Raw genomic sequence first — 55,566 nt, 5'->3', positions numbered from 1 at the left:
ACGGAGGACGTGGAGTACGACCCGCGCCGGGACGCCCTGGACGTGCTCGACCACCTCGGGGTCGAGCGCGCGGTGGTCGTCGGCTGCTCGCGGGGCGGGACGCTCGCGCTCGACCTGGCGCTCGAGCATCCGGAGCGGGTGACCGGCCTGGTCGTGATCGCGCCGGGCCTGGCGGGCTTCGACTACCCCGCGCTGACGGCGGAGGAGGAGCGGCGCTTCGGGGAGGTCGAGGCGCTGGAGCTCGCGGGCGAGCGGGAGGCCGCGGCGATCGTCGAGGCGGAGCTCTGGGCCGTGGGTCCCGACCGCTCCGCGGACGACGTGGCTCCGGAGTTCCTCGCGCGGGTCCGGGAGCTCGCGCTCACGGGCGTCGGCCACGAGGCGGAGGCCCCCCGCCCGATCGATCCCTCCGGGCCGGCGGGCGAGCGGCTCGGGGAGATCGCCGTGCCGACCCTCGTCGTGGCGGGCGCGCACGACCTCTCCGAGTCGCTGCCGGTCTGCGAGCACCTCGCCGCCGAGGTGGGCGGTGCCGAGCTGCACGTGCTCGAGGACGCGGCGCACCTGCCCGGCCTCGAGCACCCCGAGGAGTTCCTCGCGGTGCTGCGGCCGTGGCTGGAGCGCCACGAGATCTGATCAGGCCACGGCGGCCAGGTCGAACGCCCAGTCCACGTAGAGCTCCGACGGCTCGCCCTGCTCGACGAGGTCGATCCGGTCGAAGCCGGCCTCGACGCAGGTCGCGCCCGCGTCCAGGTCGCTCTCCGCCACGAAGGCGTGCACGAAGCGGGGCACGGGGAACGCCGCCGCCTCCTCGAGCAGCATCCGCACGGAGTCCGCGGTGATGCCGCGGGCGTGCGGAGCGATGCTCCACGCCGCCTCGTAGGCGACGACGCCGCGCGAGCAGCCGTACCAATAGCCGATGGAGCCGACGGAGAGTCCGTCCAGCTCGACCACGTAGAAGAACGCGTCGCCGTCCGCCCAACCGCGCAGGTAGCGGTCGTGGCGCACGAGGATCTCGCTCTCGCTCTCGAGGCCGCCGCCCGCGTGCGCGAGGGTGTCGCGCAGGACGGAGGCGTCCGCCTGCGGCCAGGGGAGCAGGCGGAGGTTCTCGGGGTGGTGGTCGATGCTGGCTGTTCTCTGGTCGCTTCCGGGTTCGGGTCCCGTCACGCGCTCCGATCCTCTCTCTCAGGATGGCTCGCCGATCGAGCGCGCCGCCAGGGTGTTCGGCGCGCCTGTCCGATCGGATGTCTCCGCACTCGGGATGCGGACACGGTGTCGCCCCATCTTCGACCCGATGAGGGGAGGGAAACGGAAGCGGTGAGGAATCTAGCCCCGGACGGGGGGCGGCACCTGCACAACGCCTGGGCAACCGCTGACCGCGGGGCCTCCGAGGGGCGGCGGAGACGTGCGCCCGCCCCCGCGAGATCGCCGCTTCGCTCCGCCGAGACGCAAGAAAAGCGCGCGCACGAGCCCATACGCTCGGAGTCGGAGCGCGTTCCGCTCCTGCAGCCCCGTATCACCAGCGTGAGGAGGATCACCATGTCGCAAGCCGTGCAGAGCACCGTCGTCGGAGAACCCGAGGTCGTCGAGGACCGCGTGGAGGAGTTCGCCGCCTGGCTCGACCTGAAGGCGGCCGCCGCCGGGCTGCAGCCGCTCCAGTCCCAGGACGGCTCGCTCGCCGATCCCGAGCGGCTCGAGGAGGCGCGCACCCTCGTCGAGCGGATCGTCGCCGGCGTCCGCACCCTCGCCCCCGCGTTCCCGCACGACGCCGCGTATCTCGACGCGCTGGTCGTCGACCTCGAGCGCTGGAGCGCCGGCGGCCTCGGCCTGCCCGACTTCCTCGACTCGCTCACCGCGTTCCAGCCGCAGCTCGAGCGCGTCGACGGCCGCCGCCACCTCGTCGTCTTCCCCATGTACACCCAGAACGGCAGCCGCGACCGCCACGTCGAGGCCGTCCTCGTCGAGGTCGTCTGGCCGCGGTTCGTCGCCGAGCTGGAGGCGGGCGACTACTCCAACGCCCTCTTCGTGCCCGTGCGCTTCGTCGACTTCACCGCCGGCTACGACACCGACAGCGCCGTGCTGTTCCCCGAGACGGTCGCGATGCGCTCCGTCCCGTCCTTCACCTGGGGCGCGATCTTCGCCGACCGCGAGGCGGCCCGGTTCCGCCGCGTCGTCACGGAGGCGGCCCGGATCACCCGTCTCGAGCTCCCGGAGGACGCGCAGCGCCTGCTGGCCGACCAGCGCCTGGCGGAGGAGTCCTTCGTGATGTGGGACCTCATCCACGACCGCACTCACATGCGCGGCGACCTGCCGTTCGACCCGTTCATGATCAAGCAGCGGATGCCCTTCTTCCTCTACTCGCTGGAGGAGCTGCGGTGCGATCTCACCGCCTTCCGCGAGGCCGTCGCCATCGAGCGCCGCCTCGGCGCGCTCGACCGCCGCGACGACGAGGAGGAGGCGCTGGCCGAGCGCTCGCGCTTCGTGCAGTACGCGATCCTGTTCGACCGGCTCTTCCGCTTCCCGCTCACCGGGTCGCGGGTGCGCAACTACGACGGCCTCGGCGGCCAGCTGCTCTTCGCCTGGCTGCACCAGCACGGCGTCCTGCACTGGACCGACACCCGGCTGGCGTTCGAGTGGGACGGCGTCGCCGACGTGGTCGTCGCCCTCTCGGACGCCATCGACGAGCTCTACTGGCGATCGATCGACCGGCCGAAGACGGCGCACTGGCTGGCCGCGCACGAGCTGATCGCGGCCACTCTCACTCCGCACCCCGCCTCCGCCTGGGCCCGCGGGCTCCCGGACGAGGTGCTGCTCGGCGCCCCGCGCGGGCTCACCGACGCGGTGCTGGACGACGAGTTCCCGCTGTCGATGTTCTACGAGGCCCTCGGGAAGAAGATGGGCGACGTCATCGCCTCGACCCGGGGCATCACCGGCCGGGACTGACGTCGCGCCCGGGAGGTGGCGGGGTGCGCTCCTCCGCCTCCCGGGGCCCCGTCCGACCGGCGTCGGTTAGCGTGGGGCGCATGCCCTCAGGTGACGGAGCCGCGGACCCGCTCGGCGCGGGCTGGATCCGGCGAGCGCCGAGCCGGGCCGGATACGTGCGCGATGCGGTCACCGCGGGGATCCTGCTGGTGGCGACGATCGTCTCCGTCGCGCTGTACTCCTCGGCGGGCTTCCCGGACGCGGCGCACCCCGTCGTCAGCGCCCACTGGGCCGTCCTGATGACCCTTCCCCTCGCGCTGCGCCGCCGGTTCCCCGCGAGCGTGGCGGCCGGGCTCTCCGTCGTCTACGCGCTCGGGATCGTGCTCCAGGTGCCGGAGTCGCTCTTCGGCCAGATCTGCCTGTTCCTCGCGCTCTACACGGTCGGCGCGTGGGGCCGGAACCGGCGCACGGCGCTCGTCGTCCGAGTGGCGATCGCGGTCGGGATGCTGGGCTGGCTGCTCACCACCCTCGCCACGGGCGAGTACTTCGGCAGCTCCGTGCCGGTCGACGACTCCCCCGGCCTGCTCTCGCCCTACGCGGCGGAGTCGGCCCTCGCGGTCGTGTCGAACCTGCTCTACTTCGGCAGCGCCTACGTCTTCGGCGAGGCGTCGTGGCAGTCGGCCCGCCGGCTGGAGGCGCTCGAGACGCGCACGGCCGAGCTCGACGACGAGCGGGAGCGCTCCTCGCGGCAGGCCGTGTCCTCCGAGCGGCTGCGGATCGCGCGCGAGCTGCACGACGTGGTCGCGCACCACGTCAGCGTGATGGGCGTGCAGGCGGGAGCGGCGCGGCGGGTGCTGGCGCGGGATCCGGAGCGGGCGGCGGCATCGCTCAGCGCCATCGAGGGCGACGCGCGCTCGGCGATCGAGGAGCTGCACCGCATCCTGGTCGCGCTGCGCGCCGAGGACGCGGTCCCGAATCCGCTCACCGACGCCGCGTCCACCCGCGGGGTGGCCCAGCTCGAGGAGCTGGTCGCGGCGTCCAGCGGGTCGGGCCTGCCCACCGTCTTCCTCACCCTCGGCACGCCCCGCGAGATCCCCGCGACGGTGGGGCTCAGCCTCTACCGCATCGCGCAGGAGTCGCTCACGAACGTCCGCAAGCACGCGGGGCGCGGCGCGCACGCCGAGGTGCGCCTCCGCTACGCCCCCGACGCGGTCGAGCTCGAGATCGCCGACGACGGCGGGTCCGGCCCGCACCCGAGCGCTCCCGCCTCCTGCGGACTGGGGCACACCGGCATGAGCGAGCGCGCGGCCGCGGTCGGCGGCTGGATCGAGATGGGGCCGAGGGGCGGAGGCTACCTCGTGCACGCCCGGGTGCCGCTGTCCCCCGTCCGGGCGAGCGTGCCGGACGCCGACGACCCGGTACCGTCGTCGGAGACGTCGCGGGGGCGTCAGGAGCGAGCGAGCGGGGGCCGCCCATGACCGAGCACGTGCGCGTGCTGCTCGTCGACGACCAGGAGCTCGTCCGCGTGGGCTTCCGCATCATCCTCGAGTCGGAGCCGGGGATCGAGGTGGTCGGCGAGGCCCGCACCGGGCTCGAGGCCCTGCAGCGCGCCTCCGAGCTGCGCCCCGACGTGATCTGCATGGACGTGCAGATGCCCGGGCTCGACGGCCTGGCCGCGACCCGCGAGATCGTGGCCGACCCGCGCCTGTGCTCGCGGGTGCTCATCCTCACCACCTTCGACCGCGACGACTACCTCTTCGAGGCGCTCTCGGCCGGCGCCAGCGGGTTCCTGCTCAAGAACGCGTCGCCGGAGGAGCTGGTCGAGGCCGTGCAGGTGGTCGCCCGCGGCGACGCGATGCTCGCCCCCGACGTCACCCGGCGCGTGATCGAGCGGTTCGCGTCCGTGCCTGAGCACACGCCGGCCGCGGCCGAGCACTCCGGAGTGGCCGACCTGACGGACCGCGAGCGGGAGGTGCTCGTGCACCTGGCGCGGGGCTGGTCGAACGCCGAGATCGCGGCCGAGCTGTTCGTGGGCGAGGCGACCGTGAAGACGCACGTCTCGAAGATCCTGATGAAGCTCGGAGTGCGCGACCGGATCCAGGCGGTCGTGTTCGCCTACGAGCACGGGATCGCGGTACCGGGGCGCCCCTGAGCGGTCGGCCGGGCGGTCAGCGCCGGGGCTGGCTCGAGGCCGGGCGCGGCGGGGTGCGGCGGACGAACTCCATCCGGATCTCCGGCACGATCTTCCGGTCGAGCACGACCGTCATGTAGCGGCCGTCGACGCGGGCGCCGATCGCGACCACGTCCGGGTCGGTGTCCACGCGGTAGCCGCGCAGCGCCTCCCCGTCCACGATCACCGGGACGCCGCGCACGACGTCCTCGTCGCGGAGGGCGGCGGCGACCACCGGCATCCCGCCGCGGCGGCTGCGCACGCGACCCGGGAAGGTGTTGCGGAGCACGTCGCCCATGTGGGCCGCGAGGCGGGACTCCAGGGGCCGGCTGCGCTCGGCGGGGATCGGCACGGAGGTGCGGACCGCCTCCCAGAGCACCGGGTACCGCATCCGCGTCACCTGGTCGACCATCCACGGCGGCAGGTGGTCGTTCTCGGCGCGCTCGATCGCGCGCTTCTGCTCGGGGGTCAGCGGGACGTGGTTGACGGGGTCGGCGCGGTTGCGCGGGTTCTTGTAGAACGAGTACGAGAGCGAGATCTCGACGAAGCGGCCGAGCGCCATCGTCTGCGCCGCGGCGAACTCCTCCAGCCTCGGCTGGGGCGCGAACGCGAGGACGGGATCGCCGAAGCGAGCCGCGATCTCGTCCACCCCGGGAGGGGCGGGCATGTCGCGGACAGCTCCCGTCGTGTCCATGCGCATACGTCAAGAGTGGCCTGCCTCCCAGCCGATACCAACTTCTTGACGGAGATCGGCTTTCGGGTCGTCGTCCTTTCACCTGCCCGAAACATGCGGGAGGCAGGAGGGGTGTCTCGGCGGGCGCCTCCGGGGCTCCTCCGGGCGGCGGGCTGCGAAGATGGAGGGATGAGCGCTCTGCACGATCCCGACGTCCGCGGCTTCGCCTCCGACAACTACTCCGGAGTGCACGACGAGGTCCTCGCCGCGATCGCCGCGGCCAACGGAGCGCACCAGATCGCCTATGGCGAGGACGTCTACACCGAGCGCCTGCAGGAGGCGTTCCGCCGCGAGTTCGGCGAGCAGGCCCAGGCCTTCCCCGTCTTCAACGGCACGGGCGCCAACGTCACCGGTCTGCAGTCGATGCTGCCGCGCTGGGGCGCCGTCGTCTCGGCGGGCACCGCGCACATCACCTCCGACGAGGGCGGAGCGCCGGAGAAGGTCGGCGGGATCAAGATCCTCACGGTCCACACGCCGGACGGCAAGCTGACCCCGGCGCTGGTCGACCAGGAGGCGTGGGGCTTCGGCGACGAGCACCGCGCCCAGCCGCTCGTGGTCTCGATCACCCAGTCCTCCGAGCTCGGCACCGTCTACACCCCCGAGGAGGTGCGCGCGCTCGCCGACCACGCGCACGGCCTCGGCATGCGGCTGCACATGGACGGGGCGCGCATCGCGAACGCCGCGGCCGCCCTCGGCCTGCCCCTGCGGTCCTTCACGACCGACGCGGGCGTCGACGTGCTCTCGTTCGGCGGCACCAAGAACGGCATCCTGCTCGGCGAGGCGATCGTCGTGCTCGACCCGGCGGCCTCGACCGGGCTGACCTTCCTCCGCAAGACCAACATGCAGCTGTCCTCCAAGATGCGCTTCATCTCGGCGCAGCTGCTCGCCCTGCTCGGCGACGGCGGCGAGGAGGAGCCCCTGTGGCTCCGCTCGGCCCGGCACGCGAACGCCATGGCGGCGCGCCTGCGCTCGGGGCTCGAGGAGGCGATCGCCGCCGGCCGGATCACCGGGCTCGAGTTCACGCAGCAGACCCAGGCCAACGCGGTGTTCGCGACGCTGCCGCCCGGAGTCGCGGACCGGCTCCGCACCGCCTACCGCTTCTACGACTGGAACCCGGCGACCGGCGAGGTCCGCTGGGTCTGCTCCTTCGACACGACGGAGGACGACATCGACGCGTTCACGGCCGCGATCGAGCGCGAGCTGGCCGCGTGAGGGCCCGCCTCCCGCGCCTGGCGACGGTCGGCGCCGCGCTCGCCGTTCTCGTCGCGCTGACGGGCTGCACGTCGGCCGAGCGCTCGGACGTCGCGGCCACCCCGTCGGCGTCCGAGACCGCCGCTCCGACTCCGTCCGCGACTCCGACGCCCTCCGCGACTCCGACGCCCTCGCCCACGGCCTCGACCCGCCTGGGCTGCGACTCCCTCCTCCCCGCCACACGGGCGGCCTCGGCGCTGGGGGTCTCCCGCAGCGCTCTCGAGGGCAGCCGCGAGGTGACGACGCGCTCCTCGGGCGAGCTGATCCGCGAGGCCGCGGAGGAGAACGGCGGAGTGCTCCGCTGCGCCTGGTACGACGAGGACGCCTCGATCACCGCGGCGGCGGTCGACGACGCCGCCGAGGCGTTCGCCGGCCGTCCGGGCCCGCGCCTGGAGACCGGCGTCGAGGCCTACGGCTCCTGCACCGACGGCAGCTGCGACCTGGACCTGCTCGCCGACGCCACCTGGGTGACGCTGCAGCTGCGCGGCGCCCCGGCCGCGGTCGACCTCGCCGCGCTGGCGACCGGCACCGCCTCCGCCGCGCTCGGCAGCCTCGACGAGCCGGTCACCGCGACGGCGCCCGTCTGCACCGAGGTCCTGACGGCCGAGCAGCTGTCCGGTGCCGCCGGTCTCGCGCAGGCTACCGCGGGGACGGGGACCGGGACGCCGACCACCGCGTCGGCCGCTGCCGCCGCCCGGGCCGGGTACGCCTCCTGCAGCTGGAGCGACGCCTCCAGCGCCGCCTACTCGGGAGTGACGGTCGACGCGCTCCCGAACGGCGACGACGGCTGGCGGAACCTCTCGCTGACCTCGGGCCTGGCGATCCCGCTCGAGCCGCTCGACGGCTTCGGCGAGAAGGCCCTCACCGGCTGCGCGGCGGGCGTCTGCGAGATCGACGCGCTGGCCGACGACGTGTGGTGGCGCGTGACCGTCACCGGCGACGCGGCGAAGGCCGAGGCCGTCGCCCGCGCCGTGCTCGCGAACGCCTGACCCGCGCACCCCGCTCCTCCTTCGCGAGCGGGTCAGCGCCAGTACTCGTACCAGGACGACTCGCGGCAGCCGAGGGACGCGTAGAGGCGGCGGGCGCCGGCGTTCTCGGCGAGCACCTGGAGCCAGAAGCGCGCGACGCCCCGGCCGGACGCGTCCTCGAGGAGGGCGCGGATCACGGCGGAGGCGAGCCCGCGGCGCCGGGCGTCCGGCCGGGTCGCCAGGGCGAAGAGGCCGCCCCAGAGCTCGCCGTCCGGCGCCGTGACGAGCGCGAGGCGGCCGGTCGCGGCCGGGCCGTCCCCGTCGACGGCGAGAGCGTAGGAGGAGGGGCAGCCCGCGAGGATGCGCTCGGCGACCGCACGCTCCTCCGCGCCACCGCGACCGTCCACCGACCACCAGAGGGCGAGCCAGTCCTCGTCGGGAGCCGGGGCGAGGCGGACGCGAGGCCGCGGCGCGGATACCGGCGGCGCGGGCCTCGACGTCGCGGGCAGGGCGGCGAGCGCCTCCTGCACCGATCCGGTCAGCACGAGCGTCCGGTCGATCGGCGCGGCGCCCCGCTCGGCGAGCAGCCCGGTCAGACCGGCGGGGCTCGGCGGCCCGATCTGCACGAGGGGCGCGATCCCGTGCTCGCGGGCGAACGCCTCCGCCGCGTCGAGCGCCGCCTCCTGGTCGACGACGTCGCCGGACGCGAGCACCGAGTTCGCGCGCTTGGTGACTCCTGCGGAGGCGCGCAGCTCCCACGCGCCGAGGGGGCGCCGCACGAGCGCGGGCCAGGCGTCGGCGGCGAGGCGGTCGAGCAGGCGCGGATCCATCGGGCCACGGTAGCGGGAGCGGCGCCGGAGCCCTGTGGACGCCCCCGGAAACGGCTCCGGCCCGCAGGATCCGCCGCGGACGAGCCGAGCGGGATCCTGCGGGCCGGAGGCCGTGGAGGGACGAGCCCTACATGTTGATCATGTGCCCCTTGAGGCCGTGGAAGCCCTCCTGCAGCGCCTCCGACAGCGTCGGGTGGGTGTGCACGTTGCGGGCCAGCTCGGTCGCCGTGAGGTCCCACTTCTGGGCGAGCGTGAGCTCGGGAAGCAGCTCCGAGACGTCCGGGCCGATCATGTGGGCGCCGAGGAGCTCGCCGTACTTCTTGCTCGCGATGAGCTTCACGAAGCCGGTGGGCTCGCCGAGGCCGTGGGCCTTGCCGTTCGCCATGAAGGGGAAGGTCGAGACGGTGATCTCGTGTCCCTCGTCCGTCGCCTGCTTCTCGGTGAGGCCGAAGGAGGCGATCTGCGGCTGGCAGAACGTCGCGCGCGGCATCATCCGGTAGTCCCCCAGGGTCTGGGTCTCGGCACCGGCGAGGGTCTCGGCGGCGACGACGCCCTGCGCCTCCGCGACGTGCGCGAGCTGCAGCTTCGCGGTGACGTCGCCGATGGCGTAGATGTGCGGCACGTTGGTGCGCATGTGGTCGTCGATCGCGATCGCGCCGCGCTCGGTGAGCTCGACGCCCGTCTTCTCGAGGCCGAAGCCCTCGGTGCGGGGGACCCAGCCGATCGACATGAGCACCTTGTCGACCTCGAGGGTCGACTGCGTGCCGTCCTTCGCGGTGTAGGTGACCGTGACGTAGCCGTCCTTGTCGACGACCGACTCGACCTTGGTCGAGGTCAGGATCTCGACGCCGAGCTTCTTGTACTGCTTCTGGATCTCCTTGGAGACGTCCGGGTCCTCGTTGGGGAGGGCGCGGTCCATGAACTCGATGATCGTCACGTCGACGCCGTAGTTCTTGAGGACGTAGGCGAACTCCATGCCGATCGCGCCCGCGCCCACGATGGCCATCGTGTCGGGGAGCTCGCGGGTCATGATCTGGGTCTCGTAGGTGACGACGTTCTCGGAGAGCTCGACGCCGGGGAGGAGGCGGACGCTCGCGCCGGTCGCGATGATCGCGTCGTCGAAGGTCAGCGACTCCGTGCCGCCCTTGCTCAGCTGCACGTCGAGGCCCTGCGGGCCGGTGAAGGAGCCGACGCCGTCGAACTCGGCGATCTTGTTCTTCTTCATCAGGAAGTGGACGCCCTTGGTGCGGCCGTCCGCGACCGAGCGGCTGCGGTCGAACGCCGCGCCGAAGTCGAACGAGACGTCGCCCGAGATGCCGAACTGCTTCGCCTGGGTGTGGAAGAGGTGGGCGAGCTCCGCGTTGCGCAGCAGCGCCTTGGACGGGATGCAGCCGACGTTGAGGCAGACACCGCCCCAGTACTGCTTCTCGACGACGGCGACGGACTTGCCGAGCTGGGCGGCGCGGATCGCGGCCACGTATCCGCCGGGGCCTGCCCCCAGGACGACGACGTCGAAGTGCTGGGCCATGGATGATCCTCCAGAGTCGTGGATGGTGGTGCGCGGGGTGACCACGCCGTCTCCCACCGTACCGTTCCGGGGCTCGGAGGCGGCCCGCTCCTCCGTAGGCGAACGAGCGTGCGGGCGTCTGCCGTGCACGCGCGGGAATGCCCGCGGGGCGGGGACGGTTGGGCTCCACGGGCGACGGAGCCCCTCCCCCAGTCCCCCGCACGGAAGAAGCCCCGCGATGTCCGCCACCGCCTCCCGCACCGCCAGCACCAGCGCCCCGATCCTCGACGTCCTCGCGGAGCGCTGGAGCCCCCGCTCCTACGACGCGACCGCGACCGTCTCCGACGAGACCCTCGCGTCCCTCCTCGAGGCCGCGCGCTGGTCCCCGTCCGCCAGCAACTCGCAGCCGTGGCGCTTCATCGTCGCCCGCCGCGGAACCGACGAGTTCGACCGCATCGTCTCGACCCTCGCCGGCTTCAACGGCGCCTGGGCCGGCTCCGCCGCCGTCCTGGTCGTCGCGCTGGCCGAGACCGTCGACTCCGAGGGGAAGCCGCGCCCCTGGGCCGTCTACGACCTCGGCCAGTCGATCGCCCACCTCAGCGTCCAGGCGCACCACGAGGGCCTGCACGTGCACCAGATGGCCGGCTTCGACAAGGACGCCGTCCGCGCCGCGTTCGGCGTCGACGAGCGCTTCGACCCGGTGACGATCGCCGCGGTGGGAGTCGCGGCCGACGCCGACGCGCTGGCGAACGAGACTCTCCGCGAGCGCGAGACCGCGCCGCGCACCCGCCTGCCCCTCGAGGAGCTCGTGCTCGTCCAGGCGTAGCCCTCCGGCGGAAGGCCTCCCCCGTCCGCGGACCGGGGAGGCCTTCCGCGTCCCACCCCCTGTGTTACTCCCCGTGTCGGTCCCCGCTGTGCCGCCGGGAGCCTCTCCGTACGATCGGACGATCCGCCCGCCCGTCCCGCTGCCCGGAGAGACATGCCCGCCACCCCCGCCGCCCGCACGAGCCTGGCCTTCGACGCCGAGCTCGGCCAGTCGGCGTTCCCCGTGCGCTTCGAGGGGGTCGGCCGCACCTTCGCGCCCGGGTCCCCCGTGCTGACGGACGTGACGCTCGAGGCCGCCGCGGGCGAGGTCATCGCGATCCTCGGCCCGAGCGGCTGCGGCAAGTCGACGCTGCTGCGCATCGCGGCGGGCCTGGACACCGCCTCCGAGGGGTCCGTCCTCATCGACGGCGCCCCCGTCTCCGGCATCGACCCGCGCTGCGCGGTGGCGTTCCAGGAGCCGCGGCTGCTGCCCTGGCGGAGCATCGCCGACAACGTCGCGCTCGGCCTGCCCCGCGGCACCCCGCGCCCGGCCGCCCGCGCCGCCGTCGACGAGCTGCTCTCGCTGGTCGGCCTCACCGCGCACGCCCGCTCGCGGCCCCGCGAGGTGTCCGGAGGGATGGCCCAGCGCGCCTCCCTCGCCCGCGCCCTCGCCCGGAACCCCGGCGTGCTCCTCCTGGACGAGCCCTTCGGGGCGCTCGACGCGCTGACCCGCCTGCGGATGCAGGACCTGCTGCTCGACGTGCACGCGGCGGCTCCGGCGACGATCCTCCTCGTCACCCACGACGTCGACGAGGCCCTCCAGCTGGCCGACCGCATCGTGCTCCTCGGGCGCGACGAGCCCGGAGGCGTCTCGCGCATCCAGCGGATCGTCACCGTCCCCGGAGCGCGGCCGCGCGACCGCGGCTCGGCGGAGCTCGCCGAGCACCGGGCCGAGCTCCTCGCGGGGCTGGGCATCGAGCGGCACTGACCCCGGGCGGATCGACCCGCATCCCTCCACCCGGGCGGCACGGTCCGGGCGGCACGACCTCCCTCCCCAGCCGCCTCCTCCTCCCGCTCTCCACCGCACGAGCACCTCCCCGCACCGCCCCTCCCCTGCAGCGTCCACACTCGCTGTCACCGCATCCCCGAAGCCGAGGCCCCCATGTCGTTCACCAGCTCCCCGCTCACCCGCCGCACCGCTCTCGCCGGTCTGCTCACCGCCGCCGCCGTCCCGCTCCTCGCGGGCTGCGTGCAGGGCGAGGGCGGAGGAGGAGCGGCGGCCGCGACCGCCGACGCCGCCTCCGGAGGAACCCGGGGCGGCACGCTCACGCTCGACTTCGCGACGTACAACCCGCTGAGCCTGGTCATCAAGGAGAAGGGCTGGCTCGAGGCCGCCCTCGCCGAGCAGCAGGTCACCGTCGCCTGGGTGCAGTCGGCCGGCTCCAACAAGGCCAACGAGGCCCTGCGCGCCGGAGCGATCGACGTCGGCTCCACCGCCGGCTCGGCCGCACTGCTCGCCCGCTCGAACGGCTCGCCGATCAGGACGATCGACATCTTCTCGCAGCCGGAGTGGTCGGCCCTCGTCGTCCCCGCCGGCTCGGCGATCACGTCGGTCGAGCAGCTCAAGGGCAAGCAGATCGCGGCCACCAAGGGCACCGACCCCTACTTCTTCCTGGTGCAGGCGCTCGAGGCCGCCGGGCTGGGCATCGGCGACGTGACGGTGCAGAACCTGCAGCACGCCGACGGCTGGGCGGCGCTGCAGAACGGCTCCGTCGACGCCTGGGCGGGCCTGGACCCGATCATGGCCGGCGCCGAGGCGGCCGGGGCGACCCTGCTCTACCGCAACGTCGACTTCAACTCCTACGGCCTGCTCAACGCGACCGAGAGCTTCCTCGCCGAGAAGCCGGACCTCGCGCAGACCGTCGTGAACGCGTACGAGCACGCCCGCGCCTGGGCGCTCGAGAACCAGGACGAGACGGCGAGCATCCTCGCCTCCGTCGCCGGCCTCGACGTGGCGGTGGCGACGACGGTCATCACCGAGCGCAGCAACCTCGACGTCGACAACGTCCCCGGCTCCGCGCAGACCGACGTGCTCGCCGTGATCGGCCCGATCTTCGTCGAGAACGGCGACGTCGCCTCGCAGCAGCAGGTCGACGACGCGCTCGACTCGCTGCTCGACGACACCTACGCCTCGGCGGCCGACCCGAGCGCCATCGGCGCCTGAGGGTCCGGCCCTCCGCCCCCGACCCCGTGATCCGAGGAGACCGACGATGACGATCCGCGACGACGACACCGCGACCGACGCCGATGTGCTGCGGCGGAGCGCGCTGTCCGCGCCGATGCCGGGTGAGCCCGGACTCGTGACGGCGGGCCCGTCGGTCGCGGCCTCCCAGCGCCGCCTCCGCGAGGACCGCTCCCACCCGCTCACCACGCGACGGTGGTTCGTGGTCGCGGGAGGCGCGATCCTGCCCGTGCTGCTGCTCGCCGCCTGGCAGATCGCGACGACGACCGGGATGGTCTCGGTGGCGGTCTTCCCCTCGCCCGCGATGGTCTGGGCGGCCGGCGTCGACCTCGCCCAGCGCGGCGACCTCGGCCAGGACGTCGCCATCTCGACGCAGCGCGTGCTCATCGGGTTCGCGCTCGGCTCGGCGCTCGGGCTCGTGGTCGGCGCGCTCTTCGGGCTCTCCCGCGTCTGGGAGGTCGTCCTCGGCCCGACCCTCGGCGCGATCCGGGCGGTCCCGTCGCTGGCCTGGGTCCCGCTGCTGCTGCTCTGGATGGGCATCGGCGAGGAGTCGAAGATCACGCTGATCACGATCGGCGCGTTCTTCCCGGTCTTCACCACGGTGGCCACGGCGCTCGGCCACGTCGACCGGCACCTCGTCGAGGCGGGCCGCGCCTTCGGCCTCTCGGGCGTCCGGCTCTTCACGACGGTGCAGCTGCCCGCGGTGATCCCGTCCGTGATCTCCGGGCTGCGCCTCGCGCTCGCCCAGTCGTGGCTGTTCCTGGTCGCCTCCGAGCTCATCGCCTCCTCGATGGGCCTCGGCTTCCGCCTCATCGACAGCCAGAACAACGGCCGGATCGACCGGGTGTTCCTGGCGATCGTCCTGCTGGCCGTGCTGGGCAAGCTCACCGATGCCGTCGTCGGCGTGTTCCAGCGCTACGCCGTGAGGAAGTGGGCGTGAGCGCCGGGGAGGGAGCTCCGAGCGTGAGCGGGACGATCGCCAACCTGCTCGACGAGCACCGCCGGTTCCCCCCGCCCGCGGCCTTCGCCGCCCAGGCGAACGCGGGCGCGGAGGAGTACTCGCGAGCCGCCGCCGATCCGGTCGCGTTCTGGGAGGAGGCGGCCCGCCGCCTGGAGTGGGCGGAGCCGTGGCACACCGCCCACAGCTGGGAGCCTGCCGCTCCGCTGCCCGACGGCTCGCTCTCGGTGCCGCGCACGGCCTGGTTCGAGGGCGGACGGCTGAACGTGGCCGTCAACTGCGTCGACCGCCACGTGGACGCGGGACGCGGCGGGAAGACCGCCCTCCACTTCGAGGGCGAGCGCGGCGACCGGCGGTCGATCACCTACGCCGAGCTCCACCGCGAGGTCTCCCGCGCCGCTAACGCGCTGACCGCGCTCGGGATCGGTAAGGGCGACCGCGTCGTCGTCTATCTCCCGGTGATCCCCGAGACCATCGTCATCACGCTCGCGATCGCGCGGATCGGAGCGACCCACTCGCTCGTCTTCGGCGGCTTCTCCGCCGAGGCGGTGCGGTTCCGCGTGGAGGACACCGGCGCGAAGCTCCTGGTCACCACGGACGGGCAGTTCCGGCGCGGAGCGGCGGTGCCGGTCAAGGCGAGCGCCGACCGGGCGGTCGAGGGCGTCGCGTCGATCGAGCACGTCCTCGTCGTCCGCCGCACCGGTGAGACCGACGTCCCGTGGACCCCGGGCCGCGACGTCTGGTGGCACGAGCTGGTCGACGCGCAGAGCGACGTCCACGAGGCCGAGGCCTTCGACTCCGAGACGCCGCTGTTCATCATCTACACCTCCGGCACGACCGGGAAGCCCAAGGGGCTGGTGCACACCAGCGGCGGCTACCTCACGCAGGCCTCCTGGACGCACTGGGCGGTGTTCGACGCGAAGCCGGACGACGTGCACTGGTGCACCGCCGACCTCGCCTGGGTCACCGCGCACACCTACGAGATCTACGGACCGCTCTCGAACGGGCTCACCCAGGTGATCTACGAGGGCACCCCGAGCACCCCGCACACGGCCCGGCACTTCGAGATCATCGAGCGGTACGGGGTGACCGTCTACTACACGGCGCCGACGCTGATCCGGACCCTGATGACCTGGTTCCCCGAGGGCGTGCCCGCCCGGTACGACCTGTCGAGCCTGCGCCTGCTCGGCACCGTCGGCGAGTCCATCAACCCCGAGGCCTGGGTCTGGTTCCACGAGGCGATCGGCGGCGGACGCTGCCCGATCGTCGACACCTGGTGGCAGTCCGAGACCGGCGCCGCGGTGATGTGCCCGCTGCCGGGCGTCTCGACCCTCAAGCCGGGCTCGTCGCTCGGAGCCCTGCCCGGGCTCGGCGTCCTCGTGGTGGACGAGCACGGCGAGCGGGTGCCGAACGGCTCCGGCGGCTACCTCGTGGTCGACCGGACCGGGCCGGCGCTCGCCCGCACCGTGTGGGGCGACCCGGAGCGGTACCGCGACTCCTACTGGGCCCGCTACGCGTCCCAGGGGTGGTTCTTCTCCGGGGACGGCGCGAAGTACGACGCCGACGGCGACGTCTGGGTGCTCGGCCGCGTCGACGACGTCATCAACGTCTCCGGGCACCGCCTGTCCACGATCGAGATCGAGTCGGCACTCGTCGCCCATCCGGCCGTCGGCGAGGCCGGAGTCGTCGGAGTCGCCGACGCGACGACCGGCCAGGCCATCGCGGCGTTCGTCATCCCCTCCGACGAGGCCGTCGACCGCGCCGAGGAGGACCCGGCCTACTGGGCCGCGCTCGGCACGACGCTCTCGGCGCTCCTGCGCGACCACGTGGCGGTCGCGATCGGTCCGATCGCCAAGCCGCGCGACGTGGTGGTGGTGCCGGATCTGCCCAAGACCCGCTCCGGCAAGATCATGCGGCGGCTGCTCGGCGACATCCGCGACGGCCGCCCGCTCGGAGACGTGACGAGCCTCCAGGACGACACCGTCCCGGCGCGCATCGCCCGCATCGTCGCCGAGCGCGGGTAGGCGCCGCGCCAGTCGGACGCGGCGGGCGGACCCTGTTTCGGGGAGGCGTCGGGAGCCTGCGCGTCCGCGGCGAGGAGGGGCCGCCGGGGAGCATCCGGAGTAGCGTGAAGCCGTGCGCGACGTCCAACAGCAGATCATCTCCGAGCTCCACGTCTCCCCCGCCGTCGATCCGGCCGTCGAGGTCGAACGGCGCAGCGGATTCCTCGCCGACTACCTCCGCAGCACCGGCGCGAAGGGCCTCGTCCTCGGCATCAGCGGCGGCCAGGACTCGAGCCTCGCCGGGCGCCTCTGCCAGCTCGCGGTCGAGCAGGTCCGCGCGAGCGGCGGCGACGCCTCCTTCATCGCGGTCCGCCTGCCGTACAAGGTGCAGGCCGACGAGGAGGACGCCCAGCTCGCCCTCACGTTCATCCGCCCGGACCGCCAGGTCGTCTTCGACATCCACCAGGGCGTCGACGGCGTGGCCGCAGCATTCGGCGACGCGGTCGACGAGCCGATCAGCGACTTCGTGAAGGGCAACGTGAAGGCGCGGATGCGGATGATCGCGCAGTACGCGATCGCCGGCCAGGCCGGGATGCTCGTCGTCGGGACCGACCACGCGGCCGAGGCGGTCACCGGCTTCTTCACGAAGTACGGCGACGGCGGCGCCGACGTCCTCCCGCTCACCGGCCTCACCAAGCGGCAGGGGCGCTCGCTCCTCGAGCACCTGGACGCACCGGCCCGGCTCTACGAGAAGGCGCCGACGGCGGACCTGCTCGACGACAACCCCGGCCAGACCGACGAGACGAACCTCGGGCTCACCTACGCCGACCTCGACACGTACCTCGAGGGCGGCGAGGTCGACCGGGCCGTCGCCGAGGCGATCGAGGCGCGGTACGCCGCGACCGAGCACAAGCGCCAGGTGCCGCTGTCGATGTTCGACGACTGGTGGCGCTGAGCCGCCGCTGACCGCTTCCAGCGGCCGGCAGCTCAGGACCGCACGGGGCCCCGCTGAGGCGGGGCTCCCGTGCGTCCGGCGCGGAACCGATGCGAGGACCGGACCCGCCGCGGTATCAGGAGTCGGCGCGGGCGTTGTAGACGAGCACCTCGCCGGAGTCGACGGAGGCGCGGTAGGCGCGGAACACGTCGAGGGCCTCGTCGCGGAGCACGCCGTCGACGACCTCGATGCCGCGGGCCTCGAACTGCGCGGCCCAGTCCTCGCGCATCGGCCCTTCGTCGAAGGTGCTGATCTCCTCGAGCTCGGGGCCGGACCCCGCGACGACCAGCCGGCGCACCCCCGACCACATCGTCGCTCCGTAGCACTGCACGCACGGGCGCCAGTTGACGACCAGGTCGTGCGCGGGGAGGCCCTCGCCGCCGAGGTCCCAGGTGCCGAGCGCGGTCTGCGCGAGACCGAGCGCCGTCACCTCGGCGTGGCCGGACGAGACCCCGCTGCCGAGGACGACGTTCACTCCGACCGAGACGAGACGACCGGAGTCGCGCTCGACGACGATCGCCGCGAACGGGCCGCCGTTCCCCTCGCGGAAGTTGCGGTCGGCGAGCGCGTGCACGAGGGCCATCCGGTCCTCGAGGCTCGGGAGGACCTCGGGGACGTCGCGGAGGGCGTCACCGATCCAGGCGGGCAGGGCGATCTCGTAGCGGGTGGCGAGGCGGTCGATGTCCATGGGTCCTCCGGGAGACGGGGCGGGGCTGGGCGGAAACGGATGCGCGGCAGGTGCGGCACGGGTGATGCGCGGGCGGCGGCGGCCGTCGCCCGTCAGCCTCGCAGTGCCGAGCGCCGGAGACGGAATCGGCCCGGCGGGTCGACGCGGAGGTCAGGCGAGGAGGGCCTGGCCGAGCGCCGCGGCCTGCGCCGCCCAGAAGCGCTTCGCCACGCCGGTCCGGCGGAACAGGGCGTCGAAGCCGTGGAAGGCGCCCTCCACGATCTCGAGCCCGCACGGCACTCCGGCCGCGCGCAGGCGCTCGGCGTAGCGGACGTCCTCGTCGTGGAAGAGGTCGAGGCCGCCGACGCCGATCCAGGCCGGCGGGAGGCCCGTGAGGTCGTCGCGGCGGGCGGGGGCGGCGTAGGCCGTGACGCCGGGGCCGCCGGGCTCGCCGCCGAGGTAGGCGGTCCAGCCGAAGCGGTTGCTGCCCGGGGTCCAGACGCGGACGCCGCGCGGAGGAGGACCAGGCCGGGTGACGGTGCGGTCGTCGAGCATCGGGTAGACGAGCAGCTGGAACGCGGGCTGCGCTCCTCCGCGGTCGTGGGCGAGGAGGGTCGCACCCGCGGCGATGCCGCCGCCCGCGCTCGCGCCTCCGACGGCGATGCGCGCCGGGTCGACGCCGCGCTCCTGCGCGTGCTCGACGAGCCAGTCGAACGCGGCCAGCACGTCCTCGACGGCAGCCGGGGCCGGATGCGCGGGCGCGAGGCGGTAGTCGACGGAGACGACCGTGATGCCCAGGGTGCGGGCGAAGTCGATGCAGGACGCCTCGTCCTGGAGGTGGCTGCCGAGCACCATGCCGCCGCCGTGCACCCAGAGGAGCGCGGGAGCGGTACCGCGGAGGATGCGCGGCCGGTAGCTGCGGGCCCGGACGGGAGCGGCTCCGGCGACGGGGATCTCGAGGTCGTCGACCACGATGTCGGGCGGAGCCTCACCTCCCTCGGCGACGCGACGCGTGGCGAGGCGCAGCAGTCGCGGGCCGAGGACGATAGGTGGGAAGAAGCGACCGAGCGCGAGGTCGGGGTGGAAGAGGGGCGCCGTCGTGGCGGTGCGGGCTGACGCGGTCATGCGCGGGAGGCTACTCCTCGCGGCCGTGCCGGCGCCCCTCCGCGGGATTACGGACGCACGAGGGTCTTGATCGCGCGGCGCTCGTCCATGGCGGCGTACGCCTCGGCGATCTCCTCGAGGGGCAGCTCGAGGTCGAAGACCAGACCGGGCTCGATCGCGCCGCTGAGCACGTCCGGCAGCAGCTCGGCCATGTAGCCGCGGACCGGCGCGACTCCGCCGTTGACGCCCACGTTCGAGCCGAACATCTGGCGGACGGGCAGCTCGGGGCCTCCGTTGGGGACGCCGACGTAGCCGACCATGCCGCCGGGGCGGGCGGAGTCGAGGGCCTGCTGCATCGACTCCTTGGTGCCGACGCACTCGAGCACGCAGTCGGCGCCGATCCCGCCGGTCAGCTCGCGGACGCGCGCGACGCCCTCGTCGCCGCGGGTCTCGACGATGTGGGTCGCCCCGAAGCGGCGGGCGAGGTTCTGCCGCGACTCGTGCCGCGACATCGCGATGATCGTGGTCGCGCCGAGGCGCTTGGCCGCCAGGACGGCGCAGAGGCCGACCGCGCCGTCGCCGACGACCGCGACGGTCGAGCCCGCGGTGACACCGGCCGAGACCGCGGCGTGGTGGCCGGTCCCCATCACGTCGGCGAGGGTGAGCAGGCTGGGGATGAGCGCCGGGTCCGGATCGATGCCCACGCGGAAGAGCGTGCCGTCGGCGAGGGGCACGCGCACCTTCTCGCCCTGGGCGCCGTCCGCGAAGCCCTCCTCGCGGACCTCGGCGCCCCACCAGCCGCCGGTGAGGCACGAGGTGGAGACGCCGTTGGCGCAGTTCGCGCAGGTGCCGTCGCAGACGTAGAACGGGGCGATCACGAAGTCGCCGACCGCGACGTCGTGCACGTCGTCGCCGATCTCCTCGACGACGCCGACGAACTCGTGGCCGATGCGGTGCGCCTCCTTGGTGGGCGTGACGCCGCGGTAGGGCCACAGGTCCGAGCCGCAGACGCAGGCCGCGGTGACGCGGACGATCGCGTCGCGCCCCGTCGAGAGCTGCGGGTCGGGGACCTCCTCGAGTCGGATGTCGCGCTCGCCGTGGATGAGTGTTGCTCGCATGGGTGCTCCTGGTCGGGAGGGGGATGGGGTCGGCGTCCACGGTACGCCCGCGACCGGCCGCGGGCGCCGGAGAGGCGGGGGCTTGCACGAACGCGCGCCGACGCGGCCCAGGTGGAGAGCCGGGGCGCGGCCGGGGGCGGTCCGGCGCCGGGCGGGAGGCGTCCTGCCGGAACGGAGGGGCCCCGCAGCAGCCCTGCGCCGCGTCACGGCTGCGCCTCCGCCCAGCCGTCGCGCCCGATCACGACGTGCGCGAGGAACCGCAGGCCGCACGCCTCTGCCCCGTCGGCTATCGCCCGCGTCGCCGCACGGTCGGAGGGGAGCACCACGGCCTCGCCCGCGTGGCTGTGCGCCAGGCCGATGCCCGCCGCGCCGCGCGCCAGCACCTCGGCGAGCACGGCGGCGACGGGGATCTCGGCGTGCGCCGGGGCTCCGTCGGCCAGCGTCAGGACGTCGCGGACGGCTCCGGACTCGGCGAGCGCCACCGCCAGCACGGTCTCGACCGGCCGGGCGGCCAGCAGCGGAGCGACGAGCCCGGCCAGGCCGGCGGCGTCGGTCACCCGGGCGGCGCGCGAGGCGCGGTTCATCCTCCGCCGCAGCTCGAAGGAGGCGACCAGGCGGCAGGCGGCGACCTCGCCGACTCCGCGGTGCCGCATCAGATCGTCCACCCCGGCCCGGGCGACGGCGTCGATGCCACCGAAGCGCGCGAGGAGGCGCTGCGCGACGACGGTCGCGTTGGCGCCGCGGACGCCGGCCCCGATGAGCACGGCGAGGGTCTCGGCGTCGGTGAGCGCTTCCGGTCCGTAGGCGCGGAGGCGCTCCCTCGGCCGCTCCTCGGGAGGGAGGTCGGCCATGCGGGGGCCGGGCGTTTCGAAGGACATGCCGCCGACGATACGGAGCCCGCCGGACGCGCCGCCCGCGGATCCCGCCACTGTGGACGAGTACCGCCCGCGAGCGCCCTGTGGAGGGACCTCCCGTCACCGCCGGCGCGCTCCTTCCCGTCCCCCTAGACGTCGGCGTCGACCGCGACCACCGCGACCTCTGCGGACTCGCGACAGGGGTCGAGCACCCCGGTCAGTCCGACGCGGGCATCCCCGCCGTCACCGACAGGCTCTCGCCGTCCGGCGCCACGTCCACCAGCACCACGTCCCCGTCGCGCACCGTGCCGCCGAGCAGCGCCGTGGCCAGCTGGTCGTCGATCGCCCGCTGCATCAGCCGGCGCAGCGGCCGCGCGCCGTACTGCGGGTCGTAGCCGCGCTCGGCCAGCCACCCGCGGGCCGCGGGCGTCACCGCCAGGTCGAGCCGTCGCTCCGAGAGCCTCCTCGACAGCCGGTCGACGTACAGCGACACGATCTCGCCGAGCTCGGTGCGGTCGAGCGCGTCGAAGATCACGATGTCGTCGAGCCGGTTCACGAACTCGGGCTTGAAGGCCTGGCGCACCATTTGCTGGACCGCCTCCTCCTTCTGCGGCCGTGACAGCGCCGGGTCCACGAGGAACTGCGACCCCAGGTTGGAGGTGAGGATGAGGATCGTGTTGCGGAAGTCGACCGTCCGCCCCTGGCCGTCGGTGAGCCGGCCGTCGTCGAGCACCTGGAGCAGGACGTCGAACACCTCGGGGTGCGCCTTCTCGATCTCGTCGAGGAGCACCACCGAGTACGGGCGGCGGCGGACCGCCTCCGTGAGCTGGCCGCCCTGCTCGTAGCCGATGTAGCCGGGAGGGGCGCCGACCAGCCGCGAGACGGCGAACTTCTCGCCGTACTCCGACATGTCGATGCGGACCATCGCCTTCTCGTCGTCGAAGAGGTGGTCGGCGAGCGCCTTCGCCAGCTCGGTCTTGCCGACGCCGGTCGGCCCGAGGAAGAGGAAGGAGCCGGTCGGCCGGTCGGGGTCGGAGATGCCCGCGCGGGTGCGGCGGACCGCGTCCGCGACGGCCGACACCGCCTCGTCCTGGCCGATCAGTCGGCGGTGCAGCTCGGTCTCGAGGTGCAGCAGCTTCTCGGTCTCGCCCTGCAGGAGGCGCCCGACGGGGATCCCCGTCCAGGCGGCGATCACCGCGGCGATGTCGTCGGCCGTCACCTGCTCGTTGACCATGCGGCCCTCGGCCGGCTCCTCCTCCGCCTCGGCGGCCGCGAGCTCGCGCTCGATCACCGGGATGTCGCCGTAGAGCAGCTTCGACGCGCGCTCGAGCTTCCCCTCGCGCTGCGCCCGCTCGGCGGCGATCCGCAGGGCGTCGAGCCGGTTCTTGAGCTCGCCGACGCGGTTGAGGGAGGCGCGCTCGCGCTCCCAGCGCTCCTGCAGCTCCTCGAGCTGGGCGCCGCGGCGGGCCAGGTCCTCGCGCAGCTTCTCCAGCCGTGCCTTCGAGGCCTCGTCCTTCTCCTTCTTCAGCGCCAGCTCCTCGAGCCTCAGCCGGTCCACGGAGCGGCGCAGCTCGTCGATCTCGACGGGAGCGGAGTCGATCTCCATGCGCAGCCGCGACGCGGCCTCGTCGATCAGGTCGATCGCCTTGTCCGGCAGCTGGCGGGAGGTGATGTAGCGGTTCGAGAGCGACGCGGCGGCGACCAGTGCGGAGTCGGCGATCGCCACCTTGTGGTGCGCCTCGTAGCGCTCCTTCAGCCCGCGGAGGATCGCCACGGTGTCCTCGACGGTCGGCTCGCCGACGAAGACCTGCTGGAAGCGGCGCTCGAGAGCGGCGTCCTTCTCGATGTACTGGCGGTACTCGTCGAGCGTCGTCGCGCCGATCATCCGCAGCTCGCCGCGCGCCAGCATGGGCTTGAGCATGTTCGCGGCCGCCACCGACCCCTCGCCTCCACCCGCGCCCATCAGTGTGTGCAGCTCGTCGATGAAGGTGATGATCCGGCCGTCGGACTCCTCGATCTCCTGGAGCACGGCCTTCAGCCGCTCCTCGAACTCGCCGCGGTACTTCGCTCCGGCGATCAGGGCCGAGAGGTCGAGGCTGACGAGCTGCTTGCCCTTGAGGCTCTCGGCGACGTCGCCCGCGACGATCCGCTGCGCGAGCCCCTCGACGACGGCGGTCTTGCCGACGCCGGGCTCGCCGATGAGGACGGGGTTGTTCTTGGTGCGGCGCGTGAGCACCTGGCTGACGCGCCGGATCTCGGCATCCCTCCCGATCACCGGGTCGAGCTTGCCGCTCGCCGCGATGGCGGTCAGGTTGACGCCGTACTGCTCGAGTGCGGACTTCTCGTCCTGCTGGGGCATCCGACCGGCCTGCATGATGGTGGTCTCCTCCGTAGCTCGAAAGTTGAGTTCGACGGACTCAACTTTACTCCCGCGACGGCTCCGGCGGTCAGGCCGTCAGAAGATCGCTGTCGCGACCCTGGAGCGCCTCGAGCGCGTTCCGGAGGATCGAGCGCAGCCGGAACTCGTCGATCCCGGTCAGCGCCGAGATCTCGGCCTGCGAGAAGCCGCCGGCCGCAGCCAGCAGCAGGAGCTCGCGGTCCGGGCAGTCGAGGGCGAGCAGGCCGCTGCCGAGCGGACGCCGGGCGAGCTCGTGCGCGGACCCGAGGGTCTCGCAGAGGACCTCGAGCACCCAGAGCACGGGCTCCGGCGAGCGGGCGCCCTCGCGGGCGCGGCGCCAGACGGCGGTGAAGACGTCGGTGCAGAGCCGGTCGCGGCCGGCCGGGTCGGCCTGGACCGTGCCGACGCACGCCGAGACGAGGCCGCCGAAGCGGTCGACGAGCTCTCCCAGAGCGGAGGCGTCCCCCGTGGCGGAGCGGGCCAGCAGACGGGCGGCGTCCTGCGTCAGCGGCGGACGCACCCGTCCTCCGGTCACGTCCTCGCCTCCAGCACTCACAGGCCTCAGCGTGTCACCGACTCCGGGACGGCGGGACCAGTTGCGCGGAAGGGGGGTGACAGGTATGGAGCGGATCCGCCACCCGGCATCACAGGCGCGGCCAGCGCGCGCGGGCGAAGCAGAAGAGCCCGTAGGCGATGAGCCCGACGGCGACGAAGCCGAGGAGGAACACGCCCGCCGGCAGCTCCACGAGCGACTTCAGCGCCTCGTCGAGCCCGCCCGCCTGCTCCGGATCATGGGTGACGGCGGCGACGATCAGCAGCACGCCGAGAGCGCCGAGGACCACGCCCTTGGCGACGTAGCCGGCGACGCCGAGCACGGTGACGACGGTGCCCGCCGTACCGCCCGGCTCCGCGACGTTCTCGAGGAACTTCCTGCTCGCTCCGCGGTACACGAAGACGCCGCCGACCGCGAGGACGGCCAGTCCCGCGATCACGAGCAGCACGACTCCGCCCGGCGCCGAGAGCACCTGCGCGCTCGCGCTCTCGGACGACTCGGACGAGCTCGACCCGCCGCCCGTCGCGAACTTCAGCGCCGTCACGCCGAGGGCGCCGTAGACGACGGCCTTGCCCGCCTCCTTCAGCCGGCTGCCCCAGGTCTTCAGGGCGCTCTCGCGCGGGCGGACGAGGAACGCCTCGAGCAGCCCCCAGAGCGCCAGGCCGAAGAGGCCGACCGTGCAGATCCAGAGGATCACCAGACCGCCGGGCTGCGCCGCGAGGGCGCCGAGAGCACCGCTCTGGTCGGCCTCGCCTCCGCCGCCGCGGGCCACGCCGAGGGCGATCACTCCGATCAGGAGGTGGACGAGGCCGTTCGCCGCGAAGCCGCCGCGCGCGAGGGTCCGCACCGCCCGGGAGTCCTGGATGTCGTCGGCGGTGCGCTGTGCGTCGGCGGTGCTCGGAGTGTTCACAGGGTGGACGCTACGCGTTTCCACACCCCCGCGCCCGGCGCTCCGCCGTTCGGAGGTGCTCCCGGAGCCGGTTCTCCACACCTTTCCACAGGGTTGTCCACAGCTGTGGAATCGCTAGAGGGACGAGTGGATCACACGTCGACGGCGCGGACGAGTCCGTCCTGCACGCCGCCCAGCCAGTCGTAGACGCTGCGAATCGCGGCCGCGCTCCCCTCCTCCGGGACGACGTCGTCGGTGTCGTCGATGCCGAGCCGCACGGCCAGAGCGAGCCGCATGTCGGTCAGTGCGCGGAGCCAGGCGATCGCCTGCGGCTCCTCGAGACGGACCGCGACCTCGCCCAGCCCCTCGAAGATCCGGCCGTGACTCGTGCCGTCGCCGGCGTCGAGGGCCGCCGTGACGGCGCGGGCGTCGTCCATCTTGCGGGCGGCGAGGTCCGGAGCGGTGAAGCGGCGGAACTCATCGGCCGCCTCGGCGTCGTCGCGGTAGGCGTCGGGCAGGAGGCGCGCGAGCGCCGGATCGGAGCGGGCCTCCTCCGAGGACGCCCCGCGGTCGAGCAGCTCGAGCATCTCGCCCGCCAGGTGGCGGAGGATCCCGGCCTCCTCGCGGTCGAAACGGGCGACGGCCGCTCCGGAGGAGTCGCGGCGGAACGCGCGCATCAGCCGAGTCCTCGGATGCCTCGAGCGGGGTGCTCTCCGGTCTCCGCGGCCGCGGGGCGCAGCGCGGCGCTCACGCGTCGGCCTTCTGCAGCGTCGCCCACAGGCCGTAGCCGTGCATCGCCTCCACGTGCCGCTCCATCTCCTCGCGGTTGCCGGTCGCGACGACCGCGCGCCCCTCGGTGTGCACCTGCAGCATCAGCCGCTCCGCCTCGGCCCGGCCGAAGCCGAAGTAGCTGCGGAAGACGTACGAGACGTACGACATCAGGTTGACCGGATCGTCCCAGACCAGCACGATCCACGGGACCTCGGCCGCCGAGCGGGTCGCCAGGCGCTCGTCCGCGCGCTCGATCGTGTCCGCCATCCCTCCAGCGTAGGCCGCGGCGCGGGCGGACGCCCGGGCGCGCGGCCCGGAGCGCGCTGCCCGCAGCCCGCGAGTGCCCAGGAGTCGTCGCACTCGGCGCGGGGGCACGAGGACGGGGACCGCGAGAAGCCAGGAGTCGTCGCAGTCGAGCGCGAGTGCGACGACTTCTGGACGGTCGGAGCAGAGTCAGCAGCGGCGCCCGCCCTACGCCGACAGGCGCGGCAGGACCTCCCGGGCGAAGAAGTCGAGGTGGTCGAGGTCCTGCAGGTCCATGAACTGCAGGTAGACGCGCTCGCAGCCGGCCTCGCGGAGGGACTCGAGGCGGTCGACCGCCTCGTCGACGCCGCCGGCCACTCCGTGCTCGCGCAGCTCGGCGGGCTCGCGGCCGATCGCCGCGGCACGGCGCGTGAACTCCGCCTCGTCGCCTCCGCCGACCGCGATCAGCGCGACCGAGTGCACGAGCGACGAGGGCTCGCGCCCGATCGCCCGGCACGCCTCGTCGACGCGCTCGAAGGCCCCCGGGATCGCGTCGAACTCGGGGAAGGGCAGGTTGAACTCGCTCGCGAACCGCGCCGCGAGCGCCGGGGTCCGCTTGGGGCCGCCGCCACCGACGATCACCGGCAGCGGCAGGCGGGCGGGCTTGGGCAGGGCCGGGGAGTCGGTCAGCGTGTAGTGCTCGCCGGCGAAGGAGTAGCGCTCGCCGACCGGCGTCGACCACAGGCCGGTCACGATCTCGAGCTGCTCCTCGAGGAGGTCGAAGCGGCGCGGAGGGAAGGGGATGCCGTACGCGGCGTGCTCCTGCTCGAACCAGCCGGTGCCGAGGCCGAGCTCGGCACGGCCCCCGGACATCGCGTCGACCTGGGCGACCTGGATCGCGAGGATCCCCGGCGGCCGGTAGGTGACGGAGGAGACGAGGGTGCCGAGCGCGATCCGCTCGGTCTCGCGGGCGAGGCCGGCGAGCGTCGTCCACGCGTCGGACGGGCCAACACCGGGGTCGCCGTCTCCCATCCGGAGGTAGTGGTCGGAGCGGAAGAAGCCGTCGTAGCCGAGGCTCTCGGCGGCCTGCGCGACGGCGAGGAGGTCCTCGTAGCTCGCGCCCTGCTGGGGTTCGGTGAAGACTCTGAACTGCACGGGTCCAGCCTCCCGCACCGGGGCCGGATCATGCCAGCCCGGCTCCCCCGGCCGGGGCCGCCGACGGGCCCCCGTGTACCGTGGACGGTTGCCGCCGACGAGAGGACCCCATGTCCGAGCACCCGTCCTCCCCGGACACCGCCCCCGCCACCGCGGGCACGACCGCCCCTCCGCACAGCCTCGCGCGGTGGGTCTTCTGGCCCGCCGCCGTCCTGACGCTGTCGATCGCGGCCTTCGCGATCCTCGCGCCCGACGCCGCGACCTCCGTGTTCTCGACGCTGCAGACCACCGTCGTCAACACGTTCAGCTGGTACTACGTGCTGATCGCCGCGGTCTTCGTGGCCTTCGCCATCTGGATGGGCGTGAGCCGCTTCGGCGACATCAAGCTCGGCGCCGACGACGACGAGCCCGAGTTCTCGATGCTCGCCTGGATCTCGCTCCTCTTCGCCGCCGGCATGGGCATCGGCCTCGTCTTCTACGGCGTCGCGGAGCCGCTCACCCACTTCGCCACTCCGCGCCCGGGCGTCACCGGCACCGAGACGCAGCTCGCGCAGAGCGCGATCTCGCAGACCTACCTGCACTGGGGCGTCCACGCCTGGTCCATCTACGTGGTGGTCGGCCTCGCCCTCGCGTACGCGATCCACCGCCGCAAGCGGCCGGTGTCGATCCGCTGGGCGCTGGAGCCGCTGCTGGGCCGCCGGGTCCGCGGCGGCTGGGGCAACGCGATCGACGTGGTCGCCCTGGTCGGCACCATGTTCGGAGTCGCGACCTCGCTCGGCCTGGGCGTCACCCAGATCTCAGCGGGACTGGAGGCGAGCGGCATCGTGGAGTCGTCGCTCACCGTGCAGATCGTGGTCATCGCCGTGGTCACGGGCCTGACCGTCTTCTCGCTGATCTCGGGCGTGGGCAAGGGCATGAAGTGGCTCTCGACCGGCAACCTGCTACTCGCCGCCGCGCTCCTCGTCTTCGTGCTCGTCGCCGGCCCGACCCAGTTCCTCCTCCGCGAGTTCGTGCAGTCGCTCGGCAACTACCTGCAGAACTTCATCGGCCTGACCTTCACGGTCAGCGCCTACGCCGGGCGCGAGGGCGAGCAGTGGCAGGCCTCGTGGACCACGTTCTACTGGGGCTGGTGGATGTCGTGGGCGCCGTTCGTCGGCATCTTCATCGCCCGCGTCTCGAAGGGCCGGACGGTCCGCGAGTTCGTCGGCGGCGTGCTGCTCGTGCCGACGATCATGACCTTCCTCTGGTTCAGCGTCCTCGGCGGCACGGCCATCTACCGGGAGCTCTACGGCGACGGCGGCCTCGTCGGCGCCGACGGCTCGGTCGACACCAACCTGGCGCTCTTCTCGATGCTGCAGGGACTGCCCGCGGGCTCGGTGCTGACGATCGGCGCGATCCTCCTGATCGGCGTCTTCTTCGTGACCTCCGCCGACTCCGGAGCGCTCGTGATGTCGATGATCGCGACCGGCGGCGAGCCGGAGCCGCGCAACCGCATCCGCGTGTTCTTCGCCGTCGCGACCGCGCTGCTCGCCCTGTCGCTCCTGATCGCCGGCGGCCTCGACGCCCTGCAGACCGCGGCGATCCTCTCGGCCCTGCCGTTCAGCGCCGTGATGATCCTGATGTGCGTCGCGACGGTGATCGCCTTCCGACGCGAGATCCGCGCGTACGACAAGGCCCGCCGCAAGGCGTTCGTCGGCGACATCGGCACGTTCTACGGCCTCGAGGTCGAGGATCCGGCGGAGCGCGAGCCCGCCCACCCGATCAAGCGCCTCGCGAACCGCCTGAAGCCGGGGTCGAAGGAGTAGTCGGCTCGGAGGAGCAGCCAGGTCGGACAAGGCTGGGCGCCGCTGGGGCGCCCGGCCGGCCGATCAGCTGGGCGACGGGATGAAGGGGTGCTCCGGCGGGTCCTGGTCGTCGCCGAGGCGGGCGTCGGCGCCCTGGTCGAGCGCCTCGTCGATCGACTCGGGGTCGTCGATCTCGGCCGGGTCCTCCGGCGGGACCGGCAGGGAGTCGCCGTCGGGGCGGGTGGTGTCGGTGACGTCCTCGGGGGCGTCGAAGCCGAAGCTGCTCATGGTTCCCTCTCCGCGGTGCGCCCGGGAGGCGGCGCCGCTGCGGGCAGCCTAGGTCGCGCCCCCGGAGGCGGTCACGGACTTGACGGGGCACCCGAGGGGCCCCGCGGGGTCGGCCCGCTCCGGAGGAGCCTCCGCCCGGGCAGCCGTCAGTGCACGTACTCGAGCAGGTCGGCTCCGAGGGTGCGCATTCCCTCCAGCACCGCGAGGCGGTAGTGCAGGGTCGTGTCGTCGAACTGGGTGGCGACCGCGTAGGCGACTCCGGCACGTGGGCCGCGGAGGACGCCGGCCTCGGCGCGGACGCCGACGTCGGTGCCGGTCGCGTTGACGAGCAGGACCCCGTGGTCGGGGTGCCGGTGCGCGAGCGGGTCGAGCCCGAACGAGGCGGCGACCATCGAGAGGTCGGTGCCGAGCGAGAGCCAGCCGATCACCCGCGAGCTCACGGCGGCGTCCACGATCTCGCCGTTCGCGAGGGTGGCGAGCAGCCAGGTCAGCTCGCGGGCGGAGCCGATCGAGAGCTGCGGCGCGTCGTCCGGGCCGCGCTCATCGCGCACGACGTCGAGCAGGGCGGTGCGGGAGAGGCCGAGCGCCTCCGCCCGCTCGCGCACGGCATCGAGGCCGACGCGGCGCAGCAGGACGTTGGTCGCGAGGTTGTCGCTCGAGGCCCCGACGAGGGCGGCGAGGTCGGCGATCGGCATCGACGGCACCTGGAGGTGCTGCCAGAGCCCGGAGCCCGAGACCGCGTCCGCCGCGGTCCGGTCGACCAGGCGCAGGTTCTCCTGCGGCTCGTTCGCCAGCCGGGCGGCGACCTCGATCAGCAGCACGACGGTGCCGAGGGAGGCGGTGGGCATCGAGACGGAGTCGTCGACCGCGAACAGGGTGCGGCCGGTCGCCAGGTCGACGGCGCGCGCCGAGACGACGACCCCGTCGATCGCGAGACGACCGAGGGCGTCGAAGCCGCGCTGGAAGTTCTCGCGGTCGCCGCCACCCTTGTGGCGCCCCCGGCGGTTGCGTCGGCTCTCACGGCGGGTCTCGCTGGTGGGGATCACCACGGGTACGGCCCCTCTACGGGTCGGGAGTGCGGTCGTGCGGAGGGGGGACCTGGGTCCTCACGCGCCGGCAGGACGCGCGATCGGCGGACGACCCCGCTGCATCGGTCGGCTCTCGATGCCCGGGGCTCCTCGTCCGTGGTGCGGAGGTGGTCGGCGGCGACTACCAGATGGTGACGCGCTCGCTCGGGGAGAGCCAGAGGGCGTCGCCTTCGGAGACGTCAAAAGTAGCGTAGAACTCGTCGATGTTCCGGACGATCTGGTTGCAGCGGAACTCGGCCGGAGCGTGCGGATCGATGGCGAGGAGGCGGATCGTCTCCTCGTCGCGCGACTTCTGCTGCCAGGCCTGCGCCCAGGAGAGGAAGAAGCGCTCGGCGCCGGTCAGGCCGTCCACGACGGGCGGCTCCTCGCCGTCCAGCGAGAGCAGGTACGCCTTCCAGGCGATGCCGAGACCGCCGAGGTCGCCGATGTTCTCGCCGATGGTCAGGGCGCCGTTCACGTGGTGCCCGGGCGTGGTCGCGGGAGCGAGCGCGTCGTACTGCGCGATGAGCGCCTTCGTCCGCTCCTCGAACGCGGCCCGGTCCTCCTCGGTCCACCAGTCGGTGAGGCGGCCGTCGCCGTCGAAGCGCGAGCCCTGGTCGTCGAAGCCGTGGCCGATCTCGTGACCGATGACGGCGCCGATCGCTCCGTAGTTCGCGGCGGGGTCGCGGGCCTCGTCGAAGAAGGGGAACTGCAGGATCGCGGCCGGGAAGACGATCTCGTTGAAGCCCGGGTTGTAGTACGCGTTGATCGTCTGCGGGGTCATGAACCACTCGTCGCGGTCGAGCGGGCGGCCGATCTTGCCGAGCTCGCGGGCGAACTCGAACTCGGCCACGCGGCGGGCGTTGCCGAGCAGGTCGGCCGGGTCGATCGAGAGGGCGGAGTAGTCGCGCCAGCGCACCGGGTAGCCGATCTTGGGCGTGAACTTCGCGAGCTTCTCGAGCGCGCGCTCGCGGGTGGCGGGGCTCATCCACTCCAGGTCGACGATGGAGCGGCGGTACGCCTCGATGAGGTTCGCGACCAGCACGTCCATCGCGGCCTTCGCCGTCTCGGGGAAGTGGCGGGCGACGTAGGTGCGGCCGACCGCCTCGCCGAGCGAGCCCTCGACGAGCGAGACGGCGCGCTTCCAGCGCTCCCGCTTCTGCGGGGTGCCGGTGAGGGTGCGGCCGTAGAAGTCGAAGTTGGCGTCGACGAAGCCGCTGGACAGGTAGGCCGCGGCTCCGCGGATCACCTGCCAGGACAGCCAGTCGCGCCAGGCCGGGAGCCGGTCCTCGGTGAGCAGGCCCGCGAGACCCTGGAGGAAGCTCGGCTGGCGGACGACCACCTCGGCGAGCGCCCCCTCCGGAGCGCCCATCGCGGTGAGCCAGACGCCGAGGTCGACGCCCGCGGCGAGCTCCTCGACCTCGGACCAGGAGCGGAGGTTGTAGGTCGCCTGGCTATCGCGGCTGCGGACCTTGTCCCAGTGCGCGGCGGCCAGGTCGGTCTCGAGGGCGACGATGCGCTCGGCGCGGGCCTCGGCGGCGTCGATGCCGGCCAGCGCCAGCATCCGCGCGACGAACGGCGTGTAGGCCTCGCGGACGGAGGCGAACTCCTCCTCGCGGTAGTAGCTCTCGTCCGGCAGGCCGAGGCCGCCCTGGTTGACGAAGACGAGGTAGCGCTCGGGGCTGCCCGGGTCGTTGTCGACGAAGAGGCCGAAGAGCCCGGGGACGCCGGTGCGCTCGAAGGCGCCGACCGCGCGGAGCAGGCCGGGGATCGAGTCGACCCGCTGCACGGCGGCGAGGTCGTCGGCGATCGGGGCGGCGCCGAGCTCCTCGGCCCGCTCCTCGTCCATGAAGGAGGCGTAGAGGTCGCCGAACAGTCGCTCCTCGGTGCCGTGCTGCGCGGTCTGCGCCTCGACGATGATGTCGCGCACGGCCTTCTCCGCCTCCTCCTGGAGCACGTGGAAGGAGCCGTAGCGCGCCTTGTCGGCGGGGATCTCGGTGCGGTCGATCCAGAGCCCGTTGACGTGCCGGTAGAGGTCGTCCTGCGGGCGCGTCGCGGGGTCGAGTTCGGAGCGGTCGATACCGGAGCGAGGCGTCGTCGAGGTCATGGCGGACAGCCTACGTCGGGGCGCCGACACGGTGGCGCGAGGTGCGGCGGGTCGAGCGCGGAGCCGCGGAGGGCGGGCGCGGAGCCGCGGACGGGAGTGCCCGGCGCGGAGCCGCGGGAGGGCCGGGCGCGCCACCGTCCGGCTCGCGGGGGCGGACTGCTCCTGCGAGCCGGACGGTGGCCGACGGGGACGCCGGAGCGTCAGCGCCCGAGCTGCTCCTCGACGTACGCGCGGATCGGCGTGGTCGGCCGCCCGATCAGGCGGGCGAGCGAGCCGTCGGTCCCGCCGAGGAGGCCATCGGCGATGTTCGCGTCGAGGCCGACGACGAAGCCGACTCCGCCCTCGGGGACGCCGGCGCCGGTGAGGACGCGGGCGTGCTCGTCGGAGGAGACGTGGCTGATCGCGGCGTCGCGTCCGGCGACCTCGGCGACGATCGCGGCCAGCTCGTCGAAGCTCCAGGCGGTGTCGCCGGAGAGCTCGTGCACGGTGCCGACCAGGGACGGGTCGGTCAGGGCGACCGCTGCGGCCTCGGCGTAGTCGGTGCGCGCGGCGCTGGCGACGCGGCCCTCGCCGGCGCTCGAGAGGGTGCTGCCGGTGGAGGCGAGCTCGGCGACGGTCTGCTCGTAGTTCTCGTTGTACCAGCCGTTGCGGAGGATGACAGCGGGGACGCCGCTGGCGGCGATCGCCTCCTCCGTGGCCTTGTGCTCGGGGGCGAGGATGAGCGCGCTCGTGGTCGCCTTCGGGGCGCTCGTGTAGACCAGGCGCGCGCCGGCGCGGACGGCGGCGTCGATCGCGGCGGTGTGCTGTGCGACGCGCCTGCCGACCTCGGAGCCCGAGACGAGGAGGACGGCCTCGGCGCCGGAGAAGGCGGCGTCGAGCGAGGCGGGGTCGTCGAAGTCCGCGACGGCGGTGCGGACGCCGAGGTCGGCGGCGAGCGCCTCGAGCTTCGCGGCGTCGCGGCCGGTGGCGACGATGTCGGAGGCGGCGGTGCCGCGGGCGAGCAGGTGCTCGACGGCGAGACGGCCGAGGTGGCCGGTGGCTCCGGTGACGACGAGGGTCATGAGGGGTCCTTCCTGACGGGTGGGGCGGGCGGGGTCCGCCGCCAGGAGGGTGCAACCGGCGCATCCTCCTCCTGCTTCCCGGAATGCAGTACCCACTATTTCGTTAGTACAGTCACCACCCCTGTCCCGAGGAGCACCCCATGACGATCGCCGACTCCCCCCTGCTCGCCGGGGACGTCTACTCCGCCGACTGCCCGAGCCGCGAGGTCTTCGGCCACGTCACCAGCAAGTGGGGCGTCCTGGTGCTCGCGGCGCTCGCTCCGGGCACGCTGCGCTGGGGCGCTCTGCGCCGCCGGATCGGCGGGATCAGCGAGAAGATGCTCGCCCAGACGCTGCGGATCCTGGAGGAGGACGGCTTCGTGCACCGCGAGGCGCGGCCGGTCGTCCCGCCGCACGTCGAGTACCGGTTGACGCAGCTGGGAGCGGAGCTGGCGGAGCGTCTGCTGCCGGTCGTCGAATGGATCGCGGGGAACGTCGGGGCGGTCCTGGAGGCGCGCTCGGAGGGCCGCCGGGAGGGAAGGTGAGCCTCACCTTCTTGTGAGAACGTTCACGTTCCGTTCAGGGAGGAGCCTCCACCCGGCGGCATCGGCGCCCCCTCCCCCTGCTTGCCTCGATCGCGTCTCCTGCTCGTGATCGAAGGACCTCCATGTCAGACACCGCCCGCCGCCCGCTCCTCCTCCCGATGACCGGCCACGTGCGCGGCAAGCGCAGCCCCGTCACCTGCGCGCTGAAGTGCGCCAACGCCTGCTCCACCGCGACCTGCAACACGTCGCACAACAGCTACTTCCGCGACATCGTCTCGTCGCAGCTCTCCCGCCGCAGCGCCCTCGGCCTCGGCCTGGCCGGCGCGGTCACCGTCGCCGTCGCCTCCGCCGGAGGAGCGCCCACCGCCGAGGCGGCCGTGGCGACCGCGGCCGACGGCTCGCCGCTCGCCTTCACTCCCATCGCTCCGGTGCCGTACACGGTCGACCGGTTCACCGTCCCCGAGGGCTTCGCCTGGCAGCCGATCATCCGCTGGGGCGACCCGCTCTTCGCCGACAGCCCCGCCTTCGACATCGCCGACCAGACGGAGGCCGCCCAGGCCGCGCAGTTCGGCTACAACAACGACTACACCGACATCGTCGAGATCCCGGGCTCGAAGCGCCTCCGCGCCCTGCTCGTCGTGAACCACGAGTACACGAACGAGAGCATCATGTTCCCGGCCGCGCAGCTCGAGGCGGAGCCGGAGCGCGTGCGCGCCGTCGGCCGCGCCGCCCACGGCCTCAGCGTCGTCGAGCTGGTCCGCACCGCGGTCGACCGCCCGTGGGCCTACGTCCGCGGGGGCGAGCGCAACCGCCGCTACCTGCTCGACACCCCCTACGAGGTGACCGGCGCCGCCGCCGGCACCGACCTGCTGAAGACGGTCGCCGACCCCGAGGGCCGCACCGTGCTCGGCACGCTCGGCAACTGCTCCGGGGGCACGACGCCGTGGGGCACGATCCTCTCGGGCGAGGAGAACTTCAACGGCTACTTCCGCGCCGTCGGCACGAGCGACGCCGAGAAGCGCTACGGCCTCGCCGACTCCGAGACCTCGCGCCTCTGGGAGCTCGACGACCCCCGCTTCGACGCCCGCACCCCGGGCTACGAGAACGAGCCGAACCGCTTCGGCTGGATCGTCGAGTTCGACCCCTTCGACCCCGACTCCACGCCGAAGAAGCACACGGCGCTCGGCCGGCTCAAGCACGAGGGCGCGAACGTCATCATCGCCCCGGACGGCCGCGTGGTCGCGTACCAGGGGGACGACGAGCGCTTCGACTACCTCTACAAGTTCGTCTCGACGAAGCGCTACATCGAGGGCGACCGCGCCCACAACAAGACCCTGCTGGAGGAGGGCGACCTCTACGTCGCCCGCTTCACCGGCGACTCCCCCGTCGCCGAGATCACCGGCACCGGGGCGGTCCCCTCGGACGGCGGCTTCGACGGCATCGGCGAGTGGCTGCCCCTGGTGCTGAACGGCGCCTCGACGATCGCCGGGATGAGCGTCGCCGAGGTGCTCGTGCACACCCGCCAGGCGGCGGACGCCGCGGGCGCGACCAAGATGGACCGCTGCGAGGACGTGCAGCCCAGCCTGGTCAGCGGCCGGATCTACGTGGCCTGCACCAACAACTCCGCCCGCGGCACCGAGGGCGCCAAGGAGGGCGCGACCGAGGTCAACCCGCGCACCGAGAACCGCGACGGCCACATCGTCGAGATCATCGAGGACGGCGGCGACCAGACCGGCCGCACCTTCACCTGGAACCTGCTGATGCTCTGCGGCGACCAGGCGCAGGGCGACGTCGTCTACTTCTCCGGCTTCCCGGCGGACCAGGTCTCACCGATCTCGTGCCCGGACAACCTGGCCTTCGACTCGGTCGGGAACCTCTGGATCTCGACCGACGGCGCCCCGAGCGGCATCGGCTACAACGACGGGCTCTTCAAGGTCGCGCTCGAGGGCGCGACGCGCGGCAGGGTGGAGCAGTTCCTCTCGGTGCCCCGCGACGCCGAGACCTGCGGACCGATCGTCCACGACCTCGACCAGCACGTGTTCGTGGCGGTGCAGCACCCGGGCGAGGAGGGCACCTTCGAGGCGCCGACCTCGTTCTTCCCGGACTACGGATCGACGGCGGCGGGAGCGGTGGCGGCACCGCGTCCGACCATCGTGCAGATCCTGCCGGCGTCGCAGGTGGTGGCGCCGACTCCGACGCCGACCGCCGGGCCGACCACGGCACCGACGACCCCGCCGACCACCGCGCCCACGGCGACTCCCACCACGGCACCGACCGCCGGGCCGACTGCGGCGCCCACCGTTGCTCCATCCCCGATGCCCACGACCGCGCCGACCGGCACTCCCACCCCGCTGCCCGTCGGCGGCTCGGGCGGCGGGCTGGCCTCGACCGGAGTCGAGAGCGTCGGCCTGATCGCGGGCGCCACCGCGCTCCTGGCCGCGGGCGCCACCGCGCTCGGACTCGGAGCGCGCCGCCGCGCGGCCGCCGAGGGCGAGGACGACCAGCAGGCGTGAGGCCGGACAGGGCCCGGGACCGATCACAGGATCGGGGCCGGGCCCTGCCACGCTCGGGGACCCGCCGCTCAGGCCCCCGGGACCGGCGGGCCGGTGCGCCAGCGGAGGATCGCCGCGGCGTCGGCGTCGTGCGGCAGCGTCACCACGTCGGCCCCCTCCGGAGCGGTGCGGGAGTCGGTGACGAGCACGCGCGCGTCCGTGAGCACGGCGGCGCGGGCCAGCGCGAGGGCGGCGTCGACGGAGTCGATCACCTCGGCGCCCAGCGCCTCCTCCGGGGCCGACGCGACCCACGGCTCCGCGGCGAGCGCCAGCAGAGCGCGCTCGCGCAGCCGGCCGGGGTCGAGCACCAGCGTCTCGACCTGCGCCGAGGCCAGCGCCGTGACGATCGCGCCGAGCGAGTACTCGATGATGCGGCGCGGCTCCCCGGTGCGCAGGGCGTCGAGCACGTCCTCCTTCTCGCGCAGCAGGATCCGGTCGAGCTGCTCGTCGACGAACCGCTCCAGCGCCCCCTCCTCGCTGCCGGCGGCCCGCGTGTTCACGGGCTCGACGGCCAGGATCGCGGCGCTGCTCGGCGAGAGCTGCTGCGCGAGCAGCTGCCGGGCGTGGATGTCCCCCGCGACGACCAGCAGGCGCGGCCGGTGCACGCGCACGAGCTCGTCCACCGCGGCGGCGAGCTCGGCCTGTGTGCGCCGCCAGATCTCCTCCGCGTGGTGGTGGAACCGGTCGTGCCGCCAGCCGCCGGCCTGCGCCTTGTGGAGGGTGTCGGTGCGGCCCTGCACGGCCTGCTCGGCCTCGGGTCGCTGCGCGCCCAGGCGGTGCAGGCGGATCTCGCCGCCGTCCCGCGAGGTCTCGACGACGAGGACGCGCAGGTCGGGCCGGTGCTGCAGCAGCGGCACGATGTCCGGGAGCGGGCTGTAGGAGACGCCCTCGGGCGCGACCGGCCGATCCGGCAGCACCTCGTTCAGCACGACCCTCCCGTCCACGGCGACCGCGAAGAGGCAGCAGCCGCCCTGGGGGCGCCCGGCCCCCTCGAGCAGAGCGGTGAGGGCCTGGATGTCGGCCTGGGGCGCACCCTGGCGGGCGAGCTCGTCTCCGAGGGACGTGGCGCGCTCGAGCGAGATGTCCGGCGGATTCCCGGAGTCGATCGCGAGGTCGACGTAGAGCTGCGACACGGGCCGGGAGTCGCGGAGGAGCTCGGCCAGGGTCGGGAGAGCGGGGGTGGTGGTCACCATCGGGTCGTCCTTTCCTGTCGTGTCCCGACAGTGTCGGACGGCAGGAGCGGGAGGAGGGACGGGGTTGACTGCTCGCGCGCGCCTCAGAGCAGGCGGCGCGCGGAGGCCCAGGCGGTGAGCTCGTAGCGGGAGGAGAGCTGCAGCTTGCGGAGGACGGCGGAGACGTGGGACTCGACCGTCTTGACCGAGATGAAGAGCTCGGCGGCCGCCTCCTTGTAGGCGTAGCCGCGGGCGATCAGGCGCATCACCTCGCGTTCGCGGGCCGAGAGCCGGTCGAGCTCGTCCACCGACTCCGCCTGCTCGCCCGCCAGCGCCCCGAAGGCGTCGAGCACGAAGCCGGCCAGGCGCGGCGAGAACACGGCGTCCCCGCCCGCCACCGCGAGCACGGCCCGGCTGACCTCGGCTCCGGAGCTGGCCTTGGTGATGTAGCCGCGGGCACCGGCGCGGATCACGCCGACCACGTCCTCCGCGGCGTCCGAGACGCTCAACGCCAGGAAGCGCGATGACGACCCGGCGCTGCGCCGCAGCACCTCGGCCCCGCCTCCGCCCGCACCGCCCGGCAGGTGCACGTCGAGCAGCACCACCTCGGGCGCGAGCGAGGCGACCAGGCCGACGGCGGAGTCGACGTCGGCCGCCTCCCCGACGACCTCGAGCTCGGGGGCGAGGTCGGCCCGCAGGCCGGAGCGGAAGATGGAGTGGTCGTCGACCAGCAGCACGCGGGTCACCGCTCGACCTCCGCGGGGAGCCGCAGATGCACCTCGGTGCCGGTGCCGCCGACTCCGGGGCGCACGGTCGCGCTGCCGCCCGCGCGCGCCATCCGGCCGATGATCGACTCGCGGATGCCGAGGCGGTCGCCGGGCACCTCGTCGAGGACGACGCCGGGGCCGCGGTCGCGCACGAACACGTCGACGCCCTGCACGGAGGACTCGAGGTACACCGAGACGTCGCCGCCCGCGTGCCGGGCCGCGTTCAGCACGGCCTCGCGGGTCGCGGCGAGGAGCGCGGCGGCGCCGGGGACGGACGCTCCGACGGCCACCACCTCGAGGTGCACGGGGTAGTCGAGCTCGACGGCGGCGGCGATCGCCCGGACCTCGGCGGCCAGGTCGTTGGCGACCGGGACGTCGCGCTCGAACAGCCAGTCGCGCAGCTCCCGCTCCTGGGCGCGGGCGATGCGGGCGACCTCGCTCGAGGCTCCGGCGCGGTTCTGGATGAGAGCGAGGGTCTGCAGCACGGAGTCGTGCAGGTGCGCGGCGATCTCGGCCCGCTGCTCCTCGCGCACGCGGGCGGCGCGCTCGCCCATCAGCTCGGACCAGAGGGTCACCACCCGGGGCGCGGCCAGCACGCCGGCGGCGATCAGCAGCACGCCCACGGCGAGGACCGCGTTGAGGGCGCTCGGGCGGCCGGTGAGCACGGCCGCTCCGGCGAGCACCAGCAGCGCGCAGGAGGCGAGGCGCACTGCGGAGCCGTACCGGGCGGGGCGGACGGCGTCGCCGTGGTCGAGCCCGAGGCTCCAGCCGACGGCTCCTCCCGCGAGCAGGCCGACGGCGACGAGCGCGCGCGTGATGTCGGCGTCGTCGCCGCTGTCGACGGTGATCAGCACGGCGAGCGCCGCGACGGCGGCGGCGAGGGTCAGCAGGCCGGCCACGGGAGCGGAGCGGCGGACGGCCGGATCCGCGTCGCGCGAGTCGAGCGGCGCGAGGGGCACCAGGGCCCAGAGCCAGAGGTAGAGGAGCGCGCCGCCCCCGCCGAGCGCGGTCGTGAGGACGGCCAGGAGGCGGGTCCTCCGCACGCTCCAGCCGAGGTGGTCGGCGACCGCGGTGCACACTCCACCGAGCAGCATCGTCCGCGGCCGCTGCAGCGGGGGGCGGACGGCGGTGCCGGGGACTGTGCTCACCCCTGCATCCAAACAGGTCGGCCGCACGATCGGGGGTGCTCTCGGGGTCGGATCAGGGGTTCCCCCGATGGTCCGGGCCGTGGGGCGCACGGGAGACTCGCAGCATGACAGGACAGAGCACGACCCCGCCGGGCTCCGCGGAGCCGGACGGCACGGACGCGGAAGGCACAGCGACGACGCCGATCGGGACGGATCCCGGAGCCGCCGGCCCCGACAGCCCCGGCCCGGACAGCGCCGGCCCCGAGAGCCCCGGCCCGGGAGCCCCCGGCCCGGCCGATCCGCCCCCCGCGCCCGAGAACCGCTTCGTGCTCTGGCTGCGAGGCCTCGACCTGCCCCGCCGTCCCGGCTGGATCGGCGGCGTCTGCGCGGGGATCGCCGACCGGCTCGGCATCGACCCGCTGATCGTGCGCGGGATCGTGCTCGTCGTCGCGGTGCTGGGCGGGCCCGCGCTCCTCCTCTACGCCGCGGCCTGGCTGCTGCTGCCCGACCAGGACGGCGCCCTGCCGGTGGAGCGGCTGCTCCGCGGCTCGCTCGACCGGGTGCACGCCGGGATCGGCGTCCTCGTGCTCGCCTCGATGCTGCCGGTGGCGCAGGGCTTCTGGTCGCTCGGCGGCGCGTACACCGGGGCGATGCCCTGGGCGCCCGCGACCGGGCGGACGCTGTGGTCGCTCGTGGTGCTCGGGCTGATCGTGGCCTTCGTGGTCTGGATCGTGCGGCGGAGCCGGCGATCGGACGACGCGGCCGCTCACCCGGCCCAGGGCTCCCCGTCCGCACACCCCCCCGCGACGCTTGCCTACCCCGCGCCCTCCGCTCCGGCCTACCCCGCACCCGACCCCGGGCTGCAGGACGAGCGCCCCTCGTCCCCCGAGGCCGTCGCCGAGTGGCGCGAGCGCCAGGAGGCCTGGCGGGCCGAGCGGGAGGCGTTCCGCGCCCAGCAGAGCGCGTCGGCCCGCGAGACGGCCCGCGCCCGGGCGGAGGAGGCGCGAGTCGCCGCCGCCGCCGTCACCGCCGCGCGCCTGGAGCGCCAGCGCCTCCGACGCGCCGCGAACCCCCGGCTGCGGGCGAGCCTCACGCTGCTCGCCCTGGGCGCCGCCGCACTGACCGGCGCACTGGTCTCGCTCACCGCCTCCGGGCCGACGGCCCTCGTCGTCGGAGCCGCCTCGGCCGCGCTCGTGCTCGCCGTGGTGATCGTGCTCGCCGGCCTGTTCCGGAGGCGCGCGATCGCGCTGATCGCCCTCGCGACGGTCGCGCTGGTCACGGCCGCCTGCGCCGCCGTGCTGCCAACCGACCGCGAGCTGCTCCCCGTGCTGGGCACCTACGGCTTCTCGAGCGCCGCTCCCGGCCGCTACGCGACGCTCGCGGCGAGCGACCTGCGCGTCACGGTCGCACCCGGCTACGAGACCTCCGGCGAGCCGCTGGACCTCTGGATCGGCTACGGGCACGTGTCCGTCGCCACGATGGCGGGAACGGCGGTCCGCCTCGAGGCGACCACGGAGGACACCGAGCTCCTCGTTCTGGACGCCGACGGAGGCGCGATCGACGCGCCCCGCGAGGTCCGCACCGCCGACGGCCGTCAGCTGTGGACGCAGACCTTCGGCGATCCCGAGGCCGAGCCGTTCGTGGTCCGCATCGCCCAGGAGGGCGGGTCGATCCGCGTCCAGGACTCCACACCGGGCGCCGACTCCGGCACCACCGCGCCGGACGCCGACGCGGATCCGCGTCGGCGCCGTCCTCTACGGACTCGTCCTCGCCGCCGCCTCGATCGGCCTGCTCGTCGTCTCGGCCGACCCGGTGCTGCGCGCGCAGGTCGTCGAGCGCGGGATCACGCTCGAGCCCGGCGCCGCGCTCGCCCTGGCCGTCGCGGCGCTCGGCGCCATGGCGCTCCTCCTCGGACTCGCCCGCCTGCTCGACCGCCGCGCCGCTCGCGACGACGGCTGACCCCGGCGCGGGACGCCGGGTGCTCGCAACCCCCTGCCCCGCATCCGCCGAGAGGCGCAGACTCGTCCCGGGCGATCGCCCGCCACCCCCTGGAGACGAGACCATGCCCTTCTGCGCCCTCGAGAGCCTCCGCTGATGGAGCTGGGCATCGCCGCGATCGTCGGCGTCTCGGTCCTCGTCGCGGTCGCCGTCTTCTCGCGGCGCCTCGGCGTCGCCGCCCCGATCGTCCTCGTGCTCGCCGGCGTCGGCCTCTCGTACATCCCCGGGGTGCCGGAGGTGGTCGTCCCGCACGAGTGGGTGCTCGACGGCGTGCTGCCGCCGCTGCTCTACGCGGCGGCGCTCAGCGTCCCGTTCATCGACTTCCGCCGGAACCTCACCACCATCACCGGCCTGTCGGTCGTGCTGGTGCTGATCTCGGCGGCCGGCGTCGGCGCGCTCCTCTTCCTCCTCCTCCCCGAGCTCGGGCTGGGCCTGGCGATCGCCGTGGGCGCGATCATCAGCCCGCCCGACGCCGTCGCCGCGACCTCGGTCGGCCGGCGGCTCGGCCTCCCGCCGCGGCTGCTCACCCTGCTCGAGGGCGAGGGGCTGATCAACGACGCGACCGCGCTGGTCCTCCTCCGCTCGGCCCTCGCCGCCGCCGCGGGGACGCTCGCGACGCCGTGGGCCGCGATCGGCGACTTCCTCTACGCGGTCGTCGTGGCCGTCGTGGTCGGGTTCGTGGCCAGCGTCGTCACCGTCTTCGTCCGCTCGCGGCTCGAGGACCCGGTGCTCAACACCGTCCTCTCCTTCATCGTCCCCTTCGTCGCGTTCATCCCCGCTGAGGGCCTGGGCGCCTCGGGCGTGCTCGCCGTGGTCGTCGCGGGCCTGCACACCGGGCACGCCTCCTCCCGCGCCTTCACCGCCCAGTCGCGGGTGAACGACCGGGTCAACTGGCGGACCGTGCAGTTCCTGCTCGAGAACGGCGTGTTCCTGCTGATCGGGCTCGAGATCCGCTCGCTGATCCACGACGCCGACAGCGCGCGCCTCTCCGTGCCCGGAGCGGTCGGGATCGGGCTGATCGCGGTGGTCGGGCTGATCGTCGTGCGCTTCCTCTGGGTCGGGCCGGTCCTCCTCGGCGAGCGCTGGCAGACCCGTCGGGCCGAGCGCCGGGCCCGCGAGCAGAAGGAGCTGCTCGAGTCGCCCGAGGCGCAGGAGCTGCCGAAGGAGGAGCGCGGCCGAGCGAAGCGGCGCTACCTGCTGCGGCGCAGCGACTACCGGCACTTCAGCCGCAACGGCATCGGCTGGCGCGGCGGTCTGGTGCTCGGCTGGTCCGGGATGCGCGGAGTGGTGACCCTCGCGGCCGCGCAGTCGCTGCCCGAGGACATCCCGTACCGCCCGCAGCTCGTGCTGATCGCCTTCACCGTGGCCGTCGCGACCCTGCTGATCCAGGGAAGCACGCTGCCGCTGCTGATCCGGGCGCTGGGCATCCGCGGGATCGACGTGCCCGAGGACCAGCGCGCGCTCGCGGGTCTGCTCGACGAGATCACCGAGAAGGGCCTCTCGGTGCTGGAGCACCCGGGCGACGCCGTCGAGGGCGCCGACGGCGTCGCTCCGGACGTCCTGGAGCGGGTGCGCCAGACGTCGTTCCTCCGCTCCGAGGCCGCCTGGGAGCGCTCGCGCGGCACGGAGCGGTCGGTCGCGGACACTCCGCACCGCCTCTACCGGGCGCTGCGCCTCGCCGTGGTCGCGGCCGAGCGGGAGGCGCTGCTGGACGCGCGCTCGCGCCGCGCCTACCCGCAGCGCATCCTCCGCGACGCCCAGTCGCTGCTCGACCTCGAGGAGACGCGGCTGCGGGTCCGCCGGGGCTCCGAGTCCTGAGGGCTCGGGATCGTGACGATCGCTCCCGGGGATGCCCGCGCTGATCCGCGCCCTGTGGAGGAGCGCCGAGCTCCTCGAGTGCGCCATCCGGATCGACCCCTCGGACCACGGCCGTCCGGCCTCCCCGGCATAGCCCGCCGATGCGTCACCCCCCGTTAAGCCCGCGCTCCCCGCTTCCTCTAGCACTGCCGTCACCCCGCCCGTAACCTGCGGATCGCCTGAGAATCGGAAGCTCGATTCGCCCGCACTCGAAGAGGGGTGGCGGGCCGGGGCGGATCCCCTCGGGGGATATCACGAGGGCCGATCCGCGCGCCAGCCCTCGCAGAGAGGGCAGACGGGGCGCTGAGAGGAACGCCATCCCGTGCGGCGCCGGAGCGCACGCCTCACTTCGTTCGAGTGCTCTCAGGTCCAGTCGAGAGCGGAGCGCTCGGCCCAGTAGCGGGCCGGATCCACGGCGAGCGCCGGGAGGTCCGGGAGCTCCCGGGGCTGCGCGCGCAGGTTGGCCCGCAGCTGCTCCGGAGTCGCCGCGCCGCTCAGCACGACGTCGGCCCAGGGCTGCGCGAGGACGGCCCCCAGGGCGACGGCGTCCGGCGCGGCGCCGGCGTGCTCGATCGGGTGCGCCACGAGCCTCCCGTTGGCGAGGGCCTCCTTGACCACCACCAGCCAGCCGTCGTCGTGCGCGGCGGCGAGCGCCCGGCCCGCGGACTGCTCGAGCGGGTTCCAGGTGCTCTGGACCGCGCTGAACGGCGACTCCGGGATCGCGCGGGCGAGCTCGATCACGCGCGCCTGCTCGGGTCCGCTGGTGGAGAGGCCGACGCGCACTCCGGAGCCGGCGAGGCCGCGCAGTCGGTCCAGCAGCGGGCGGTCGGTGAGGGCCGGGCTCTCGGGAGTGATCGAGTGGACGAGGTAGGAGTCGGGCGCCGAGCCGAGCGCGTCGAGCGTGAGCGGCCACTGGCGGTCGAGCATCGCGGCCGAGTGCTCCTTGCGCTCGTGCACCGGCGCATCCATCGCCCACCCGCCGACGTACTCGTAGCCCCACTTCGACTCGATCGTGAGCGCCGCCCGCCGCTCGGGGTGCCGGGCGAGCCAGCCGCCGAGGAACTCCTCCGCCCGCCCGTAGGAGCGCGCGGCGTCGAGGAAGCGGACGCCGGCGTCCCACGCCGCGTCGAGCAGCAGGTGCGTGCGCTCCCGCAACGCGTCGACGCTCCGCTCGGCCGCAGGGCCGAGGTCGTCGTCGCGCCCTGCCGTGATGTACGCCGGCCGGCCCACGGCCGCCAGCCCGATCCCGAAGCGCTGCATCCCGCCCACGGTACGCCCGTCCCGGAGCTGCGGCAGCCGCTAGCGTCGAGCGGTGACCTTCGCCCTCGACCGCAGCATCCTCCGGCTCGCCGTCCCGGCGCTGGGCTCGCTGGTCGCCGAGCCGCTGTTCCTGCTCACCGACTCCGCCCTGGTCGGCCATCTCGGCGCCGTCCCGCTCGCCGGGCTCGCGCTGGGCGGCACGGTGCTGCAGACGATCGTCGGCCTGATGGTCTTCCTCGCGTACAGCACCACTCCGCGGGTCGGCCGGGCCCTCGGCGAGGGCGACGAGCGGAGGGCCGTGGCGGCCGGGATCGACGGCGGCTGGCTGGCCCTGCTCCTCGGCGCCGGCATCGCCGTGGTGGGCGCGCTGACCGCTCCGGCCGTCGTGGCGCTCTTCGGCGCGGAGCCGGCGGTTGCCGAGGCGGGCGTGCGGTACCTGGCGGTGAGCATGGCCGGGATCCCCGCCATGCTCGGCGTCTTCGCGCTCACCGGGCTCCTCCGCGGCTTCCAGGACACCCGCACTCCGCTGGTGATCGCCGCCGGCGGATTCGCTCTCAACGCCGCTCTCAACGCCGTGCTGATCTACCCGGCCGGCCTGGGGATAACCGGCTCCGCACTGGGGACGGTGATCGCGCAGTGGGCCATGCTCGCGGCCTACGCGGGAGTCGCGCTGCGGCTCGCCCGGAGGGTCGGCGCGCCGCTGCGGCCGCACCTCGCGGGCCTGGCCTCCTCCGCGGGATCCGGCGGCTGGATGCTGCTGCGCACAGCGAGCCTCCGCGCGGCGATCCTGCTCGCGGTCGCGACCGCCACCTCGCTCGGGGCGGAGGAGCTGGGCGCCTTCCAGGTGGCGATGACGCTGTTCTCGACGGTCGCCTTCGCCCTCGACGCGGTGGCGATCGCCGCGCAGGCTCTGCTGGGCCGCCTCCTCGGCGCGGGCGACGCCGAGCAGGCCCGAGCCGTCACGAAACGCTGTGTGACCTGGGGAATCGGTGCGGGTGCAGTGCTCGGAGCGCTGGTCACCGGTCTGAGCGGTGTCCTGCCGTACGTCTTCTCGAGCGACCAGGAGGTGCTGCGGCCGCTGCCCGCGGCGATCGCCGTCGTGGGCCTCACCGCTCCGCTCGGCGGCTACGTCTTCGTGCTCGACGGCGTGCTGATCGGCGCCGGCGACGGCCGCTACCTGGCGCTCAGCGGCCTCGCGAACCTCGCCGTCTTCGTCCCGCTCGCCCTGCTCGCCCCCGCCGCGCCCACCGAATGGCGCCTCCTCGCGCTCTGGCTCGCCTTCGCCGTCGGCTTCCTCGGCGCCCGCGCGGTCACCCTCGGGCTCCGGGTCCGCAGCGACGTCTGGATCCGCTGACCGCACTCCTCCCCTGTGGAGAAGCCTGTGGACAACTCCGGTCAGCGCGGCGGTGCGCTGGTGTTCCCGCGGTGGAAGACGGCGTGGAAGCAGACCGCCTCCGCCTCCTCGTCGGCCAGGAGCGCGACCGCGGCCCGTCCCGCCGCACGGCCCTTCTCGACCGCGGGCTGGGCCATCGTCGTGAGGTCGTACTCGGCCGCGAGACCGGGCACCTGCACGCCGTCGAAGCCGACCACCGAGAGGTCCTCGGGCACGCGCAGCCCGCGCTCCTCCGCCGCGAGGATCACGCCCGCGGCCAGCAGATCGCTCTGCGCGACGACCGCGGTCGGCGGCTCCGCCCCCTCGAGCAGCGTGCGGCCCGCGGCGACGCCCTCGTCGACGGAGCTCGCCGCGGCGGCGACGACCGACGCCTCCGGGAAGACGTCCTGCACGCCGAGGAGGCGGTCGACCGGAGTGATGCTGGGGCTCGAGCGCCAGCCGGCCGGGATCGCGCCGCGGCGGCGGTCCTTCGCGAACGGGAGCGCGACCACCGCGACCCGCTCGTGGCCGAGCTCGCGCAGGTGCTCCGCGAGGGTGCGGCTGGCCTCGCGGTTGTCGAGCGAGATCACGGCGCCGCCCAGCTCCGAGAGGCCCTCGACCACGACGACCGGCACCCCCCGGCGGCGCAGCACGGCGACGGAGTCGTCGACCGACGGGCTGCAGCCGACCAGGATCATCGCGTCGACCGGGGCCGTCGCCAGCAGGCCCGCGCCGTCGCCGGTCTCGGTGAGCAGCAGGATCCCGGCGTCGACCCCGCCAAGCACGTCGGCGATCCCGTCGAGCATGGCGATCTTGATCGGGTCGCGGAACGCGTGCAGCATCCGCTCGTCCACGACGACCCCCACGATCCCCGAGCGGCCGCGGCGGAGCGAGCGCGCCCGCGGGTCGGGGCCGGCGTAGTCGAGCTCGGACGCCGCGCGCAGCACCCGCTCCTTCGTGGCCTCCGAGACGGGGCCGGAGCCGCTGAAGACCAGCGAGGCGGTGGAGGGGGACACTCCGGCCCGGCTCGCGACGCGGGCGAGCGTCGGCCGGGGGCTCTTGCGGGGTTCCACGTTCCTCCTCGTGGGGGCGGCGCGCTCGTCGTCGGTTGACCGTCCCCGGGGTTCCGGATAGCTTAGACCGGCTCGCTTCGAATCGATTCGACCGTGCCTCTCGATCCGGTGTCCGGATCCCGCCCGCACCAGGAGAACCGCCATGACCTCGACGTCCGCGCTCACGCGCCCGCAGCTGGTCGCCTGGCGCAACGCCGTCTTCACGATCTTCGTCCTCAGCGGGATCTCGATCGCCACCTGGGTCTCGCGCACCCCCGCCATCCGCGACGAGCTCCAGCTCTCGACCGCCGGAGTGGGCCTGCTGATCCTCTCGATGTCGATCGGCGCGATCGTCGGACTCGCGTTCTCGACGCCGGTCATGGGCGCGATCGGCGCCCGGCGCGGCATGGCGCTCGGCCTCACCGTCTCGGCGGCGGGCCTCGCGGTGCTGGGCGTCTCGGCCGACGTCATCGGCGTCCTCCCCGCGGCCTTCGCCGGCATGGCGATGCTCGGCTTCGGCAACGGAGCGGTCGACGTGATGATGAACGTCGAGGGAGCGGCCAACGAGAAGGCCTTCGGCAAGACGCTCCTGCCGCTGTTCCACGCCTTCTTCAGCCTCGGCACCGTGGCCGGCGCGCTGATCGGCGCGGGCGCCTCCGCCCTGGCCGTGCCCGTCGCCGTCCACCTCGGCGCGATCGCCGTGGTGATCGCCGTGACCGCGGTGATCGCGATCCGCTTCGTCCCGGTCCGCGAGGAGCTCGACACCTCCGGCGCGGCGACCACGGTGAAGCCGCCGGTCCGCGAGCGCGTCGCCGGCTCCCTCGGCGTCTGGCGCGACGGCCGCCTCGTCCTCATTGGCCTGATCATGCTGGGCATGGCCTTCGCCGAGGGCTCCGCGAACGACTGGCTGACCCTGGCGATGGTCGACGGCCACGGCACCGACAAGACGACCGCCGCCGTCGTATTCGGCGTGTTCGTCGCCGCCATGACCGTCGGACGCGTGATCGGCGGGCCCGTGCTCGACCGCTTCGGCCGCGTCCCGGTGCTGCGCGCCTCCGCCGGGCTCGCGATCGTCGGCATCCTGCTGTTCATCCTCGCCCCGGTCGACGCGCTCGTCGTCGTCGGCGCGGTCGCCTGGGGTCTGGGCTGCTCGCTCGGCTTCCCGGTGGGCATGTCGGCCGCGGCGGAGGGGCCGCACTCGGCCGCCCGCGTCAGCGCGGTGGCGATGCTCGGCTACGTCGCGTTCCTGGTCGGACCGCCGGCGATCGGCTTCCTCGGCGAGCACTACGGCCTGCTGAACGCCCTCTTCCTGGTGCTGGCCCTGGTGGTCGTGGCCGGGCTCGCCTCCCCCGCCGCCCGCAGCCGGCGGAGCTGACCGCCCCGCCCTCGACGCCGCCGCAAGCCCCCGTGCGGCCCGGGCGCCCCGACGCGCCTCCCCCTAGGCTTCCCAGGACGGCGGCGGAGGGGGAGCGGATGCGGTACCGAGCGCGCGACGGCGCCCTGCTCCACGTCGACGAGCACGGAGCCGGTCAGGGGCGGCCCCTGGTGGTCGTCCCCGGCGAGCCGGAGCGCCACCCCTCCTACCTCGGCTCGTTCGCCTCGATCGCCTGCACGCGCCGCGTCCTCGTGCTGCACCCGCGCGGAGTGGGCGGCTCCGCGGAGCTGCCTCCCGCTCCCCCGGCCACGACGGCCGCCGACGTGGAGGACCTGCGCCGTCACCTCGGCGTCGACGAGCTCGATCTCGCCGCGCACGACTCCGGATGCCGCGCCGTCCTGCTCGCCGCCGTGGGCGCGCCCGAGCGCGTCGCCCACCTGCTCCTGATCGCCCCCGGCACCGCCTGGCTCGGGATCGACGACCGGGCTGCCGGTCACACGACTCCCGCCGGCTCCGACGACACCGCGGCGATCCGCGACGCTCTGCAGCGCCTCGACTGCCCCGCGGTCGTCCTCGGCGGCGAGGACGATCCGGTGACGGGCATCGCCGCTCTGGAGGCGCTCACCGCGCTCCTGCCGCAGGCGAGCCTGGCCGTCATCGAGTCGAGCGGCCACCACCCTTGGGCGGAGGCGCCGGCCGAGTTCGCGGTCGCGCTGCGCGCCTCGCTCTCGGTGCCGCCGCCCGCTCCTCCGCTCGGCCGCCGGCCTCCCGTCGCCGCGCGCTGAGCCGGGAGCCCGCCGGAGCCGCGCCGTCTATCCTCGACGGGTGCGTCTCGTCATCGCGCGCTGCTCCGTCGACTACACCGGCCGTCTCAGCGCCCACCTCCCGCTCGCCACCCGCCTCCTGCTCGTCAAGGCCGACGGGAGCGTCCTCATCCACTCCGACGGCGGCTCCTACAAGCCGCTGAACTGGATGAGCCCTCCCTGCACGCTGATCACGGGCGAGCCCGACGAGGAGGCGCGCGCCGCGGGAGTGACGCAGCAGTGGACCGTCGCGCACCGCAAGACCGGCGACGCTCTCGTCGTCTCGATCCACGAGGTGCTGCACGATTCGGCGCACGAGCTCGGCGTCGATCCGGGACTCGTGAAGGACGGAGTGGAGTCGCATCTCCAGCGCCTTCTCGCCGAGCAGATCGGCCTCCTCGGAGAGGGGCACACTCTCGTCCGGCGCGAGTACATGACCGCGATCGGCCCGGTCGACATCCTCGCCCGCGATTCCTCGGGAGCCGCCGTCGCCGTCGAGATCAAGCGCCGCGGCGAGATCGACGGAGTCGAGCAGCTCACCCGCTATCTCGAGCTGATGAATCGCGATCCGCACCTCTTCCCGGTGACGGGAGTCTTCGCCGCTCAGGAGATCAAGCCGCAGGCGCGGACTCTCGCCGAGGACCGCGGAATCCGTTGCGTGGTGCTCGACTACGAGGCCATGCGCGGCACCGACGACTCCCACACCCGCCTGTTCTGACAGGCACGGCGAAGGCCCCCGCGATCGGATCACGGGGGCCTTCCGCTCACCGGGCGCGAGGCCCGGGAATGCGGCGTCTCACCGGGCCGAGAGCCCGGCGGCCGCTACTTGTGGGCGGCCTGGTAGGCGGCCTGGACCTCGGAGGGGATGCGTCCGCGGTCGGAGACGGGGTGGCCGTTGGCGTTCGCCCACTCGCGGATGGCCTTGAGCTGCTTGGGGTCGCTCTTGGAGGCGGTCGCGACGCTCGTGGCGGCCGCGGGGCGCGAGCCGACGCGGCGGGCGCTCGAGACGAACTTCTCGAGCGCCGAGTGGAGCTCGGCGATGTTGTCGGGGCCGAGATCGATCTCGTAGTTGGCGCCCTCGATGCTGAAGCGGACGGTACCGCCGTCACCGGAATCGATAAGGGTTCCGTCGATATCGTCGACAAGCGTGATCTTCTGGGCCACTTTTCCTCCTGGAGTTCGCGGGACCGGACTGTCTCGACCCGGACCGGGAGAGACATTACCCCCTTTCACAATCGAGTGCGCCATGAATGGCGCCATTCGTCCCTTTCTCGCGCCATGTCGAGGGGAATGTTCAGGATAAGCGGAGGCAATCACGGCTGAATCGAGCTGTTCGCCACCAGCCGTCGAATGGAGGACACGGTGTCCGCAGACGGCCGTAACGATTTCGGACACCGATCGCGCGCATTCCCGGGAACCGGTCCCGGCGATTCCGATCACGCCCCGGTCTTCGTTAGCGTGGAGCCATGGCACGACGAGGCGGACCCCCTGCACGCCCGGCGCGACCCGGTCCGTACCGCAATGCGGAGGCTCGGGAAGCACTGGAGGCGCTCGTCGCCGCTCCCACCGCCGAGGCCGTCGACCGGCTGCTCGAGGCCTGCCTCGACGGCTCCCTCGTGGTCGACGTCACGGGCTCCCAGCCCGGAGGCGTGCCGCACGTCCGCACCGTCGCGACGACCACCGGGGAGCAGGTCCTGCCGCTGTTCACCTCCACGGACGAGGTGCGCACCGCGGTCCCCCGGCAGCAGCATCCGCGGGTGCAGATGCTGGTCCTCCCCGGACGCGAGGCCTTCGCGCTGATCCGCACCGCCGACTTCGTCGCCGTGCAGCTCGACCCCGGCTCGATCGCCCAGGTCGTCACCCGTTCGTTCGTCGAACGGGCTCTGGACGCCGAACGGCCGTAGAGTGTGGCCCCCGGCGGGGCAGCGCCGACGTCACCCCGTCCTCCGAGGTCAGGAGCCCGCCATGTCCGACACGACCCTCGCCGCCACCGGCCTCGACGCGCGAGCCGGCACCTGGTCCTGCATCCTGTTCGACCTCGACGGCACGATCACCGACTCGGCCCCCGGCATCACCGGCACCCTCGTCGAGACCTTCGTCGAGCTGGGCCGCCCCGTGCCCGCTCCGGCCGAGCTGCTGGCCTACGTCGGCCCTCCGCTGCTCGAGGCGTTCCGCGAGCTCGGCGGGATGACCGTCGAGGAGGCGCAGGCCGCGCTCGTGGTCTACCGCCGCCGCTACAACGCGGGCGGGCTGTTCGACTCCTCGGTCTACCCGGGGCTGCCCGAGGTGCTCGCGCGCATCGCCGAGGCCGGCGTGCCGCTCTCGCTCGCGACCTCCAAGCCGGAGTCGGCGGCCACGCGCATCCTCGAGCACTACGGACTGGCGCAGTACTTCACGGTGATCTGCGGCGCCTCCGAGGACGAGGTCCGCAGCGCCAAGGCCGACGTCGTGGAGGAGGCGCTGCGCCGGCTCCGCGAGCTCGGCGTCGACCTCTCGGCGCCGGTGATGGTGGGCGACCGCGAGCACGACGTGCAGGGCGCCGCCGCCCACGGCGTGCCGACGATCATGGTCGAGTGGGGCTACGGATCGCCGCTCGAGGCGGTCGGGACGATCGCGCTGGTGTCCGGCGCCGAGGAGCTCGCGGACCTCCTGCTCCCGTGACCTGCGTACGATGAGGGCATGACTGGTCTGGGCGTCGTCCTCTCGTTCGTGCTGTTCCTCGGCGGGATCCTCGTTCTCGGCAACTCGTTCCTGCTGCCCGACATCGCCGGATTCCTCTTCGTCGGCGGCATCCTGATGATCTCGGGATCGCTCGCCGTCGCGTTCCACGTCCTGCCGAAGTCGCAGTAGCCGGGTCGCTCTGAGCGGCCGCCTCCGCGGCTCGCCGCTCCGCTCAGCCCAGCGTGCTCGCGTCGAGGTTGATGACTGCATTGATGTAGACCGCCTCGCCGGCTCCGGCGATCGTCGGGTTCATCCGGAGCAGCTGCTGCACCGGGATCCCGAAGCGCTGCGCGATGTCGAAGAACGTGTCGCCCTGCACCACGGTGTAGCTCACGATGTCCCCCTCCCCGTCGCGGGTCGGCTCGCCGTTCGCCCCGGGAACCGCGCCGTTGTCGACCGCGAAGGCGGTCTCGGGGATGTCCGGCGTCGCGTTCGGCGTGAAGGTGACCGTCGCCTCGGGGACCGGTGCGAAGACCGTGGCCGTCGCCTGCGGGAGCGCCGCCGTGACGGTCGGGTCCGGCACCGGAGTCGGCGTGGCCGTGGCGAACACGGTGACCGTGACCGTGGGAGCCGGAGCGGGCGCCGAGCACCCCGCGAGCGCGAGCACCCCGGCCAGTGCCGTCGCTCCGATGACCGTCCTGCGCATGTCCCCTGCCCTCCGCGCGCCCCGCGGCGCCCGCTCCACCCTAGGAGACGGGGCGGCCGGGGGCACGTGCGCTGTCGCAGGAGGCCGGTGCTGCGGATCCACCGTCGTGCGGGGAGCTCCGCGGTCGTCCGGGCCGGGTCGGCCTCACCGGGACCGGGTCAGGACGGGGGCTCGGGGAGCAGGCGCAGCCCGCCGCCGCTGTTCGCCGCGTCCATCAGGAGCTCGACCCAGGTCGGGTTGATCGTCGGCTGCCGGCTCCCAGCGAAGTGGAACTGCAGGGCGATGTTCGGGTTCATCCAGAAGGAGTGGCGGCCGCGCGCGCCCTCGGGCATCGAGTCGAGGGTGAGGCTGAAGCGCTCGTCGCGGCGGAACTTCGCGTAGATCACGATCTGGAGGTGGGCCAGGGTCCGGTCCTCGATCTCGATGACGGCAGGAGGAGTGCCGTAGAGGAATTGACCCATGCCGCCAGACTATAGGCCCCTCGGCTTATTACTAGTCCGTCTAGCTAGTTCGCCGCGTAGGGTTCCGCCGGGTCGGCTTCGTCCGTATCGTGCCCGTCGCCGTGCTCCGCGTCGATCTCGTCGACGGCCGCGCTCATCCGGCGGAGGAAGTTGACGACGACCTCGGCCTCGAGGGCGTCCAGGTCCTCGGCGATCTCGAGCATCCGGCGGTGCATCTCCTGGAGCGTGGCGCGCACCTCGTCGTCGCTGTCGACGGTCGCCTCCACGACGATCCCGCGCCGGTCGGTCGGGTTGGGCTTGCGCACGAGGTGGCCGCTGCGGACCAGGCGGTCGATGAGGACCGTGGTCGACGCGGACGAGATGGAGAGGTGCGAGGCCAAGTCCTTGCCGGTCACCAGCTCGCCCTTGCGCTGCTGGCGGAGCAGGTACTGGATGGCGATCAGGTCCGTCTCGCCCATCGCCATCCGCTCGCGCGTGCGGCGGCGCATCGAGACCTCGGAGACGCGATACGTGCGCATGGCGCTCAGCACCTCGACAGCGCGGCGGGTGGACGACTCGTCCGGGTACCAGTACCCGGCGCCGCTCCGCAGGCTCGTGTCGCTCATCCGCATATCCTAGACCGGCTGATCACCAGGCCGTCTAGCGAGTCGCCCGCGCCTACGCTGGACCGGTGACCGCCACCCTCGTCGCCAAGGGCCTCTCCGGAGGCTATGCGCACCGCACCCTGTTCGACGGACTCGACCTGACGGTCGCCCCCGGGGACGTGGTGGGCGTCGTGGGGGCGAACGGAGCCGGCAAGTCGACGCTCCTGCGCATCCTCGCGGGCGAGACGGCTCCGCTCGAGGGCTCCGTCGTGCTCTCGCCGGGCGACGCCTTCGTCGGCTGGCTGCCGCAGGAGCACGAGCGCCGCGAGGGCGAGACCGTCGCCGGCTACATCGCGCGCCGCACCGGCTGCGCCGAGGCCTCCGCCGAGCTCGACGCCGCCGCCGCCGCCCTGGCCGACCCCGATCCCGACGGCTCGATCGCGGACCGGTACGCCCTCGCTCTCGACCGCTGGCTCGCGAGCGGCGCGGCCGACCTCGACGAGCGCACCCCGGTCGTCCTGGCCGACCTGGGCCTGTCGCTCGGCGCCGCGGCCGCCTCCTCGACGATGACCTCCCTCTCCGGCGGGCAGGCGGCGCGGGTCGGCCTCGCGGCACTGCTGCTCTCGCGCTTCGACGTGGTGCTGCTCGACGAGCCGACCAACGACCTCGACCTCGACGGCCTGGAGCGCCTGGAGGCCTTCGTCCGCGGGCTCCGCGGCGGCGCGGTCCTCGTGAGCCACGATCGCGAGTTCCTCGCCCGCAGCGTCACCCGCGTGCTCGAGCTCGATCTCGCGCAGGGCACCAACCGGGTCTACGGAGGCGGCTACGACGCGTTCCTGGAGGAGCGCGAGACCGCGCGCCGCCAGCGCCGCGAGAAGTACGAGGACTTCGCCGAGCAGAAGGCCGACCTGGTCTCCCGCGCCCGCACCCAGCGGGAGTGGTCGAGCCAGGGCGTGCGCAACGCGATGAAGAAGGCCCCCGACAACGACAAGATCCGCCGCAAGGCCTCGGCGGAGTCGAGCGAGAAGCAGGCGCAGAAGGTGCGCCAGATGGAGAGCCGGATCGCGCGGCTCGAGGAGGTCGAGGAGCCGCGCAAGGAGTGGCAGCTCGCCTTCACGATCGGCAGCGCCCCGCGCTCGAGCTCGGTCGTCTCGACGCTGAACGGCGCGGTCGCCCGCCGCGGCGCCTTCACGCTCGGGCCGGTGTCGCTCCAGGTCGACGCGGGCGACCGGATCGGCATCACCGGGCCCAACGGCGCCGGCAAGTCGACGCTGCTGTCGCTCCTCCTCGGCCGCGCCGAGCCGGAGGAGGGCGGCGCCTCTCTCGGAGCGAGCGTGGCGATCGGCGAGATCGATCAGGCCCGCGGGATGCTCGCCGCCGACGTGCCGCTCGCGGACGCGTTCGAGGCGCTGGTGCCCGAGTGGCCGACCGCCGAGGTCCGCACGCTGCTGGCGAAGTTCGGGCTGAAGGCCGACCACGTCGGCCGCCGCGTCGGCGAGCTCTCGCCGGGCGAGCGGACCCGGGCCGCCCTGGCGCTCCTCCAGGCCCGCGGCACGAATCTCCTGGTGCTCGACGAGCCGACCAACCACCTCGACCTCGTCGCCATCGAGCAGCTGGAGGAGGCGCTCGAGGCGTACGAGGGCACCCTGCTGCTGGTCACCCACGACCGGCGGATGCTCGAGACGGTGCAGCTGACGCGGCACTGGCACGTCGAGGCGGGCGTCGTCACGGAGGCGTGACGCCCGCCGCCGCGTCAGTCCCCGGAGGCGCGCGCCGCCTCGTCCTCGCGCCAGCCGGCCTCCTTCTGCACGTACTCGTTGTCGGCGAACTCCGCGAAGTCGCTCTCGTCGGTGATCCGGC

The 55,566-nt window shown here is 73.8% G+C and carries 53 protein-coding genes and 1 pseudogene (2 of these 54 cut by a window edge); 26 read left to right on the top strand and 28 right to left on the bottom strand.

Going from position 1 to position 55,566, the window contains the following annotated elements; genetic code table 11:
• Positions 1–630, top strand: the 3' portion of a protein-coding gene (locus C5C53_RS01380; protein WP_104266606.1) for an alpha/beta fold hydrolase. Its footprint begins 186 nt before the window's first position; 630 of the gene's 816 nt are visible here — the last part of the coding sequence; its start codon lies beyond the left edge, outside the window; its stop codon occupies positions 628–630.
• Here C5C53_RS01380 and C5C53_RS01375 read toward each other — a convergent pair whose 3' ends face one another.
• On the bottom strand, positions 631–1,161 hold the full coding sequence (locus C5C53_RS01375) for a hypothetical protein (protein WP_104266605.1): 531 nt from the start codon (positions 1,159–1,161) through the stop codon (positions 631–633).
• Between the two features lie 372 nt (positions 1,162–1,533).
• Between C5C53_RS01375 and C5C53_RS01370 the strand changes: the two genes are divergently transcribed.
• The 3 genes from C5C53_RS01370 to C5C53_RS01360 all read left to right on the top strand — a co-directional run bounded on the left by C5C53_RS01370 (position 1,534) and on the right by C5C53_RS01360 (position 5,068).
• The gene (locus C5C53_RS01370; RefSeq protein WP_104266604.1) at positions 1,534–2,937 is read left to right on the top strand and encodes a DUF6421 family protein; all 1,404 of its coding nucleotides are present in this window, start codon (positions 1,534–1,536) and stop codon (positions 2,935–2,937) included.
• Positions 2,938–3,017: 80 nt separating this feature from the next.
• A complete protein-coding gene (locus tag C5C53_RS01365; RefSeq protein WP_104266603.1) occupies positions 3,018–4,394 on the top strand; it encodes a sensor histidine kinase in 1,377 nt (458 codons plus the stop codon).
• Entirely contained in the window at positions 4,391–5,068 is a 678-nt protein-coding gene (locus C5C53_RS01360; protein ID WP_104250690.1) for a response regulator transcription factor, read from the top strand. Before C5C53_RS01365 ends, C5C53_RS01360 begins: the two co-directional genes overlap by 4 nt.
• 16 nt (positions 5,069–5,084) lie before the next feature.
• On the opposite strand, the gene C5C53_RS01355 is transcribed toward C5C53_RS01360, so the two are convergent.
• Positions 5,085–5,780: a hypothetical protein gene (locus C5C53_RS01355; RefSeq protein ID WP_104239200.1), complete on the bottom strand. Its 696-nt coding sequence runs from the start codon at positions 5,778–5,780 to the stop codon at positions 5,085–5,087.
• A 168-nt stretch (positions 5,781–5,948) separates the two neighbouring features.
• On the opposite strand from C5C53_RS01355, the gene C5C53_RS01350 reads away from it, so the two are divergent.
• Both C5C53_RS01350 and C5C53_RS01345 read left to right on the top strand, forming a co-directional pair.
• Positions 5,949–7,031, top strand: a complete 1,083-nt coding sequence (locus C5C53_RS01350) for a low specificity L-threonine aldolase (RefSeq protein ID WP_104266602.1) — start codon at positions 5,949–5,951, stop codon at positions 7,029–7,031.
• On the top strand, positions 7,028–8,059 hold the full coding sequence (locus tag C5C53_RS01345; RefSeq protein ID WP_104266601.1) for a hypothetical protein: 1,032 nt from the start codon (positions 7,028–7,030) through the stop codon (positions 8,057–8,059). The genes C5C53_RS01350 and C5C53_RS01345 overlap by 4 nt, the downstream gene beginning before the upstream one ends.
• 32 nt (positions 8,060–8,091) lie before the next feature.
• Here the strand turns inward: C5C53_RS01345 and C5C53_RS01340 are convergent, their stop codons facing one another.
• Complete coding sequence (locus tag C5C53_RS01340) at positions 8,092–8,868, bottom strand: GNAT family N-acetyltransferase (RefSeq protein ID WP_104266600.1); 777 nt, start codon at positions 8,866–8,868, stop codon at positions 8,092–8,094.
• A gap of 127 nt (positions 8,869–8,995) precedes the next feature.
• Positions 8,996–10,396 carry a dihydrolipoyl dehydrogenase gene (gene lpdA, locus C5C53_RS01335; RefSeq protein WP_104222818.1) on the bottom strand — a complete coding sequence of 467 codons (1,401 nt, stop codon included), beginning with the start codon at positions 10,394–10,396 and terminating at the stop codon, positions 8,996–8,998.
• 217 nt (positions 10,397–10,613) lie between these two features.
• Between lpdA and C5C53_RS01330 the strand changes: the two genes are divergently transcribed.
• The 6 genes from C5C53_RS01330 (at position 10,614) to nadE (ending at position 17,337) form a co-directional block, all read left to right on the top strand.
• Positions 10,614–11,201, top strand: a complete 588-nt coding sequence (locus C5C53_RS01330; protein WP_104260960.1) for a nitroreductase family protein — start codon at positions 10,614–10,616, stop codon at positions 11,199–11,201.
• Positions 11,202–11,354: 153 nt separating this feature from the next.
• Positions 11,355–12,167 (top strand): ABC transporter ATP-binding protein, encoded by an 813-nt coding sequence (locus tag C5C53_RS01325; RefSeq protein ID WP_104222820.1) that lies wholly within the window; start codon positions 11,355–11,357, stop codon positions 12,165–12,167.
• Positions 12,168–12,341: 174 nt separating this feature from the next.
• Positions 12,342–13,403: an aliphatic sulfonate ABC transporter substrate-binding protein gene (locus tag C5C53_RS01320; protein WP_104266599.1), complete on the top strand. Its 1,062-nt coding sequence runs from the start codon at positions 12,342–12,344 to the stop codon at positions 13,401–13,403.
• 46 nt (positions 13,404–13,449) lie between these two features.
• On the top strand, positions 13,450–14,361 hold the full coding sequence (locus C5C53_RS01315) for an ABC transporter permease (protein WP_244229541.1): 912 nt from the start codon (positions 13,450–13,452) through the stop codon (positions 14,359–14,361).
• A 23-nt stretch (positions 14,362–14,384) separates the two neighbouring features.
• Positions 14,385–16,403, top strand: coding sequence for an acetate--CoA ligase (acs, locus tag C5C53_RS01310; protein WP_104266631.1), 2,019 nt, complete (start codon positions 14,385–14,387; stop codon positions 16,401–16,403).
• Between the two features lie 112 nt (positions 16,404–16,515).
• The gene (nadE, locus tag C5C53_RS01305; RefSeq protein WP_104222821.1) at positions 16,516–17,337 is read left to right on the top strand and encodes an ammonia-dependent NAD(+) synthetase; all 822 of its coding nucleotides are present in this window, start codon (positions 16,516–16,518) and stop codon (positions 17,335–17,337) included.
• 115 nt (positions 17,338–17,452) lie between these two features.
• Here the strand turns inward: nadE and C5C53_RS01300 are convergent, their stop codons facing one another.
• The 10 genes from C5C53_RS01300 to C5C53_RS01255 form a co-directional block, all read right to left on the bottom strand.
• Positions 17,453–18,064, bottom strand: a complete 612-nt coding sequence (locus tag C5C53_RS01300; RefSeq protein WP_181027247.1) for a nucleoside deaminase — start codon at positions 18,062–18,064, stop codon at positions 17,453–17,455.
• 150 nt (positions 18,065–18,214) lie between these two features.
• Positions 18,215–19,168, bottom strand: coding sequence for an alpha/beta hydrolase (locus tag C5C53_RS01295; protein WP_104266598.1), 954 nt, complete (start codon positions 19,166–19,168; stop codon positions 18,215–18,217).
• Positions 19,169–19,215: 47 nt separating this feature from the next.
• The gene (locus C5C53_RS01290) at positions 19,216–20,265 is read right to left on the bottom strand and encodes a zinc-dependent alcohol dehydrogenase family protein (protein WP_104222823.1); all 1,050 of its coding nucleotides are present in this window, start codon (positions 20,263–20,265) and stop codon (positions 19,216–19,218) included.
• 203 nt (positions 20,266–20,468) lie between these two features.
• Positions 20,469–21,143 carry a RadC family protein gene (locus C5C53_RS01285; protein ID WP_104266597.1) on the bottom strand — a complete coding sequence of 225 codons (675 nt, stop codon included), beginning with the start codon at positions 21,141–21,143 and terminating at the stop codon, positions 20,469–20,471.
• 193 nt (positions 21,144–21,336) lie between these two features.
• The gene (locus tag C5C53_RS01280) at positions 21,337–23,478 is read right to left on the bottom strand and encodes an ATP-dependent Clp protease ATP-binding subunit (protein ID WP_374952925.1); all 2,142 of its coding nucleotides are present in this window, start codon (positions 23,476–23,478) and stop codon (positions 21,337–21,339) included.
• 88 nt (positions 23,479–23,566) lie between these two features.
• Positions 23,567–24,052, bottom strand: a complete 486-nt coding sequence (locus C5C53_RS01275) for an RNA polymerase sigma factor (protein ID WP_104266596.1) — start codon at positions 24,050–24,052, stop codon at positions 23,567–23,569.
• 109 nt (positions 24,053–24,161) lie between these two features.
• The gene (locus C5C53_RS01270; RefSeq protein WP_104266595.1) at positions 24,162–24,980 is read right to left on the bottom strand and encodes a DUF1206 domain-containing protein; all 819 of its coding nucleotides are present in this window, start codon (positions 24,978–24,980) and stop codon (positions 24,162–24,164) included.
• Between the two features lie 131 nt (positions 24,981–25,111).
• Complete coding sequence (locus C5C53_RS01265) at positions 25,112–25,636, bottom strand: DUF2017 domain-containing protein (RefSeq protein WP_104225742.1); 525 nt, start codon at positions 25,634–25,636, stop codon at positions 25,112–25,114.
• Between the two features lie 70 nt (positions 25,637–25,706).
• Positions 25,707–25,997, bottom strand: a complete 291-nt coding sequence (gene clpS / locus C5C53_RS01260) for an ATP-dependent Clp protease adapter ClpS (protein ID WP_104222829.1) — start codon at positions 25,995–25,997, stop codon at positions 25,707–25,709.
• 204 nt (positions 25,998–26,201) lie between these two features.
• The gene (locus tag C5C53_RS01255) at positions 26,202–27,128 is read right to left on the bottom strand and encodes an LLM class F420-dependent oxidoreductase (protein WP_104222830.1); all 927 of its coding nucleotides are present in this window, start codon (positions 27,126–27,128) and stop codon (positions 26,202–26,204) included.
• 110 nt (positions 27,129–27,238) lie between these two features.
• On the opposite strand from C5C53_RS01255, the gene C5C53_RS01250 reads away from it, so the two are divergent.
• Positions 27,239–28,933, top strand: coding sequence for a BCCT family transporter (locus C5C53_RS01250; protein WP_104266594.1), 1,695 nt, complete (start codon positions 27,239–27,241; stop codon positions 28,931–28,933).
• Positions 28,934–28,996: 63 nt separating this feature from the next.
• Here the strand turns inward: C5C53_RS01250 and C5C53_RS01245 are convergent, their stop codons facing one another.
• The 4 genes from C5C53_RS01245 to C5C53_RS01230 all read right to left on the bottom strand — a co-directional run bounded on the left by C5C53_RS01245 (position 28,997) and on the right by C5C53_RS01230 (position 33,435).
• Complete coding sequence (locus C5C53_RS01245) at positions 28,997–29,200, bottom strand: hypothetical protein (RefSeq protein WP_104222832.1); 204 nt, start codon at positions 29,198–29,200, stop codon at positions 28,997–28,999.
• Positions 29,201–29,346: 146 nt separating this feature from the next.
• Positions 29,347–30,249 (bottom strand): serine hydrolase, encoded by a 903-nt coding sequence (locus tag C5C53_RS01240; RefSeq protein WP_104222833.1) that lies wholly within the window; start codon positions 30,247–30,249, stop codon positions 29,347–29,349.
• A gap of 160 nt (positions 30,250–30,409) precedes the next feature.
• A complete protein-coding gene (locus C5C53_RS01235) occupies positions 30,410–32,374 on the bottom strand; it encodes a M13 family metallopeptidase (protein ID WP_104222834.1) in 1,965 nt (654 codons plus the stop codon).
• Positions 32,375–32,574: 200 nt separating this feature from the next.
• The gene (locus tag C5C53_RS01230; RefSeq protein WP_104258186.1) at positions 32,575–33,435 is read right to left on the bottom strand and encodes an NmrA family NAD(P)-binding protein; all 861 of its coding nucleotides are present in this window, start codon (positions 33,433–33,435) and stop codon (positions 32,575–32,577) included.
• A gap of 140 nt (positions 33,436–33,575) precedes the next feature.
• On the opposite strand from C5C53_RS01230, the gene C5C53_RS01225 reads away from it, so the two are divergent.
• Both C5C53_RS01225 and C5C53_RS01220 read left to right on the top strand, forming a co-directional pair.
• Positions 33,576–33,959 (top strand): helix-turn-helix domain-containing protein, encoded by a 384-nt coding sequence (locus tag C5C53_RS01225; protein WP_104266593.1) that lies wholly within the window; start codon positions 33,576–33,578, stop codon positions 33,957–33,959.
• Positions 33,960–34,081: 122 nt separating this feature from the next.
• Entirely contained in the window at positions 34,082–36,472 is a 2,391-nt protein-coding gene (locus C5C53_RS01220) for a PhoX family phosphatase (protein ID WP_104266592.1), read from the top strand.
• 68 nt (positions 36,473–36,540) lie between these two features.
• Here C5C53_RS01220 and C5C53_RS01215 read toward each other — a convergent pair whose 3' ends face one another.
• The 3 genes from C5C53_RS01215 to C5C53_RS01205 all read right to left on the bottom strand — a co-directional run bounded on the left by C5C53_RS01215 (position 36,541) and on the right by C5C53_RS01205 (position 39,598).
• Positions 36,541–37,704 (bottom strand): Vms1/Ankzf1 family peptidyl-tRNA hydrolase, encoded by a 1,164-nt coding sequence (locus tag C5C53_RS01215; RefSeq protein WP_104266591.1) that lies wholly within the window; start codon positions 37,702–37,704, stop codon positions 36,541–36,543.
• Positions 37,705–37,787: 83 nt separating this feature from the next.
• Positions 37,788–38,429: a response regulator transcription factor gene (locus tag C5C53_RS01210; protein ID WP_104225749.1), complete on the bottom strand. Its 642-nt coding sequence runs from the start codon at positions 38,427–38,429 to the stop codon at positions 37,788–37,790.
• Entirely contained in the window at positions 38,426–39,598 is a 1,173-nt protein-coding gene (locus C5C53_RS01205; protein ID WP_104266590.1) for a sensor histidine kinase, read from the bottom strand. The genes C5C53_RS01210 and C5C53_RS01205 overlap by 4 nt, the downstream gene beginning before the upstream one ends.
• Positions 39,599–39,702: 104 nt before the next feature.
• Between C5C53_RS01205 and C5C53_RS17585 the strand changes: the two are divergent.
• From C5C53_RS17585 to C5C53_RS01190, 3 genes and pseudogenes are all read left to right on the top strand, one after another.
• A pseudogene (locus C5C53_RS17585) lies at positions 39,703–40,074 on the top strand (PspC domain-containing protein); the annotation flags it as partial.
• Between the two features lie 1,315 nt (positions 40,075–41,389).
• Positions 41,390–41,536, top strand: a complete 147-nt coding sequence (locus C5C53_RS16950; protein WP_181127689.1) for a hypothetical protein — start codon at positions 41,390–41,392, stop codon at positions 41,534–41,536.
• 135 nt (positions 41,537–41,671) lie between these two features.
• Positions 41,672–43,393, top strand: a complete 1,722-nt coding sequence (locus tag C5C53_RS01190) for a sodium:proton antiporter (protein WP_104266588.1) — start codon at positions 41,672–41,674, stop codon at positions 43,391–43,393.
• A gap of 402 nt (positions 43,394–43,795) precedes the next feature.
• Here the strand turns inward: C5C53_RS01190 and C5C53_RS01185 are convergent, their stop codons facing one another.
• Positions 43,796–44,692: an aldo/keto reductase gene (locus C5C53_RS01185; RefSeq protein WP_104266630.1), complete on the bottom strand. Its 897-nt coding sequence runs from the start codon at positions 44,690–44,692 to the stop codon at positions 43,796–43,798.
• A 52-nt stretch (positions 44,693–44,744) separates the two neighbouring features.
• Between C5C53_RS01185 and C5C53_RS01180 the strand changes: the two genes are divergently transcribed.
• The gene (locus tag C5C53_RS01180) at positions 44,745–46,046 is read left to right on the top strand and encodes an MATE family efflux transporter (RefSeq protein ID WP_104266587.1); all 1,302 of its coding nucleotides are present in this window, start codon (positions 44,745–44,747) and stop codon (positions 46,044–46,046) included.
• 41 nt (positions 46,047–46,087) lie between these two features.
• Here C5C53_RS01180 and C5C53_RS01175 read toward each other — a convergent pair whose 3' ends face one another.
• A complete protein-coding gene (locus C5C53_RS01175) occupies positions 46,088–47,137 on the bottom strand; it encodes a LacI family DNA-binding transcriptional regulator (protein ID WP_104335426.1) in 1,050 nt (349 codons plus the stop codon).
• A 142-nt stretch (positions 47,138–47,279) separates the two neighbouring features.
• On the opposite strand from C5C53_RS01175, the gene C5C53_RS01170 reads away from it, so the two are divergent.
• The 3 genes from C5C53_RS01170 (at position 47,280) to nucS (ending at position 50,012) form a co-directional block, all read left to right on the top strand.
• Positions 47,280–48,491: an MFS transporter gene (locus C5C53_RS01170; RefSeq protein WP_104266586.1), complete on the top strand. Its 1,212-nt coding sequence runs from the start codon at positions 47,280–47,282 to the stop codon at positions 48,489–48,491.
• Positions 48,492–48,589: 98 nt separating this feature from the next.
• Positions 48,590–49,276: an alpha/beta fold hydrolase gene (locus C5C53_RS01165; protein WP_104266585.1), complete on the top strand. Its 687-nt coding sequence runs from the start codon at positions 48,590–48,592 to the stop codon at positions 49,274–49,276.
• A 40-nt stretch (positions 49,277–49,316) separates the two neighbouring features.
• A complete protein-coding gene (gene nucS / locus C5C53_RS01160; RefSeq protein ID WP_104222623.1) occupies positions 49,317–50,012 on the top strand; it encodes an endonuclease NucS in 696 nt (231 codons plus the stop codon).
• A gap of 104 nt (positions 50,013–50,116) precedes the next feature.
• Here nucS and C5C53_RS01155 read toward each other — a convergent pair whose 3' ends face one another.
• Positions 50,117–50,458 carry an Lsr2 family protein gene (locus C5C53_RS01155; RefSeq protein ID WP_104222624.1) on the bottom strand — a complete coding sequence of 114 codons (342 nt, stop codon included), beginning with the start codon at positions 50,456–50,458 and terminating at the stop codon, positions 50,117–50,119.
• A 302-nt stretch (positions 50,459–50,760) separates the two neighbouring features.
• On the opposite strand from C5C53_RS01155, the gene C5C53_RS01150 reads away from it, so the two are divergent.
• The 3 genes from C5C53_RS01150 to C5C53_RS16945 all read left to right on the top strand — a co-directional run bounded on the left by C5C53_RS01150 (position 50,761) and on the right by C5C53_RS16945 (position 52,144).
• On the top strand, positions 50,761–51,198 hold the full coding sequence (locus C5C53_RS01150; RefSeq protein ID WP_104222625.1) for an SseB family protein: 438 nt from the start codon (positions 50,761–50,763) through the stop codon (positions 51,196–51,198).
• Between the two features lie 61 nt (positions 51,199–51,259).
• Entirely contained in the window at positions 51,260–51,955 is a 696-nt protein-coding gene (locus C5C53_RS01145) for an HAD hydrolase-like protein (protein WP_104222626.1), read from the top strand.
• 18 nt (positions 51,956–51,973) lie between these two features.
• The gene (locus tag C5C53_RS16945) at positions 51,974–52,144 is read left to right on the top strand and encodes a hypothetical protein (protein WP_159911733.1); all 171 of its coding nucleotides are present in this window, start codon (positions 51,974–51,976) and stop codon (positions 52,142–52,144) included.
• A 43-nt stretch (positions 52,145–52,187) separates the two neighbouring features.
• Here C5C53_RS16945 and C5C53_RS01140 read toward each other — a convergent pair whose 3' ends face one another.
• The 3 genes from C5C53_RS01140 to C5C53_RS01130 form a co-directional block, all read right to left on the bottom strand.
• A complete protein-coding gene (locus tag C5C53_RS01140) occupies positions 52,188–52,661 on the bottom strand; it encodes a LysM domain-containing protein (protein WP_104222627.1) in 474 nt (157 codons plus the stop codon).
• Positions 52,662–52,819: 158 nt separating this feature from the next.
• Positions 52,820–53,122, bottom strand: coding sequence for an ATP-dependent DNA ligase (locus C5C53_RS01135; protein WP_104225758.1), 303 nt, complete (start codon positions 53,120–53,122; stop codon positions 52,820–52,822).
• A gap of 44 nt (positions 53,123–53,166) precedes the next feature.
• Positions 53,167–53,727, bottom strand: coding sequence for a MarR family winged helix-turn-helix transcriptional regulator (locus C5C53_RS01130; RefSeq protein ID WP_104266584.1), 561 nt, complete (start codon positions 53,725–53,727; stop codon positions 53,167–53,169).
• 65 nt (positions 53,728–53,792) lie between these two features.
• Between C5C53_RS01130 and C5C53_RS01125 the strand changes: the two genes are divergently transcribed.
• Positions 53,793–55,445 carry an ABC-F family ATP-binding cassette domain-containing protein gene (locus C5C53_RS01125; protein WP_104266583.1) on the top strand — a complete coding sequence of 551 codons (1,653 nt, stop codon included), beginning with the start codon at positions 53,793–53,795 and terminating at the stop codon, positions 55,443–55,445.
• Between the two features lie 14 nt (positions 55,446–55,459).
• Here the strand turns inward: C5C53_RS01125 and C5C53_RS01120 are convergent, their stop codons facing one another.
• Positions 55,460–55,566 carry the 3' end of a YciI family protein gene (locus tag C5C53_RS01120; RefSeq protein WP_104222630.1) on the bottom strand. Its footprint extends 334 nt past the window's final position, so 107 of the gene's 441 nt are visible here — the last part of the coding sequence; its start codon lies beyond the right edge, outside the window; the stop codon is at positions 55,460–55,462.

Origin of the sequence: Rathayibacter sp. AY1E3 (assembly GCF_002932235.1) — a bacterium.
Taxonomy (GTDB): Bacteria; Actinomycetota; Actinomycetes; order Actinomycetales; family Microbacteriaceae; genus Rathayibacter.
The sequence above is the reverse complement of the archived record's forward strand: the minus strand, read 5'-3'. Positions and strand labels throughout refer to the sequence as shown.

Excerpts from the sequence above, each read along its gene's own strand:
- C5C53_RS01365 (WP_104266603.1), top strand. The coding sequence starts at position 3,018 with ATGCCCTCAGGTGACGGAGCCGCGGACCCGCTCGGCGCGGGCTGGATC.
- C5C53_RS01165 (WP_104266585.1), top strand. The coding sequence starts at position 48,590 with ATGCGGTACCGAGCGCGCGACGGCGCCCTGCTCCACGTCGACGAGCAC.
- C5C53_RS01290 (WP_104222823.1), bottom strand. The coding sequence starts at position 20,265 with ATGCGAGCAACACTCATCCACGGCGAGCGCGACATCCGACTCGAGGAG.
- C5C53_RS01235 (WP_104222834.1), bottom strand. The coding sequence starts at position 32,374 with ATGACCTCGACGACGCCTCGCTCCGGTATCGACCGCTCCGAACTCGAC.
- C5C53_RS01340 (WP_104266600.1), bottom strand. The coding sequence starts at position 8,868 with ATGGATCCGCGCCTGCTCGACCGCCTCGCCGCCGACGCCTGGCCCGCG.
- C5C53_RS01190 (WP_104266588.1), top strand. The coding sequence starts at position 41,672 with ATGGAGCTGGGCATCGCCGCGATCGTCGGCGTCTCGGTCCTCGTCGCG.
- lpdA (WP_104222818.1), bottom strand. The coding sequence starts at position 10,396 with ATGGCCCAGCACTTCGACGTCGTCGTCCTGGGGGCAGGCCCCGGCGGA.
- clpS (WP_104222829.1), bottom strand. The coding sequence starts at position 25,997 with ATGGCGGACACGATCGAGCGCGCGGACGAGCGCCTGGCGACCCGCTCG.
- C5C53_RS01140 (WP_104222627.1), bottom strand. The coding sequence starts at position 52,661 with ATGCGCAGGACGGTCATCGGAGCGACGGCACTGGCCGGGGTGCTCGCG.
- C5C53_RS01230 (WP_104258186.1), bottom strand. The coding sequence starts at position 33,435 with ATGACCCTCGTCGTCACCGGAGCCACCGGCCACCTCGGCCGTCTCGCC.
- C5C53_RS01350 (WP_104266602.1), top strand. The coding sequence starts at position 5,949 with ATGAGCGCTCTGCACGATCCCGACGTCCGCGGCTTCGCCTCCGACAAC.
- C5C53_RS01295 (WP_104266598.1), bottom strand. The coding sequence starts at position 19,168 with ATGACCGCGTCAGCCCGCACCGCCACGACGGCGCCCCTCTTCCACCCC.
- C5C53_RS01285 (WP_104266597.1), bottom strand. The coding sequence starts at position 21,143 with ATGTCCTTCGAAACGCCCGGCCCCCGCATGGCCGACCTCCCTCCCGAG.
- C5C53_RS01185 (WP_104266630.1), bottom strand. The coding sequence starts at position 44,692 with ATGCAGCGCTTCGGGATCGGGCTGGCGGCCGTGGGCCGGCCGGCGTAC.
- C5C53_RS01355 (WP_104239200.1), bottom strand. The coding sequence starts at position 5,780 with ATGGACACGACGGGAGCTGTCCGCGACATGCCCGCCCCTCCCGGGGTG.
- C5C53_RS01130 (WP_104266584.1), bottom strand. The coding sequence starts at position 53,727 with ATGAGCGACACGAGCCTGCGGAGCGGCGCCGGGTACTGGTACCCGGAC.
- C5C53_RS01280 (WP_374952925.1), bottom strand. The coding sequence starts at position 23,478 with ATGCCCCAGCAGGACGAGAAGTCCGCACTCGAGCAGTACGGCGTCAAC.
- C5C53_RS01245 (WP_104222832.1), bottom strand. The coding sequence starts at position 29,200 with ATGAGCAGCTTCGGCTTCGACGCCCCCGAGGACGTCACCGACACCACC.
- C5C53_RS01250 (WP_104266594.1), top strand. The coding sequence starts at position 27,239 with ATGTCCGAGCACCCGTCCTCCCCGGACACCGCCCCCGCCACCGCGGGC.
- C5C53_RS16945 (WP_159911733.1), top strand. The coding sequence starts at position 51,974 with ATGACTGGTCTGGGCGTCGTCCTCTCGTTCGTGCTGTTCCTCGGCGGG.
- C5C53_RS01370 (WP_104266604.1), top strand. The coding sequence starts at position 1,534 with ATGTCGCAAGCCGTGCAGAGCACCGTCGTCGGAGAACCCGAGGTCGTC.
- C5C53_RS01320 (WP_104266599.1), top strand. The coding sequence starts at position 12,342 with ATGTCGTTCACCAGCTCCCCGCTCACCCGCCGCACCGCTCTCGCCGGT.
- C5C53_RS01220 (WP_104266592.1), top strand. The coding sequence starts at position 34,082 with ATGTCAGACACCGCCCGCCGCCCGCTCCTCCTCCCGATGACCGGCCAC.
- C5C53_RS01315 (WP_244229541.1), top strand. The coding sequence starts at position 13,450 with ATGACGATCCGCGACGACGACACCGCGACCGACGCCGATGTGCTGCGG.
- C5C53_RS01150 (WP_104222625.1), top strand. The coding sequence starts at position 50,761 with ATGGCACGACGAGGCGGACCCCCTGCACGCCCGGCGCGACCCGGTCCG.
- C5C53_RS01330 (WP_104260960.1), top strand. The coding sequence starts at position 10,614 with ATGTCCGCCACCGCCTCCCGCACCGCCAGCACCAGCGCCCCGATCCTC.
- C5C53_RS01225 (WP_104266593.1), top strand. The coding sequence starts at position 33,576 with ATGACGATCGCCGACTCCCCCCTGCTCGCCGGGGACGTCTACTCCGCC.
- C5C53_RS01265 (WP_104225742.1), bottom strand. The coding sequence starts at position 25,636 with ATGCGCGCGTTCCGCCGCGACTCCTCCGGAGCGGCCGTCGCCCGTTTC.
- C5C53_RS01360 (WP_104250690.1), top strand. The coding sequence starts at position 4,391 with ATGACCGAGCACGTGCGCGTGCTGCTCGTCGACGACCAGGAGCTCGTC.
- C5C53_RS01325 (WP_104222820.1), top strand. The coding sequence starts at position 11,355 with ATGCCCGCCACCCCCGCCGCCCGCACGAGCCTGGCCTTCGACGCCGAG.
- C5C53_RS01145 (WP_104222626.1), top strand. The coding sequence starts at position 51,260 with ATGTCCGACACGACCCTCGCCGCCACCGGCCTCGACGCGCGAGCCGGC.
- C5C53_RS01135 (WP_104225758.1), bottom strand. The coding sequence starts at position 53,122 with ATGGGTCAATTCCTCTACGGCACTCCTCCTGCCGTCATCGAGATCGAG.
- C5C53_RS01215 (WP_104266591.1), bottom strand. The coding sequence starts at position 37,704 with ATGGTGACCACCACCCCCGCTCTCCCGACCCTGGCCGAGCTCCTCCGC.
- C5C53_RS01300 (WP_181027247.1), bottom strand. The coding sequence starts at position 18,064 with ATGGACATCGACCGCCTCGCCACCCGCTACGAGATCGCCCTGCCCGCC.
- C5C53_RS01170 (WP_104266586.1), top strand. The coding sequence starts at position 47,280 with ATGACCTCGACGTCCGCGCTCACGCGCCCGCAGCTGGTCGCCTGGCGC.